The following is a 57,671-nucleotide window of genomic DNA, read 5'->3' on the forward strand; positions in this document are numbered from 1 at the left end:
ATGGGAATAATTGCCTTAATCAATCAGAAGGGGGGGGTCGGGGAAATCTACCTCGTCAGTGCATTTAGCCTATTGGCTTCAGTTCAAACAGAACTATCGGGTGTTGCTGGTAGATGCCGATGCTCAACGGTCAAGTTCCCAATGGGTAGCCGGGATGGGGATTGAACTTGCTTGTCAGGTGATTCAATCCCCAGATGACATCCTAGAAAAGATTCCCGAATTAGTCAAAGATTACGATTACCTAGTTATTGACGGCCCGGCGAGTCTTTCCGAAGAAACCAGAGCTATTTTATTCCGATGTGATTTAGCCGTAATTCCGGTGCAACCGACGGGTGTTGATTTACGGTCTGCCAGCGATGCCATGCGATTACTCAAACAGGCTCAGTCTGTGCGGGGGGGATTGCCCAAAGGTTTAGTTTTCCTAAGTCGGGCGGTGAAGAATACCAAACTCAAACAGGAGGCGATCGCCCTTTTATCTCAAATCCCCGATGCTAAATTTTTAAAACCCATCATTCACCAAAAACAAGCCATCGCCGATACTTCCGGTCAATCACTAACTGTTTGGGACTTACCAGGACAAGCCGCCAGTGAAGCTGCTATCGAATATGACCGATTATTTAAAGCCATCCTCAAACAATTACCAGAGGGAGTATGAACAATAAAAAACAAACCCGTAAACCCTTGAGTGATGCCTTAGCCCAAGAATTTGTCTATGGAGAAAATTCAACACCGGCGGTAACTCCCAAACTAGAAACCATTGAACTAGAAACCATTGAAATTTCCGAACCCAAAACCCAACCAACACCACAACCAGAAACAACATTTATGGACAGATTACAAGTTCAACCCAAAGAAGGGACAAAACGCTTCACCGTCGATTTACCCGAATCCACCCATCGAAAATTATCAATGTTGGCGGCCAGGACAGGACGAACCAAAGCGGAAATCGTCAGACTCCTATTAGATGAAGCATTAGAGAACGTTCAGGATTAATTGTCATAAAACTTTACAGCGTGTCCTATTTTGGCGTGTATTTCGGCTTTACCCCGTTAACCTATAGGCTACTGTTGTCAGATGGCAAAGGTTCCAGGGGTGGGTTGTGAAGATATGAGCGTAATATCGCATAATTTCGCATTTGGGCGGGGTTGCGATCGCTCCCCCAGATAGATTAGATCGCATCAAGCAAGTCGTAAATAGGAGCTAATTCATAAAAGAACGCATTCATAGCCCTCTCCATTAGGCAATCTGACCCATGCCCAAAATTATCATCAAGCCATTTAGCTTTCTGTGGGCTTGCTTCTGCTATAGCTGTTTTCATCCATCCCACCACGTCGTTAAGGTTAGGGGGTCGGTAATAGCCCTCTCTAACATCATTTCTTGAGATATAGGCTCGTTTGGCGGTTATCCAGGTCGTGTAGTTGGATTGCTTGGCTACAATGTCGGGCCGTCCGGTGGCATCCTCTACTAAAATCAAACCTTCCAAATTTTCGATGTCCGGCGGCGGTGGTACTAATTTTGGGGGGGCTATTTCTGTTTCTGGTAGTACCACCGATTCAACTATATTATTATACGAGTTTGGTGGTACAACCCCCATTCCCTCGTTAAATTCAGCCGTTTTTTTGTCCCACGCCTCAAATATCGTGTATCTTTTATCACCAACCCCCACGAATTTGTATTCCCGAATTTTCTTACCGTCCCGTTTAACTTGAGTTGATTGCAGGGTGAAGCCTAGCGTCGCCCGTAGCAAATCCTGAATAATTCTCATGGCACTCAATTTTGGATTGGGCTTGATTCCTAAATAGTCAGAAATATCCTTGGCCCTGATAAGGGTATTTGCGATCGCCACAATTTCAGGGGACTCATTTGTAAAAACTTTGTCGGGGTCAAACAAACCCAAAATATTTAATTCCTGCAAAATTTTCACCTTGGCCGTGATAAATTTTAGATCCTGTAATTGCAGTTGCCCATCCCCATTTTTTTCGGCCGACTCTAAATGCTTAGTATCTCGCTCCTTTGCTAGTTCAGGATGTAGCAGGTAGTAATGAAGTTTTATTTTAGGTAGCCAACCATCAGCATCCTTTATTACCAGTTCGGGAGTAACTTCTACCCCGTAATTTTCTTCTAGGAAATATCGACGCTCCTGATATGTCTCGCTGGCAGTTTTAGCCCGTTTTTCTTTAAGTGCCTTATAGCGCGACTCGGTTATGGGTTCGGATGCTTTTACCTGTTCACCATCAGCTTGTCTATTATTTTGTCTAATTTCTATGGCTTGATTTTCAGCTTTTTTTTCCTGCGGGGTCGGAGGTTGTTTCAACAATTGAATTTCAGTTTTTACTCGATGCCCCCCCTGTAACAACAAATTACAAATATTGCTCCTATAATTCCATTGACCGGAATTGATCCGCGCTCCCATTGTTGCCCACAGTTCGGTGTGGCGCTCATTGACCTTATCCCCTAGCTCGAAACCGTCTCTATCGGATTTTCCAATCAATTCTAAATTTTTACGGGTAACTCTATTTTTAGAATCAATAAGACCCCCCGCAAAACTGCACCCATTCCCGATTCTGCCAACTCCAATATTATTCGCCCAAATATGCCATTCTGCACTCGAATCTCTGTAGCGGTGCATCATTTGGATAGCGTCATGGGTAGTTATAGCGCCGTAAAAAAGCCCGAACACTGCACCAAAATGTCCTTTTAAATCAATGCTAACCCCCGTCCCGATTGTCGGAGTTGCGATCACAATATCGTAATCTTTAATAATTGAGTTGATATTTTTGGCACAACAAAAAGCGGGGTGATCGGGGTCACTAACCGAGTTACTATCTATTCTTAAAATTCGTTTATCTGGGAATAATTCTTTGAGGTGAGATTCATTATTAATGGCACTCCAAAGCCCTTTGATTTTCTGAGAATCTTCTACAATTAAAACTTTCATCCCCTGTTTTATTTTTTTTCCAATCTCAAGAAATGTTTTTGTAGGCTTGGTGTCATTGTAGATTATTACGTCTCTACTATTGCCTAGATATTCATTAACAATAATAAAAGGCTCTAACCCATCAACACCGGATAATCCCAGTAGATAGTCAATGGAAACATCCGACAAATCAGCATCCTGAGCTATTATTAAACCCTCTCCATAAGCAATCGCATTCTTAACTAAATATTCAAAATTATTGATAATAATAGAGCGATTTTCGATGCAAGTGGAACTGTTCATCATGTGCCATAAAATTTGTTCTACTTCATCCAAAATAATGATAGCATCGCCCCAATCGTCGGGGTTAAATCGGGCTTGACTTAATGGATGTAAGCTATCAATACAAAGCCCAAAACCAAATAATTTACCATCAATTGACTCCTTGCAATCTTCAATCCAATTAATTCCAATAGCTTCACAAATAGCCCGACCTAACTCAATCCGGTGAGTAACTACCAACACCGGGCGACCGGATTCTATAGCTTCTCGAATTAACTCAATTAATGATTGAGTTTTCCCTGTTCCCTGGGGGGATTTAATAAAACACATCCCTCTAGCTGGGTATGGTAGTTTTCCTAGATATTTTCGATTACAATCGCGACCAAAAAATAGGTTTGGTTTGTAGCTTAGTTTGTGTCCTTTCTTGAACTGCCAAAATCTATAATCCTTAGCATTGGTAAATAGATCGTCAAAAGCTAATACCCCCCGCTCAAAAATGAAATCATCAACACCCTTTTCCGGGCCGGGAAGTTCGATCACTTTAGGGATTGCTTTGGATTTTAGAAGTAACTCGGATAATTTGCTAACCTCTCTATTAACGGCTGCAATAGTTTTGGGTTTTGGATCACGATCAAAACAGATCGTAATTGTCCGATCCTCTGTAGCAAATTTTGCAATCTCAGGGATTAAGAAGGGTTTGCATGGGGCTTTATTATAATCTTTAGTCCTAACCCCCCCGTTGATTCCCGGTAGCCCAATAGCTGCATACCCCGCGCTTAACAGGGATGCTGTTTTTTTGGCTCCTTCAGTAATAATGATCGGGATATTTTCATCTAATACCCACTGCCAGAAACCACAATCCTCAAATCTTAAATTAAATCTTAAATTAGAACCCCCCATCCGTTTACGGTAGGACTGTTCGGCAGTCGCTCCGGCTTTTTTTGCAATCTTCAATCCGTCCCGATAGGTTACTCGCAGGGAGAAAGCGCGTGTCGGTGTTCCCGGTGGGTGTTCATATTTAATTGTTTTGCCTAAATTATACGGATCTAACCTTGGCTTATCGGGCTTAAAACAGCCCCACAGCATAGAGAGCCAATCGTTTAAAGGATCAAGGGAGTCACACCACCAACCCCCCGCGATTAAATGTTGTTGGTTGTAAATGCGATTCAATTCTCTTTGGTGAACGTGCTTTGTTCTGCAATCTATATCGTCAAGTTTCTGATACATAACCGCTTCAACAGCTTCATCCCCTGACATTGATCGGAAATTCAGATCAATGATTGAATCTGCGATCTTACTATTGGTTAATTCCTGATAATGTTTGGAGGTAATCATCTCGCACCCCCTTTAATATCTAAGTTTTGGGGATTGACGGTTAATGATTTACCTTCTATTTTTTCAAGGGTTTCTAATTGTCGGGGGGATAATTTAAAGGTTTTCCCGTCCCGTTCTGCAATCCTTAAATTTTTGATTAAGTCATTAACAAAGATGGATTCCCAACCCCCGACTTTTCCTTTCAATGATTCAAGTCGGATTTTTAGATCCCGATGACGTTCTATATTTTTGGGTGAAGGTAGCCATTTAATAAAGCGATCGCAACCCGAACAGATAAGTTTTTGGGTGTGAGGTGGTGGCGCGTCAACACACTGAAATTTGATAGAGCCACAGCTAGGACATTGTTGATTATTCATGCCGTCCCCCTTGAGTCGTTGGGGTGAAGGTGGCGATCGCATTCTCAAAATTTAATCTACATATTCCCGGTGTAGATTGTGTAAATTGTGGGAAGTATGCTATAGTTATATAGTTAAAACTTATAACTAATTTATTATTGATAGATCGGAAAACCCATCGACATTTAGCCGAAAAACTTGTATGATTCATAATAACTAAGGGTTTTAAGCCCGCTAATACTTTTTGAACAGCCGCTTTCTCAAGGCGGTTTTTTTGTTGGGATGACTTCCAACAAAATCTATTAATAAGATACCACATTTTTCTTTTTAAAGATCAATTGATAGCCAAAATGTCAAGACACATAAACGTATATATGTTTATGTGTGCCTAATTTAACCTTGAGTTTGCTTATCCCGTGTAATTTTTTCTTGTATTGGCAATACAAGAAAAATCGTTATAGCAGTAGATATACTGCTGTTCCAGTAGTTTCTAGTAGTTTTAGATTACTGCTTGACAAATCTAAAACTACTGATATGAGTCTATTTTCTTATGATGCCCGTACTAGAAAAATTGTAAGGATTACAGTAATTTGCACAGGGTAAAATTACAATTTAAGTGTGCTATTCTTTGTCCCTGTTTAGAATAAATTAAAGACTGAGGTGATGAATGAGTAGGAAAGGGGGGGAAACGGATGTTAAAGCTGTTGCAATGCCCTAAATGTCAAATAGCCATAGGACGTGAAACGGTTCGGTTTTCCTTGCCGTCGCGTTCTATGGCTTTAGAGTTTGTTGGGTCACAGACTGATTCTATTATCCAGTTCCTTAATAGATGGGGATTGAGGGAAGCAGTTGTTACCTACTCAAGTGCTAATGGTGAAAAAAATATCCCTATTCCAGCAACCCTACAAAACGAGGAACCCGCCATGATTAGAGGTTTAGCAGACGTTCAATGGTTAAGAATTGCCGAGGAACTGTTAAACGAAACCCGTCCGACTTTCCTTGTCAGCATGACTAAACACCAAAATGTCCTGGTCAATCAAGGGGCTTGTGAGTTAATGGGATGCTCGGCAGAAGAACTATTAAGCCGTGACTTAGCTCCCTTATGGGTTCCCCCTGGTGAACTTAAACCCATCAGTTATAGTGTCCAACTTCCCCCACACCTTGCAGAATTTCACAAATTGTTAAGCCAACAATCGGAACTAATAAATCATACTTTTAGCAACTGGAAACCCGCAGGGGATAACACCGATGCCCATTGGGTTATATGGAATGACGATATTAGATTTGTGGAACTGGACGGCAACCCATATCGACTGATGAGGGTTAACGGTTTTGATGAAGTGAAAGTTTAGCGATCGCCCCCAAAGCAAACCCCCTAATGTAAAAACTAGGGGGTTATGATTTTTTGAATGTGTAAGTTGACAATAAATTCAAAAAATTAAAGCAAACTGATTTGATGAAAGAATTGCAAGAGCTTGCAGAATTTTGGCTAACTGTGAAAGAAGGCGAATCAAAATTTCAGGAGCGAGAATTTATTTCTCGCCAGTCGTTTAAATATCTTCATTGCCTTAATCATTACCCGAACGAATACTGGAAATATGTTACAAGTGCATATTTTTTCAAAAATAAAGATTCGGATTCGTTTTATACAAGTTTTTCTGAATATCTCGCAACTTTGGTTTCATTTCTGTTTTCCGAGTTTGTTCAGAAGCCAACCGTAAATGCAATAAAGGACTCATGCTACCAATTTTGCATTGATATTTTTGAAGGAAAGCCGCTTACAATAACTTCTTCAATTTCTTCAGAATTTTCGATGCTGGTAATGGTTATTTCGGACAAAAGAAAAATAAATATAAGGACTCACCCATTGCTAATGTTAATGATCTTTCAAAATACCCAAGTGATGATTGGGTAAAGACCGACATTGAAGCAAGAGAAAAATTATTTTTAGAATCAATTGTGGGTTTCTTTCATTCCAATTTGCATAAAAAATAAGTTCAAGATGCCGTAAAATGGCGAAGCTGACACGAACCGCAAAGTAGCAAGTTAAACTCCTTCTGTGTAAGGATTTCAACCCTTAGTCGGGTTTGTCCTTTTTGAGCGATCGCACCAATAAAACCCCAAAGCCAAAAGCCTAGTGGGTTTGATTTTGTGAATGTGTAAACGTTATGAGGTAAGGATTTGAGCGTTTAAGTTTACGATAATTCAGCTTATCTTATTTACAAAACTTTACAAGGCTGCACCTGGTGACACGAACCTTCTATTTCCGCCTATAAGCAAATGGCATCGACAAAACCTGTGCGATCGCTAAACGCATCTGTGCTTCAGTAGGAGCAACATCAAAGCGAGGGGATATCGAACGGCTTAAGGTTGTGATCATTATTTTAAACTTCAAACTGAGTCTTTTTAAAGGAGTAAAATTAAAGGAGTAAAATTTACCAGTCTTCCGGCCCTTGAGCTACAAAACGTTTGGCACGTTCTCGTTTTTCCTCTTCTGTTAAATCGTCGTAGCTTTTCTTGGGGTATTTCTTAGCCATTCTGTCATCAAAGTCTTTCAGTGACTCCCCTTCCCCCAAAACATCCTCATCTTCAGCCACAACAGCAGGAGGAACGGTTTTTATTTTCTTCTGTCCTTCTGAAGCTTTTTTAGCCTTCCTTGAAGCACCAGAGGAGGCAGCAGAGCATCCCCCTTGTAGTTCTAGGCGATCTATCTCGTCCATCTCAGCACGAATTTCCTCATCAGTTAACTCTTTCTTAGTCATTACATTCATTATTTGTAATTTACTATGTTTACATCAATATCTTAACATCTTAATTTGACTTCGCTCCTTCATAATATAAACTGGTCTTTGAATTACCGTTCTTGACATAAAAAAATCCTTGAACATCCCCGTTTGCAACATCACCAGCGTACTTGCCACCACTTCTGATTTAGAGGCTCCGGTTTTCTCAATATGTTCAGTTTAGGGGGATGCCTTACCTTTCTCTACAGTATTTTTACTAAAGTTATTAGTGAGATGGTTTTTAGCTTGGTACTTTAAGGCGAAATGGCGAAGCTGTTACCAAGTGCAAAGTAGCAATTTAAAGCCCCTCTGTGTAAAGGTTACAGCGATTAGTCGTAATAAGTCGTTACATCATGTCCTATTTGGCGCGGATCTCGGCTTTACCCCGTTAACCTATAGGCTACTGTTGTCAGATGGCAAACGTTCCAGCGTGGGGGTGTGAACATATACAGGTATATTCACAGGGGTATCGTCAATAGGGGAAAGCATAGAGAGGATACTCACAGCCCCTCTAACCTGTTCGGGTTGAACCTCTAAATATTGCTGTAGTTGCTCAAGGTTGCGATGCCCTGAGACTTCCTGAATGGTTCGGAGTGGGATACCAGCATTACTCATCAAGGTTAAAGCGGTGCGACGCATTGAATGGGTACTAGCCCCATCAATCTCAACCCGGTCAAAAGCTTTTTTAAGAACCCGACTGGCAGAACGAGGGTTCAAATGAGTGGCTGGGTTGTCTCGGAACACACCACCGGGAAACAACCATTTTCTACCCGCTTCTGGTCTGTACTTTTCTAAATACCCCCTCAACTCATCAATCACTGGGATGGTTCGGGTCGCTAGTTTTCCCTTGGTGTTGGACTTCCGAAAGGTTAACTCAACTCTAACGTTGCCTCTCCTGTCGTAAACATCCAAGGTGTGAAGGGTGCAAGCTTCATTAATCCTTGCCGCCGTAAACAAACAGACAGCAAAAATTACCCGATCTCTGAGGTTGTGCAAACCTTCATTAAATAGGATCTGGATTTCATCATGGCTGAGTATTTTGGCTTTCCCGTGTCTGTTTACTTTCATATAAGCACCCATACCCGTTAAGAGGATTGTTAGGGCGTGGGTAGTGCCTTTGCAAGTGGGATTAAAAAATCAACTTATCGGGTAAACCAATCAACTCCTGTCTGATCTTCAATGGTAAGAAAGTTAGAACAGCGCCCCATAACTTACAAAGTATTGGGATAGGCGTTACGGCTAAAATATGCCTGAATTGCCGATGTCCGTAGGCTTTAGCGGTATTTACAACCTCAACCACTACATCGGCAGGCGTGATTTGACCATTTTCAAAGTCTCGGACGACATTAGGTAGGTATTCCAACGCGATGTAGAGCGCATCAGAATCGAGTTCAGAAAGTTTACTTTTGTTATTAATAGCCCTATATAACAAAAGTAAACTTTTTTTTACCTCCCTGAAACCTATTCCTAATCGGTCTTTGAGGTTTTTACTTACCCCCCCCTTAGTGATTCCTAATTGTTCAGCGATATCGTCAATGGTTGCGACTACACCGGACTTAACCGATGACCATAAAGCCTCAATAATCCCCCGCTCTGTTTGGACACCTTTTGAAGCCGCGCCGGGTGCAATATCGTAAATATCCTCGATGATGATGGTGGCAGTAGGGTAGGCGAGTCTAGTGGCGCTTATGGTGTCATCATCCAGATCAGCGACTAAATAGCTGTGCAACTGTTCATCGGGTCGTAGATGTGCTCGGAGCCGTCCCACATCTTGAATTAATTCGGCTTTGATTTTCCGATTGACCCATCCCCCGTAACGTCCCGTGCGTTGATCCGGCGTAGGAAAATAACCCGTTAAAGTTTGGTATTCGGCGGCGACTTGTCCTAAGTTTGGGCACGGGTGCCCGACACTAACCATGACTTGAGTATTTAGGAATTGATTAGAGCCGCGAGTGTCCTTATGCCAATAACCCAGTTTGTGTCCCAAATCCTGGTAATTAGCTACCGCGCTCTTATGATCAATCAGTCCGATGTTTTGCCCTTGGTGTCGTTTGGCGATCGCATTAATAGCAACATTAATCCGTTCCTGCATCGTGTCGCGCCGTTGTTTACCCCCCCGACCCATTCCTTTAATAATGTGAATATGTAGGTTAGGAGTCGATTGTTTAACCTCTGATACCTCTAGGATTTCATTAAGACTAATCCCTAAAGATAAAGCATAATCTCGTTTATTTTGAGTGGCATCTAAAGCGATTGAGAGCCCCGCACTTTTGATAATATTCCGGTGACGTTTTGATAATTTAGTGATGATTAATTTACCGTTATCAATTCTTAAATTAATCCGTTTATTCCCGATTAAACAATCAATTAAAGCAGGTAGCCAAGGCGGAATTACATTGTCTTTAATTGCTTGCTGTTTTTCTTCAGGGGTCTGCAATCCGTTGATAAATTTAGCGTAATTTTCTAAAAGTTTGTAGCACTCATTCCTTAAATCAATTAATGATGGTGCTATAAAATTTTCCCCTATAACCTTGGTGGCTTCTGGGATTCCGTTAATCATTTCATAATGATAGATTGGAGTCCCCCAAACATTATCACAAGCTAACCAATCATCAGAATATAAATCAAAAATTAATTGATTTAATTCGTCAATAGTTGGCATTAATTCCACTACTTCCCGATGGCTGATTCCGTATCTATGTTTTTCTGTTGTCACTGCCAATAATCCTTTGTAAATCTCAACTAGGATAGGTCTTAATATCTTGAAAAGACGATGATCAGCCCTTAACTGAAGTTTACCAACCATCATCAAGACATCATTAATCTCAACAGTTATTTGATGAGTGTTTTCGATAGATAGGTCATCAAGAATTAAAATGTCATCTGAGGATGGGTGTATCGAGTTGATGTCGGCACGAATCAACCTTTCATTCGTCAAGGTGTAGCGTCTGTTTTCCAAAAATAAACAACCTTGATTAAGTAATGGACACGATTGACAGATAGGAGAATCTTTACCACCAAAAGCAGATAATCCCATTTCTGCAACTGTTAAGAAGGTTTGGTTCTCAGGACAATTGCTAGGAATATCAGGGGATTGATTATTCTTAACCCTGACAACGTGAGATTTTCCTAAAGCAGTTTTGCGGTCAGTGTCATAATTTAACCCATTATGTCGGGCTTCTAAATCAACATAATTGGCTTCTACAGTTGCGTTAGTTGGGTTCCGATGATCAGGGGATAGATAGAATATTCTGGCTTTATTCTCCTTATCATCGGGGTCAATTCCAAAGGTTTGAAGTGTAGCCAAACCAGAATCAAACGATTTTCCGTGACCCGTTGCAGTTGTGTCTAAAGTAAATTTAAAACCCTTCTCGCACGCTTCACCATAGCAAGCCAACCTTTCCCCATTATTAAAAATGATTTTAGGGCATCCCATCTGTTGCCATTCGTCAACTGTTGGCAATTGTCCAGGGGTGTAAGGTAGTGAGATTAATTTCTGAGGTTTCCATAGTACAATCGCGCTACATTCTGTTTTTTCTTCTGGGATTGTAACGGGTTTGGCTTCGGGGTTTTGTTCGGGAGTAACGGGTTTATTTTTCTGGTTTACCCGACTGTAAAAACGTTTAACAATCCGTGCTAAATCGTTTTGTAATTCAGGTAATTTAAAGCGATTAAACCATTGTTCCTCACTCAATTCTCCCTGATCAATAACCTGATTATCCCATTCTATATAAGAGATAATCCGAGCATTATTAAACGTTTCTGTGTCGATTTCGTCAATATCAACTTTATCTGATTTTGGTCTATCACCTTGTCCCCAATCTCTTATATAAAGGGTAACTCCGAGCTTTTTAAGGAATAGATATAAAGCTCGATATCCCCCCATCACATGATGATTAGCTTTGCATCCAGTGTCAGGGTTTAAGATGTATAAATCAAAGTTTTTGGAATCAACAATAGCTTTAAATTCCTTCTTAGAGCCATGCCAATTCACACCGCCAGCACCCAACACATTAATATTGTGTAAATGCGCTGCAACGGGCGGTTTTAATGTTCCCTCTATAATGTTTAAATCAGGGGAACTATTTAATTTTAAAAACTGTAATGGTAGTTCACCGGACACGCGGCGATCGCTACTTCCCCAAAGCCATTGATATTTTGGCTCCCGATCATCCCTAGCAAGCTGAAAGCCAATGATTAATCCTTTGATATTCCGAATAGGAATCAGAATTCCTGATCCGCTATTGGCTAGAGTTCCCTTGTCTCCCATCCCAGGGAAGTTAGGACTAATCGAGATCAGATTAAATTCTTGATAGCGGTCAACCGACTTAAACCCACGCTGATCAATTTGTTCATCAGTTAAGCCGCGACCGTGCAACTGTTCCCGATGTTTGGCACTCAATCCCAACTGTTTCAGGATTTTTCTGGCTTCTCTGTCTAATTGCTCATCTGTCAACGGGGTAATGTTTGAAGGTTTGGCGGCTTTGGGTTGCTGTTCCGGTCTGTATTCTTGACGCTCCCCCGAATAATCCCCGAATAATCCCCCCATACCTCCCCTGAGAGGTTTGAGATATTTCCATCCGGGTATGCTCCAATTGCTATCACCCCGTAGGCACATTATTAAATTATCTGAAATCTTGCAACCGTGCGTTTTTTCACAGATTGGGCATGGGTTACGCTTGCTTGAGGCGATGGCGTAGCCGCCGCCTTGCGGCATCGCCTTTCCTTTTAATGTGGTGTCGGTGGTAATCATGCCGCACCCCCTTGAATCGTTGAGAGGTGCTGATTATTGCAATCTATATAAATCCGTGTAACAGTTCTGATGAATATGTGACAGTTCTTAGGATTCCCCCCATTAACAGCCTCAATCATGTATTTAGTCCTCCGATGCCGACCTAACCCATTTCAAATCAGATTCCAGTACCCGTGATTCAGGGTATGGCTATCTATCAGTACCTCAACAATTTGGACGGCCGTTGAGATAGCCCAATTCCCTAATTCCATATTGAAGTGAATAATCTGGATAGTTTTTTTCAGGAATTTCTTGAGGTGTTTCTTGAGGTTTCGGTGTGCAATTCAGATAATTAGCTAAGAATCCTCAGTAATGGGATTGCAAATTGAAGCAACAAACAAAACTGATTTAGCGATCCGCCAGAAATCCCCTAGCCCAAAAGTTAGGGGGTTTTTATGAATGTTTCCCTTTAACAATTAGTCCAGATATATTGATTCATTTGCTATTCCTGTTATCCGTTATGTTATCTGTTATGTTATCCGTTATTTGTTATGTTATTTGTTATGTTATCCGTTATGTTATCCGTTATGTTATTCATTACCTCAACGGGTCAATAAAAAACTAGACTGTAAGAAGTGCTTGAGGGGGAACATCAATAAATATCAAAGCCTTAATAAAAATTAATAAATCTGTCCATGAGTTTAAATCGTTATTATCAGTTTATCCAGATTAATTTTTAAAAGTTACCTATTTTTATACTATGATTTAGCAACGCTAGATTATCTAACGTTGCTGATTTAGCTGAATTTATTCTTCGCAATTAGTAAATCTTAGAGTATCCCCCCAATTACCTATCTCCCAAGTGCCATTATAACCCTCTTCACCATAACCCTTAAAGCCTTTATCTGTCTTGGAAGCCATGCCAGAAGTTTGATTGGGGTCATCGGCTGTACCGCTAATCTCTATTACACGAATATCAAACTGAGTAATCGAACCATATTGGTTTATTTGGTCTTGCATCTGATTTATGTCATTTTCAGCACTGTCCATAATAAATTATTCCTAATCTGGGTGAACCATATATAGCATATCAGAAAATTTAGTGGCTTTGTGTAGTAGTTGCCACCTGGCTTACCATCGTAGAAGTCGTGGAAATATCTCACCTGGGCAGTTATTCCTTGATTTAAAACTACCCTAGAATACGGAAAAACCACCCCTGATGAGGCAGTTCCAAGAATAAGGATTGTAACAGTGACTGAACTCAACAACGGAGGTGATGTTAGTCACAGGGAATTTTTGAATGATCTATTGGTAAAGGGGAGTTGACTGCAAAAATTAAGGCAGTTTTTAATTAAAACCTAGCTGTAATTACCAGAACAAGAGAAACCTCAACTATATTTCCGGCTCCGAGTCAAAGAGATCGGGTTGCCGATTCTGTTGTTCCAGATCGCAAATGGATTAATTAATCTACTCCTTAACGTAATAACTCCAAAGGATCTATAGTAGATTTAAGGGCTTTCTTTTCGCTCCTAATTTTCCTACCGTTTATGGCAACCCCAACCCCGATTCCAGACCCAGGGCAACTTGTAGAGGTGCGAGGAAGACGATTTTCAGTTATTGATGTCGGCTCTTCTTCCCTCCCTCAAAACCCCTTAACCCAAAGTTTTACCTCCTCTAAACACCATTTAGTTACCCTCACTTCAGTCGAAGATGATGGTTTAGGAGAGGAATTGCAAGTCATTTGGGAACTCGAACCTGGGGCTTGTATTTATGAATCTCAAGAACTGCCCTATCCCGATGGGTTTGATGCGCCAGAACGATTAGATGCCTTTCTCGATGCTGTGCGTTGGGGAGCTTCCTCTAGTGCTGATGTCCGTTCTGTACAATCTCCCTTTCGTAGTGGCGTCGATATTGAAGATTACCAACTTGACCCCGTTGTGAGAGCGATTCAAATGCCCAGGGTCAATCTTTTAGTCGCCGATGATGTGGGGTTAGGAAAAACCATAGAAGCGGGATTAGTCGCCCAAGAATTAATTTTACGCCAACGAGTCCAACGCATTTTAATCATTTGCCCATCTTCTCTGCAAATCCAATGGCAAGAACAAATGCGGGATAAATTCGGTTTAGAGTTTCGGATTGTCAATCGAGACTTAATGCGAGACTTAAGAAGAAATCGGGGACTGCACGTTAATCCTTGGACACATTTTCCTCGGTTAATTTCATCAATTGATTTTCTCAAACGAGATCGACCCTTACGCTTATTTCGAGAAGCTCTACCCAGTGAAGGGGAATCAATTTATCCCCGTCGTTTTGATTTATTAATTGTCGATGAAGCTCATAATATTGCACCATCAGGCGGGGGAAATTATGCCATTGATTCTCAACGCACCGCAGCAATTCGTTTAATTGAACCCCATTTTGAACATAAACTTTTTCTAACCGCCACGCCCCATAACGGTTATCCTGAAAGTTTTACCGCTTTATTAGAATTATTAGATTCTCAACGATTTGCCAGGGGTGTTGCACCAGACCAGAATCAATTACAAGTCGTTATGGTGCGACGGTTAAAATCAGAAATTACCGATTGGGATGGCACACCCCGCTTCCCGGAACGACAATTAGAAGCCATTTCCGTTAACTATAGCGACGCTGAACGCGAAGCGAATCGCTTGTTAACTCAATATACTCAATTACGACGAAAAAATCCCCAGAATCAAGTCGAATTAACAGCTACAGAATTTGTTTTAAAACTATTGAAAAAACGCCTATTTTCTTCGCCAATGGCATTTTTAACAACGTTAGAAAAACATGATCAAACTCTACAAAAAGCTAAACCTCGCACCTCTCGTACTGTCTCCAAACCGACACCTGGAATTTTACGCCGTCAGTTAGATCTGATTGATGAAGAATTTGGGGATGATGATTTGTATGAAACCACAACAGAGGATGCGATCGCTACTTCTTCTTCCTTATTTCGAGAACTAACCTCTGAAGAAAGAACAATCCTCAATCGCTTAAAACAATGGGCAGAAGCCGCTTCTCCGGTTCCTGATTCTAAAGCCAAAGAACTCCTGAATTGGATTCAAACCTATATTAAACCCAATAATCAATGGTCTACGGAACGGGTAATTATTTTCACCGAATATCGCACCACCCAAAAATGGTTATATGAACTTTTAGCCACCCAAGGACTCGCGGAAAATGACCGTTTAATGACCCTCTATGGAGGAATGAAAGCGGAAGACCGAGAACGAATTAAAGCCGCCTTCCAAGCCAGTCCAGAACTGTCTAATGTCCGCATTCTCCTGGCTACCGATGCCGCTTCCGAAGGCTTAGATTTACAAAATCATTGTTCTCGTTTAATTCATTATGAAATTCCTTGGAACCCGAACCGCATGGAACAACGAAACGGCCGTATTGACCGTCATGGACAAAAAGCCCAACAAGTGATTATTTATCATTTTGTCGGCAAAAGTTATTCTCAACAATCAACTGTTGGGTTATCCCCTGGAGAATTAGAAGGGGATTTAGAATTTTTAATGCGGGCGGCTTTAAAAGTAAATAACATCCGTGAAGATTTAGGAAAAGTGGGGCTAGTAATTGCTATCCAAGTCGAAGAAGCGATGTTAGGAAAACGCCAAACCCTGGACACCACGAAAGCCGAAAAAGAAAGTGAACCTGTGCGACGGTTATTGAAATTTGAACGGAAAATCCGCGAACAAATTCAGAAATTAAAAGAACAATTAGATGAAACCCGCACTAGCTTAAGATTAGACCCCACTAATATTGAATCTGTGGTTAAAGTTGGTTTAGAATTAGCCGGACAGCCCCCGTTAATCCCTTATAAAGACTATCCTTCAGCTTTTATTCTTCCCCCCTTAAAAGGCAGTTGGGCAGGGTGCAGTCAGGGGTTAGCCCATCCCCACACCGGAGAAATTCGCCCCATTGTTTTTGACCCTGATTTAACGAGAGGACGGGACGATTTGGTTTTAATTCATTTGAACCATCGCTTAGTTCAGATGTGTTTACGCTTACTTCGAGCGGAGGTTTGGTCACGGGAAGGAAATAAAAATTTACATCGGGTGACGATTAAAGTTGTTCCAAATTCAATCTTAGAATATCCGGCTGTTGTAGCTTACGGGCGATTAGTCATTTTAGGGAGTGACCAACATCGGTTACATGAAGAATTAATCACCGCCGGGGGAACCTTAGAACAAGGAAAATTTAACCCTTTAAAGGTGATGAAATTGGAAAACGTGATTCAATCTGCAATTCCTAATTTGGTTTCGGACGAAATGAAAGAACGGTTGGTTAAGGCGTGGAATCAATATACTCATCCCTTAATGAAACAATTAGAAAAACGAATGGGCGACCGCAGAACTTCCTTAGAAAAAAGCTTGCAAGACCGATGTGACAAAGAAGTAGGGGATATCAAGGCAATTTTAACTGAATTGCAACGGAGTATTGAACAAGAATTAAATGAACCGGATTTTGTTCAGTTAGAGTTATTTACTTCAATAGAAAAGGATCAGTTGGAACGCAATCGCAATAGTTTAAAATTAAGATTAGAACAAATTCCCAAAGAAATTGAACGAGAAACCACAGCGATTTATTCTCGATTTTCTAATCCAAAGGCTCGATTATTCCCCATTGCGATTACTTATTTTATTCCCCAAAAACTCAGTTAAAAGTCTAAATTGTCAATCCTCAAATTTTAATTTATATGTCTATTGCTCGTCATCATGCTGAATGGTTATCCTTAATTGAAGCTTCTGGCCCCTTCTTAAGCTTGCAAACCTTATTAGAGGTTTTTCCTCAAGGGTTAGATGCCCATGACCCTGAGCGATTTCGGGTTTTACGTCAAGCGTATGAAGAATGGCTAGAAAATCATTCTGATGTGGGAATTCATCGAACTTGGGGAGAATGGGTTTTAAAAGAAATCCTCGAATTTCCCGATGAAGTTTTAAAAACAGGGCAAAACATTCCCCAAGGGTTAAAAGTCTTTATTCCTGAACATCAAGAAACCCTGCGCCCGGATTATATTGTTAATTCAATAGATGATTCAGCCGATTCAAACCGCCCTAAAATTCGTTTATTGGTGCAAATTTATCCTCCCGAACAAGCATTAGAAAAAACCCTAAAAAATTCTCGCTGGTCAGCGTCTCCCGCAACTCGGATGATGGAATTACTTCGGGGAACAGGAGTCTGGTTAGGATTAATAACCAATGGGGGAAATTGGATGTTAATTAATGCCCCGACGGGAACCAATGAAATCGCCCCAGGGATTAAATATAATACCCCTTCCCCAACCGTTAGTTATATTTCTTGGTATGCAAATTTATGGTTAGAAGAAAAAATTACCCTCCAAGCGTTTAGAAGTTTATTAGGGGTGCAACGCTTTTTTGGAGTTCCAGATGACCAAACCTTAGAAGCTTTATTTGTTAAAAGTGCCGATAGTCAACAGGAAGTTACTGACCAATTAGGGTATCAAGTTAGAAAAGCCGTTGAAGTTTTAATTCAAAAAATTGATAAAATTGATCAAGACCGTAACCGTAGCTTATTAAAAAATATTTCACAAACTCAACTTTATGAAGCCGCTTTATTTATGATGATGCGGTTAGTGTTTCTCTTTTCAGCCGAAGAAAAAGGTTTATTACGGTTAGGCGAGTCCCTTTATGATCAATCTTACTCCGTCTCAACCTTACGGTCACAACTGCGAGAAATTGCCGACCATTATGGGGAAGAAATCTTAGAACGTCGCCATGATGCTTGGTGTCGTTTATTAGCTACCTTTCGGGCGGTTTATGGGGGCATAGACCATGATTTATTGCGTTTACCCGCATTAGGTGGCGATTTGTTTAACCCCGATAAATTCCCCTTTTTAGAAGGACGAACCGAGGGAAATTGGCAACAAGTTTCCGCCCAACCCATTCCTATTGATAATAGAACTGTTTTACATTTATTAGAAGCATTACAAATTTTACAAATCAAAGTTCCCGGCGGTGGAACAGAACCAAGACGGTTATCGTTTCGGGCGTTAGATGTGGAACAAATTGGTCATGTGTATGAAGGGTTATTAGACCATACCGCAATTCGCGCAACTTCTCCGGTTTTAGGATTATTGGGGACAAAAGACAAAGAACCCGAAATTACTTTAGATGAATTAGAAATTGCTTTTGCTAAAGGGGAAAATGAGTTCATTAAAATTCTCAAAACTTTAACCGGACGGTCTGAAACGACGTTAAAAAAAGCCGTTGATAGTGCAAACTTTAACAAAACTGTCATCCTGAGTGAAAGGAAGGATTTCGGTGGGGTCGTGAAGGATAGTAGAGATTCTTCGCCATCCGTTCGACAAGCTCAGGACAAGGCTCAGAATGACAATAATGATGTCATCCTGAGTGAAACGAAGGATCTCGGTGGTGTCGTCAAGGATAATAGAGATTCTTCGCAAGCTCAGAATGACAATAATAATGCTCAGAATGACAGGAGAGGTTATGCTCAGAATGACAAGAATAATCTTCAGAATGACAGGAGAGGTTATGCTCAGAATGATAACCTTTTAATTGCTTGTAATAATAATTCTGAATTATTGGAACGGGTGAAACCCTTTATTAATTTAATTCGCTCTGATACCTTCGGTTATCCTGTCATTATTCCCACCGGAAGCGTTTATGTCGCTCAAGGAAATAACCGCCGAGAAACGGGAACCCATTACACTCCTAAAAGTTTAACTGAGGAAATTGTTCGTTATACTTTAGAACCTTTAGTATATCAAGGCGTGGCGGAAGGAAAACCGAAAACCGAGTGGAAGTTAATTCCCGCGCCGGAACTTTTAAACCTCAAAATCTGTGATATGGCGATGGGTTCAGGGGCGTTTTTAGTTCAGGTTTGTCGATATTTAGGAGAACGATTAATAGAAGCCTGGAAAGAAGCAGAAACGGCAAATCCAGGTAAGATTGTGATTGCACCGGATGGTCAATTATCTAAGTCTCGTCCCCAAGAATCGATTATCCCTATTGACGCGACAGAACGGTTAATGGTGGCAAAACGCATTATCGCCGAACGTTGTATTTATGGAGTGGATAAAAACCCCTTAGCGGTGGAAATGGCAAAGTTATCTTTATGGTTAGAAACCTTACAAAAAGATAAACCCTTTACTTTTTTAGACCATGCTTTGAAAGCTGGAGATTCATTAGTCGGAGTGAATTTAGAACAGTTAAAACGGTGGAATTTACAAACTGAGGGGGAATCTTATCAATTAGGAATTGGCGGAGATGATTTACAACAATTATTAGATGAAGTCATTAATTTTCGGTTACAAATTGAATCGAAACCCGTCAACAGTCCCCAAGACCAAAAGGAAAAAGAATATTTACTCCTTCAAGCCAATGCCAGAATTAAGGATTTAAAAGATCGGGCAGATTTATTAATTTCTAGTTATCTCACGAATGTTAAAAAACAGGAACAACAAGACCTACGATTAACTTTATTAATGGTTGCTCAAGGGAAAGCGAGTATTACCGACTATCAACGGGAAATTTTACCTGATTTAAACAGTTTAACTCCTTTCCATTGGGAATTAGAATTTCCCGAAGTCTTCCTAACTGCCAGAAATGAACCCGAATCTAACCTGAATCGTAAATCCAAAATCGTAACTCGTCAATCAACAATTGGTTTTAATGCCCTTGTAGGAAATCCGCCATTTATGGGAGGTCAAAAAATTACAGGGCCGTTGGGAACTCCCTATCGAGATTATTTAGTTCAATATTTAGCTAATAATGTCAGAGGAAGTGCCGATTTATGTGCTTACTTCTTTTTAAGAGGGCAACAGTTAATAAGTGAAAAAGGAGGATTTGGGTTAGTTGCAACTAATACTATTGCCCAAGGAGATACGCGAGAAGTCGGGTTAGACCAAATGGTTCAGAATTTACAAACCTCGGCTGTCATCCCACAGACCCCGACCGTCATCCCCCACGCCCCGACTGTCATCCTGAGTGAAACGAAGGATCTCCGTGAGGTCGTCAAAAATAGTAGAGATTCTTCGCAATCCGTTCGACAAGCTCAGGACAAGGCTCAGAATGACAAGAATAATGCTCAGAATGACAACAATAATGCTCAGAATGACAGAAAAGGCGTTATTTATCGGGCGGTTAATAGCCGAAAATGGGAAGGAACTGCAAGTTTAGAAGTCGCTTTTGTTTGGATGCGTCAAGGAGAATGGCAAGGAGACTTTATTTTAGATGAAAAACCTGTTAATGGAATTACACCCTTTTTAACAGTACCAGGGAAATTAGCAGGTAATCCTTATCGGTTAATTGCTAATCAAAATAAATCGTTTCAAGGTTCAGTTGTTTTAGGAATGGGGTTTGTATTGGAACCGGAAGAAGCTCAAAAATTAATTGAAAAGAGTCCTAAAAATAAGGATGTTTTATTTCCCTATTTGAATGGGGAAGATTTAAACTCTAATCCAGATCAATCTCCGAGTCGTTGGGTGATTAATTTCAAAGATTGGCCATTAGATGCTGACCAGGATGATCCCAAAAAACCTAAAGGCAGACCCTATGCTGTTGATTATCCAGATTGTTTAAAAATAGTTGAGGAAAAAGTTAAACCAGAAAGAGATAAAAATAATCGTAAAGAACGCCGTGAAAAATGGTGGCAATATGCGGAGAAGTGTCCAGCACTTTATGAAGCGATCGCAGGTATGAATAGAGTTTTAAGTATATGCACTCAAGCAACTAAGTTTATATGTCCTGAATTTGTATCAACAAATATAGTGTATTCTAACGCTGTTTCAATTTTAACTTTTGATAGTTATTTTGATTTTGCGCTTCTCAACAGTAGTTTTAATGATATTTGGGCAAGAAAATATGCTAGTTCATTAGAAACTCGTTTAAGGTATACACCCACAGACTGTTTTGAAACTTTTCCCTTTCCTCTTCTAAACAATCAACCCAGAATCGTAAATTTAGAAAAAATTGGTGAAAATTATTATAATTATCGTCAACAAATTATGTTAACTCGTCAGGAAGGATTAACGAAAACCTATAATCGGTTTCATAACCCCGATGAACAATCCCCAGATATTATAAAATTGCGAGAACTGCACGTTGAAATGGATCAAGCCGTTGCTGTAGCTTACGGTTGGGATGACCTCGCCTTAGATCACAATTTCCACGAAACAAAACAAGGAATTCGGTATACAATTAGTGAAGCAGCTAGACGGGAAATATTAGACCGACTGTTGCAACTAAATCATCAACGTTACGCGGAAGAAGTTGAAGCCGGACTTCATGATAAAGGCAAGAAGAAAGCGACAAAAAAAAAGCCTAATGAATCTTCATCTCCCCCTGAAGCTGGACAATTGACTTTATTTTAATCCAGATTTTTATTGTTCATTTTACTTGATAAAATTTTAGTATAGGAGTTAATTAGCATCATGAATAATACAGAATATCAAGGCTTTTGGTGGTTGCCATCTAATCCAAACGAATCAGTAGCAGGAGTATTAACCTTTAAACCTTCAGAAATAATTGAACTCAAACTCATCGGAGCCTTAGTAGGAAACTCAGGTGGGAATCAAGATCATGTTAATCTACCAATTATATTAGGAGTAGTTGAAAGGAAGATTATTACTCTTTCAGACTGTATTCGCACAAAATTTAACTCAAGTAGACCAGGATATGATAGCGAAACCTATAGAGTAAAATTTGTTTTTATTGGTGAACACTTTCAAGATCCTCAAGAAATACGGTTTAACGAAGTTTCAATTCAGTCTACTTACTTATCAGACTGGGTTAATTTTTCTCCTATTCAAGAATTACCAACTATAGATGATACAAATAATCTTCAACAATTCACTTTTATCTATAATAAACCGGAAAGCATAAAAGCCAATATCATAGAAGGAGAAATTTCAGTATTTTATGGGTGTCAAAATTCAGGTAAACTTTATGATATTGATTTTAAGCAATTGTCTTCTATTAGTATTAAAGTTAATCAATTTATTTCTTTTGAAGATTTATACTCTCAATATATTTGTCCTATCTTAGACTTTTTAACATTGGCTACAGGACAACCTAATTCTGTAGAAAAAATTTATTTTCCTGATATAAATAATGAATTGAAATCAGTAGAAATGCTTTTTTTCAGCAATTCTATAGAGTCTAAAAAAATACTTTCAACTGATGATTTACTATTTAGCTTGGCTGACATCGAATCCGATTTTAGCTTAATGTTACAACTATGGTTTAATTCTTATAAGGAGTTAGAGAGTATATTTAACCTCATTTTTAGCACTGAGTATAAACCTGATATGTACTTAGAAAGTAAGTTTCTTAATATTGCACAAGCTGCTGAGTCTTATCATCGCCGAAGATGTAAAAATCAAGTTTTGACTCAGCCAGAACATGACGCTAGAATTGAATCTATATTAAATAATACTCCAGAAGAATATAAAAAATGGTTGAATGCGAAACTTCATTTTAGTAATGAACCCCCCTTACTGGAGAGGTTAATGGATTTATTAGACAAAACAAAAAAAGTAATGAATCCTTTAGTAAAAGATCATGCAAAGTTTGCTAAAAAAGTTAGAGATACTCGAAACTATTTTACTCATTGGAATACTGATCTTCAAGATAAAGCCGCTCAAGGTGAAGAATTGTTTAGAATAACACAAACACTTTTATTTATGCTTCAATCTTGTTTACTGATGGAACTGGGTTGTACTCCAGAACGGTGCGCTGAATTAATTAGCAAAAATAAAAAATATCAGTATGCTGTTCGGAACATATCAAAAACTGAAAAAAGCCAAGCGACGAGGAGAGTTCAGGAAGCTGAATGATACTCAAAAATTACCAATTGTAAATTTAAAATTGTAAATCTTAATTATGGAAATCCTTAAACTCCCTGCTGTTCTCCCTGGTACTTTAGACTTAGTTGAAATCAATCTAAAACTCAAAAAAGGTGAGATTCAACTTGATTGGAATGCAGTGATTTCCGCCCCTGAATCGGCTTTAAAAATTCTATTAGACGGGATAGAATTAAAGGATGAGAACTTAATCCCTGATGATAGCGGAGTTGCAGATCAAGTTATTCGTCAAATTACAACTTATTTTGACAATTGCCATAAAAAACAAACTAAAAAAATTGTCAGAAATCCTGAACAATCTTCTTTATTTAATGTTGAATATATCGCTGCTAATCAACCGGAAAAACAAGGCAGTTTAATCGAACAACAATTTATTATTAATCCCAACCTCACCGAACTTAATCCCCCTGAATCGCCAATGGTAAATCCCCAATCGTCAATCATAAATCCCAAATCCCCCTATGAACTTCGCCAAGAATTAGAAGAAATGATTTTCAACGATTTACTCGGCCCGGCGGAGGGAGAAGACGAAGAAGTGGATGAAAGTAGTGTAACAGATCGCTATTTAGTCGGACTATTATCCCCCTTAATTCGCAATAAAACCCCAGAAGAACAACCCGAACAACAAGACGAATTCGTCCCCGCCGAAAAAGGTAACTCAGAAGAAGGAACCACAGAGGGAACCATACCCCCACCTAATACCATGTTCCCCTCATCAATGGGTTTAACCTTCTGCGTTGATAGTGATGTAAAAGCCATAAAAATTACCGCCAAATGGGGACATTATCAACGAGAAAAGAAACAAAATTTAACTGAAAAAGAAACATCAGAACCCAAACGAATTTGGAAACGCTATCCCATTCAAGGAACCAAAATTCAACCCTTAAAATCCGGTGAAATCCCTGAATGGACTGTTGACCCCGAATATCCAGGGGTAATCGTTAAAGGACGGATGCGCCGCCTCGATAATCAAGATTGGATTGTCACCTTATTTTTAGTGAATGGTCAAAAAGAACCCGCTAAACAACGAGATAAAGCTTGGTTATTCCAACCGGAATTAATGATTGATTCCCCTGATAAAAATTATTCTAATATTTTCGTTAAAAAACCTGTTTCAATTCAACAAAACTTAGATCCTGTTATTCAACTAGAAAATCAACAAATGGCGATGTTATATCGTCATCAAGTGGAATTTGCTGTCGGACATGGGGTGGGGGTTCATGCCGAAATTGTCCCCGACAATCCCACCCAAGCCTCCGGTCTAAAAACCTGCATGATTCCCCGCTATGAAGTACCACAAACCACACCCCCCAGCGTTGAAGAAATTCCTCAGTTAAACGGGTTAATTTTAGACATGAAAACCCTAGCGGAAGCCCAACCCACCGACGTTCCCCAACTCTTAACCCCCCTGATTACCGCTTATCAAAACTGGATTCAAGAACAACAACAATCACTACAAGATTTACTCCTCAACCCCGACTTTTTACCTTCTCAAAATGCAGCCCAAACCACCCTCAATCATTGCCAAACTACCTTAGACCGTATCCAAGAAGGGATTCAACTTTTAACCCAAAATCCCCAAGCCGTAGAAGCCTTTCAATTTATGAATGAAGCCATGTGGCGACAGCGTGTACACGGGATTTATGCTGAACTTAAACGTCAAGGAAAAGATCCGAATTTAGATGAAATTGATACCCCGAACAATCATAGCTGGCGAACTTTTCAACTTGCTTTTATTCTCCTGAATTTACCCCCTCTCACTGATTTACACCACCCCGGCCGTTCTCACCCTCTGGATGCGGTCTGTGATTTACTGTGGTTTCCCACCGGAGGCGGTAAAACCGAAGCTTATTTAGGACTCACAGCCTATACCATCGGACTGCGGCGGTTACAGGGTTCTATTGGGGGACGAGATGGAGAACATGGAGTAGCCGTTTTAATGCGCTATACCCTGCGTTTATTGACCTTGCAACAGTTCCAACGGGCAACCACCTTAATTTGTGCCTGTGAAGTCATCCGCCGCCAAAACCCGCAAAAATGGGGGTCAGAACCGTTTCGGATTGGTTTATGGGTCGGAAACAATAGCACCCCCAACTACACCAGCCAAAGCGAAGAATTTGTCAAACAAAGCAAAGGACAAGGGCGACCCTCCGGTATGGGTTCCCCCCACCAACTCACGAACTGTCCTTGGTGTGGCACAAAAATCGACCCAGGTAGACACATTGTTGTCCACCCCGTTGATAAAGAACAAGGACGCACCCTCGTCTACTGTGGAGATAGTTTAGGACGATGTTGCTTTACCCTCAAACAGTCTCCCCAGGAAGGGTTGCCCATTATAGTTGTTGATGAAGAAATTTATCGGCGTTTACCAACTCTGTTAATTGCCACCGTTGATAAATTTGCCCAAATGCCGTGGAAAGGGGAAACCCAAATGTTATTCGGACAGGTGAGTGGTTACTGTGACCGTCATGGGTTCCGCTCTCCCGACTTAGACGATAAAGACAGCCACCGCGCCACCAATAAACTTCCCGCCGCCAAAACCCGACCTCATGCTCTCCTGCGTCCCCCCGACTTAATTATCCAGGATGAATTGCATTTAATTAGTGGCCCCTTGGGGTCAATGGTGGGACTGTATGAAACCGTTGTGGATCATTTGTGTACTTGGGAAGTTAATGGTCAATCTGTCCGTCCTAAAGTGATTGCTTCAACGGCCACCATCCGCCAAGCGTCCGCCCAAGTTCACCATCTATTTTTGCGGAAGCTGCATATTTTCCCGCCACCTGGGTTGGATATTCAAGATAACTTTTTCTCCCGCCGTCGAGAACCGAGTCCTGAGCATCCTGGGCGACTGTATTTAGGCATTTGCGCCCCCGGTCGGCGGTTAAAAGCGACGATGATTCGGGTGTATTTAGCCACGTTATCGGCAGCGCAGGCATTGTATGAGAAATATGGAAAAGTTGCAGACCCTTGGATGACCTTGGTGGGTTACTTTAACTCCCTACGAGAATTGGGGGGAACACGAAGGTTAGTGGAAGATGATATTCGGACTCGTTTAAAGCGGATGAGTGAACGGGGATTGAAAAATCGCCTGTTAAGAAACTTTGATGAATTAACCTCCCGTAAGGATTCTACGGATATTCCCCTGATAAGCTGTTATGCATTTAAACTGTGATTATAGCATTACCTTTGTTTTTAAGTTTACGTCCCCATTTAATAGATAACTGTCCCTCATTTAAAAGCTGATGCAATAAACACTCTAGCTCATCAACTGATTTAAAGAGTCGATTAGCAATATATTCTTTAGCTGAATGCCAGACCAATTCAATTAAATTATAATCTGGACTATATTCTGGAAGAAATTCTAAATAGATATTAGGCATTTCTGCTTTAATTTTTTCTAGGTATTCTTCTTTTTTGTGAAAACTTGCATTATCAAGAATAATGACAATCTTTGCTCCTTTTTCTACAAATTCTTCTGCTTGATTTCCCGCTAATACCCACTCATGAATTAGCTCTTGATAAAAACTTTTTAACACTTGATAAAAATTATTTGCATTCCCTTTATCCAGAAATTCTACAAATCTTTTTTTGTCCGAGTACCTCAATCCTCCCATAACATTAACTTTTCCTTTCCTTCTGTCTCCTCTAATCTTTCTTCTCTTTCCTTTTTCACACCAGTTCTTTCTTTTTATTACTCTTAAATTAAATCCACTTTCATCCCAAAACCATACCTGTAATTGTTCTGGACTTTCTTTTGTTATTTTTAAATATTCTTCTATTTTATTTTTAAATAATTTCCTTTTTTCTGGATCTCTTTTCTCTTCCAAGCTATACTTTGCCCACAAGTAAACATACTTTTTTTTCTTTAATATCCTTCTCACTTGTGAACCACTTAATTTTATTTCTGTGATTTGTTCTAAATAAGTTGCCAATCTTTCTCCTGTCCATCTCCCAAATTCATATCCTAATTCTTCCGGTTCTTTTTCTACAGTTTCTAATAATATCTCTATATATTTATCTGTGGCTTTTCTATTATTTCCTTTCATTCTTTCATCTTTCAGGCTTTCTAACTTGTCCGGATCTCCATGTACACACCAATAACATACTTTATTTATTGAACATCCCAAAAAATTGGCAATTTCACTTTGTTTTTTACCATCATTTAGCAATAGTAGAATCAAGATTCTTTCTCTGATTTGTCCATTTTCTTCCTCTTTCAATCTTTTCTGTAGTTTCTCTACTTGCTTTTCATTTAAGTGATTTTTAGCAGGCATCTTTTTATTGATTTTTCTAAACTTAGTTTTTCATTATACCCTATTTAGATGCTGAACAGCTTATTAGACCGTTTAGAAACTCCCTTTGACCCCCTATTGGAAGCGGAGAACCAAGCCAAACGCAAAGCAGGTCAGAAAGTTGAAAGACCTGACCCCCTGGATGTGATTCTCGCCACCAATATGATTTCCGTTGGGGTTGATGTTAAACGTCTGGGGTTAATGGTCGCCTGTGGTCAACCGAAAAATACCGCCGAATATATTCAAGCCACTTCACGGGTGGGACGAAGTTACCCTGGTTTGGTGATCACTGTTTATAACTGGGCTAGACCCAGGGATTTATCCCACTATGAACGGTTTGAACACTACCATGCCACTTTTTATCAGCACGTTGAGGCGTTATCGGTGACTCCCTTTGCATCTGGAGCTTTGTATCGAGGTTTAAGTGCGTTATTCGTGTCTTTAGTTCGTCTCTGTGGCGATGAATTTAATCAAAATAATTCCCCTGGTTTAATTCAACGCAACCATCCGTTTATACAAGAGGCAATTAATGTTATTGTTCGACGGGCTGAACTCATTGAAGGGGTTGAAAAAGGTCAACAAGTGCGTCGAGAATTAGAAGCCAAATTAGATACTTGGTTAAATAAAGCTCAAACTCTAGCTGGGGGAGCGACTTTAAAATATAAAGTAACTTCACGGGATGGAACGGCTATTAATTTATTAGAAAATGCCGGACAAGGACAATGGCAAGATTTCACCTGTTTAGCGTCATTAAGAAATGTTGAACCGACCATCGGATTAATTTTAACAGATCAACCCCTCGATGAGGAGCGAGATAGAAAACCTCAACCGTTTGAGTAAATCGTAAATCATAAATCATAAATCATAAATCGTAAATCCCATGACTCAATCTCCACCCAAAAAAACCAAAGTCGGTGAACTGCGTCCAAGCCAAATTTTATTCACCTATGGAATTGGAGCGGTTGCCGATTTACCGAATCTTTCTGCAATGGTTATGGGACTAGAAGACTGGAGTAGAAACCATACCATTGAACTCTCAGAAAATCGTCTCTTAGCCGCCGTTCGTAAAGAACTCGGACATCAAGTTAAACAACTGCTTTCACCTCCTATGCCTCCTGAAAGCTCTGACCCGTCTAACCCCTTTGATGAAGGCTCTAAAATCGGGATTCCTGTAGCTCCGTTTCCTACTTGGATGGTTTGTCCTCGCTGTCGATTATTAGCTCCTTTAGCCTCCCAATTATTTGAACTCAAAATTAATCCTTATCGCCCTAATGAAACCCGTTATGTTCATAAGAATTGCTCCAAAAGTATTAAACCCCCTGGCGTTATTCCTGCCCGTTTTTTAGTTGCTTGTGAACGAGGACATTTAGATGATTTTCCCTGGTCTTATTTTGTTCATCACGGTCAAGCAGCCTGTCCAGGGCCTTTATATTTAGAAGAAAGAGGCGTTTCAGGGAACGTTACGGATATTTTTGTTCGGTGTAAAGGGTGTGACATTCCGCCCCGAAGTCTGTCCGATGCCTTTGGAGATTCGGGTAAAAAAAATATGCCCCGTTGTCGCGCTCATCACCCCCATCTTCGTAGCTTTGATGAAGATTGTAAAGAACAAATGAAAAGTATTTTATTAGGGGCTTCTAATAGTTGGTTTTCTATTACCTTATCCGCTCTTTCCATTCCCGTTGATTCTAATGTATTAGGGCAGTTAGTGGAACGCAATTTTAATGTTCTCAGTAAAGCAAATAGTCGAGAAATTCTACAAGGTATTTTAGCAGCAATGCAAGCAATGGGACAACTACAAGAATTTGCCGATTATTCCTTAGAAGAGATTTGGAATACATTACAGCAACAACAACAAGGTTTAGAAACCAACGACAATGCACAGGATTTAAAAACTCCTGAATGGGAAGTTTTTTCAACCGCTAACCCCAGTAAAAATAATTCAGAATTTCAGTTAAGAACTGTCGCACCTCCCGTTGGATTTGAAGCGTATTTTGAACCCACCGTGTTAGTAGAACGACTAAGGGAAGTTCGGGCTTTAATTGGTTTTACCCGCATTCAATCTCCTGGGGATTTTGCGGATACGGGAGAAATTCCCCGTGAATATCGAGTTTCTATTAGTCGTAATCCTCCCACCTGGGTTCCCACGACAGAAGTTAAAGGGGAGGGAATTTTTTTGCGTTTTCAAGAATCTTTTTTACAAGAATGGGAACAACGTCCGGGTATCCGCAAACATGAAATTTTAACCCGTGAAGCCCATAAAAATTGGCTTAATAGTCGAAATTTAGATCCTGATAAAATTCATTCTCCCTCCATTCGTTATTTATTAATTCATTCCTTCTCTCACACCTTAATGCGTCAATTGTCAATTGAATGTGGTTATAATGCAGCCAGTCTCAGAGAACGGATCTACTCCAAACCCCCAGAAGATGAGAATGGCCCCCAAGCCGGATTATTAATTTATACAGCAACTCCCGATAGTGAAGGCACATTAGGGGGATTAGTCCATTTAGGTGAACCGAAAACCCTGGGACACCACATCAGTCAAGCCTTAGAGCAAATGCGTTTATGTGCTTCAGATCCCCTCTGTGCTGAACATAAGCCAATGGAGGGAACTCCAACCTTACATTGGGCTGCCTGCCATGCCTGTTTATTTGCCCCCGAAACTTCTTGTGAACGGGGAAATCAATTTTTAGATCGGACGGTATTAGTTCCGACGCTTGAACGGGATGATTTAGCTTTTTTTGAGTAAAAAAACTTGTGAATCGTCAACTTTTAGAAAAAATTTATCAGGTGGCTCAAGAATTACCGCCTCTGGTGTTAAACTCCGTCATTCATTCTTTGGGGGAGCAAGTTTTTGATTCCCATTATCCGTTCATTGATCAAATTTTAAATCAACTTTCTAATCCAATGTTTCGCCGTTTAGTGGGTGAATTGTTTACCCTTTGGCAACAAGATCAATCGGATTGGGATAGTCGGGCGATCGCTTCTGCGTTAATGGCTTCAGCTTATTCGATTCAATCCACTCAACAATCCTTAGCAGCCGAATTAGTTTGGACAGGCCCACCCACTTTAGGGATTCCAGTTCGACGGACTGATCAAGTCTTATTACAATTGATTCGAGACACCCAACAACAATTAATTATTATTAGTTTTGCGGTTTACAAAATCCCAGAAATTGCCGAAGCTTTATTAGAAGCCTTAGAGCGAGGAATTCAATTAAAAATTATTTTAGAAACTACTCAAGCAGAAGGGGGTAAGATGTCTTTTAAAGGAACAACCGCATTGGGGCAGAAAATCCTTAGAGACGCGCAAGTTTTTCTTTGGCCTGTAGAAAAGCGGCTTCATGATCCGCAGGGACGTTATGGTTCTTTACATATTAAAAGTGTGATTTCAGATCAGAAATATTTATTTATTACCAGTGCCAATCTCACCGAATATGCTTTGACCTTGAATATGGAAATGGGAGTATTACTCAAAAGTCCAGCCTTAGCCTCTCAAGTCACTGATCTAATTTATCACCTAATTCATCAAGAAGTTTTAGTAAAATTATAGTTTATATTAAAAAATAAGGATTCTAAGACCCGGGGTTTGAGTAGCAACTGTGCAGAAAGTGCCGTTAAGGATTTAGCTTTCGTGCGATTCGTTAAACCTTAATTGAATTGGTACAAAACGGATTGAGATTTGTTAAGAAAAGTCAACTTCTAAAACCTATGCTGTAATTGATTTTAGCCTTACCGTAAGTTTCTGTACGATTGCTATTCAAACCTTTCTACTCAGGTGCAGTTTCCTGGGGGTCTTTCGCTTTTTTCTCAAATACTTGAATTGCGGGGTCAGCCAAGACAAAGCCATCGGGAGTAGCTTCTCCCAGCTTCCCAGCAATCGCCGCCACCCACATCGGATAATTCGCTTGCGCTTCCTCTAGTTTTTTGAACATTTTCGGCTTCACTGTTATTGTGAAGATTCTGCCATCACGGGTAGCCACCGAGATACGCGCGAAATGGGACAGGTTGTAACAAATTATTACGACTACTCGCTGTAACCTTTACACAGAGGGGCTTTAAATTGCTACTTTGCGGTTCATGACAGGTTCGCTATTTTTACGCCTATCATCCTGGCTTTTAACAGCTTTTAGTAAAAAGCTAAATTTAGCTTTTTAGACTTTTATCTTTTTAGCTATTGATTATTTTATTTTTTTAGCTAATAATGTGAGTCAGTCCATTCTGGTCGCTATGCTTACAGTTGCAATTATTTCTCTGTCTGGGGGACAGGGAAAAACAACCGCGGCTCTATTCCTGAGTCGTCTGTTAGCTGAACGGGAATATCCCACTTTGGTTGTTGATGCCGACCCCCAGCACAACCTGACAACTTATCTTGGGCTTGAACTCAAGCCCAACCAGCCCACCTTGCTGGAAGTCCTCAAAAAATATGTACCTGCCGAAGATGGCATTTATCCCATTTCCGACAGCAAACACCTCTTCCTCCTTCCTGCTGATGATGGGTTAGATGCTGTCTCTGACTATCTTTCTAGTAGCGGGGTTGGGGCAACTTTGTTACTCCGTCGTCTTGAACCTCTGGCTGAAGTTTTCAAAGTTTGCATTATTGATGCACCACCTCAACGTTCTCAAATTTGTTTAACAGCCATCGGTGCGGCTGATGTCTTAATTATTCCCGCCGAAGCTACTGTTAAAGGTTACGGTTCCCTGGCGCGGACATTAGACTTGCTCAACTCCATGAGAGAAGTCAAAGCTACAAATGCCGAAGTTTTAGGGATACTTCCCTTTCGTGACCGTTGGATTGGCTTAACTCAAACCGTAGAAAGTCGCATGGCGGTTGAGGGGATGGCGGAAGAAGTTGGTAAAGTCTTAATCCTCCCGTCTATCAAAGAATCTGAGCAGTACAAGAAAGCGATTAATCAAGGTAAAACTTTAAGCCAACTCGGACATCCTGATTTGGAATATCCGTTTGAAGCACTGCTGACTTTAATCAAACAACGTTTAGGGGAAGTTATATCATGAGTGACAGCATTTTAGACCGGATTCGCTCTAACCGTAAGCGAACTATTGTTCCGACTCGTCAAGATCCTTTAATGCCTAGCACGGCAGAGGATCAACTTATTCCTGAAGATGACTCCTTAACAACAGTCGCTGATTCAAAGCCTGATTCCTCTAAAAGCACCAACCAAAACGAAGCCACCCTAGAGCAATTAAAAGCCGAGTTAGCAAAATATCCAGCTACTCGCCGTCATTCAGCAATTGTTTTAGATACAGAAATCGACTCAAAGCTAACGCAGTTTTGTAAGGAAAAAGGTATTACTGTCGAGGTGTTTTTAGAAGCCGTGTGGCTAACAGCAATGGCAGAAGAAACATTAATGGAAAAAATTCTTGTAGAAGCCAAGCATCGTTATAATTCTCGGAAGCAGGCTGGAAAATTACGACGGCTTATTACTATGCTTTCTCAACGTAACGGAGAATAATATAAGGAACTGGAGAAAGCGACTAAACAAGACTGAACTTTGTCTAAGTAGGTGGTCAAAACTAAAGTAAAAACGCTGGTTACTGGAAGTCTTTTGGAGTAAGGATTTTAGCCTTCGGGGTTTTGACTTTATTTATGCCCGCCTACTTTTAGTACGCTATATATAGTGTGCCTGCGTAAGTCCTGATAAACTGTCAACGCGGATGTCAAAGACGAGTTAAGACAGGTTGGTTAGGATTAACTAAGTCTAATCTATAGTTAGTTAACGGGGCATTTCTGCCATTGCCTTCTCGTACTGTAATTAAGAAAGTAGAATTATTGTTGGAATCTTGGCTAATATTCTCAATGAATTGAAATTGTAAGGGTTCTGCATTTAATTCTCTAGCTTGGTTAAAATTGGGTTCAGAAACACAGAAAATTACGCCCCCATCTTGATATCGACCTGCATAAAGCCAATAAGTTTTATTTTGGCTACTAAATTCTTGTTGATAAAATACTGTAAATCGTTCAATTTGAGGCAGATCTTGTTGTCTCTGACACATCTTATTGATATACGCTGGGTTAGTAATTAAATCCGAATAAGCTGGTAAAAAGCAACTCTCCAAAGCTGCTAATATTATTTGGAAACTCAAAATCTTCCAACGTTTCATCATCAAGTCCCCTAGTTTCTTCACAGCTACGAACCAAAAAGCAATTATCTCAAAACAGGTTGACCTGTAGAGACAGCTTGTTCAATGATATTGGCGGCTCGTTGAACTCCACCAGAACGAATCATAGCAGCTTGTAATCTCAGCGCATTTTGTTTATAAGAGTCCTGTTCTAAAACTGTTTTTACAGCAGAACGCAGCTTCATAGCACTTAATTGATTCAATGGAATAAATTTACCTGCTCCTGTCCAAGCGATTCTTGCTGCGACTCCGGGCTGATCATTGGTGATGGGAATTGCTACCATTGGAACCCCATTTCTTAAACATTCCATTGTTGTATTCATACCTGCATGAGTAATCATTAGGGTAGCTTTTTGCAGGATTTCTAACTGAGGTGCATATTTAACAATCAGAGGATTACCAGCTAAGGAAGGTAAAGATTCAGGGTCTAAAGCACCACCCAAAGAAATTACTAACTGAGCCTCCAATCCTTCACAAGCTAAAGCAATTTCTTGAAAGGTTTTAATTAACCGATTTTGGAGTGTTCCCATTGAAGCATAAATTAAGGGTTTTTCTGTTAATTTTTCCCAAGGAAAAAACACAGATTCACGACTAGCTGAAGAATGATAAGGGCCTGTAAAATGAAACCAGGGGGGTAAATTTTTTCTAGGATATTCAAATTCGGCAGGGGCTTGACTAATTTGAGCCAGTTTAGAATAGGCATCATTAGGATGTAGATACAGAGGTAAATTCCACTGCTTACGAGATTCACCAATAACATCTCGAATTGGTTGAGCAACACGGTTTAATAAGGCATAACCCATTCTATTTCTTAACTGGGCTAAGACCGATGGGCTGTAATTCCAACAGGTATTAAAGGGAGGTACGCTCGGATCTCGATTGAGAACAACTGCACTACACACCGTTAGGAAAGGAACATCAAGAATATCTGCAACAGTTCCTCCTTCAACAGCCCCTTGGTTGACTAATACTGCTTCTACCCCGGCTGTCTTCATCACTGAAGGGGCATCTCGTAGCGAAACTGCGGCTCCTTGCTTCAATAAATCAATCGTATATCGTAATGCCGCTAATCCTTTTAACTTTCCTAACTGTATAAATGACTGCTCTGCCCATCCCACCGGAAACTCTTCAAAGCCAATTCCCTGAAATTCAACTCCGGCTGTTAATGCTTTCTTTTGAGCATCAGGTAGTGCAAATAAAGTAACACGATGACCCCGACGTTGAAGTTCTTGTCCCAAGGGAAGCATTGTATTTAAAGGGCCTGTTGAACCCGGACAAATAATTCCAAAATGAGTCATAGTTTCAGGTTTTTATATGAAGTATGCTTTTATAGGATTGAGGCTATAAAAAGTTTGAATAGGAATTTAATTTTATAATACGTTGGATAATTCATACAATATCTTCTAAAACAAGTGAAACAACTCAGTCTATTTGATGAACCCAAGTTTTCTCTAAACCAGCGACCCAAGCTCAAGATGACGGTTGAACAATTAACAGACTGGAAAACTCAAATCTTTAATCATCAACAGCTTATCCTAACCCAACAGCCGCCGCAACAAACCACATTGTTTGACCTCGCTCCGGTGCATTGTGACCCAGACTTAATCAACCCCTTTAGTCTTCAAGTCCACAACTCCCAGTTTTATAGAGGAAAGGAAACGGGCGATCGCATCTTGACTGCACTAGAGGAACTGCCCCTAGACCAGCGATGGGATGCGGTATTTGTTGATGAAGCCCATACCTTCGCCCCCAGTTGGTTTCGCTGTTGTGTTGCCGCACTCAAAAGTCCTGAAGATGGAGATTTGATGATTGTTTCCGATGGTTCCCAAAGCCTGTATGAACGGCAGAAATTCAGTTGGAAATCCGTTGGTATTAAAGCTCAGGGACGCACCCGCAAACTCAATCAAAATTACCGTAACACTCAGGAAATCCTCTCCGCCGCTTGGAACGTCGTTCAATCACTTTCGGCTCAAGATGAGGATATTGATGAGGATGATGTGGCTTTCCCCATTGTTGAACCCCGTGCTGCTTTGCGAACAGGTCAACGGCCGTTACTCCATCTAGCCGCCAATCGACAAGCGGAAGTCGAAAGTGCGATCGCTCAAATTCAGCAGTTGCTTACCAAAGGCTATGAATCCAAGGATATCGCTATCATTTACCGCTACAAAGCTCGATATGAACAAGAACCCTTTGATTTCCTGACTGAACAATTAGAACAGTTGGGGATGGGGTATTATTGGGTAAACCAGGATAAACGAGAGTATAGCAATCGTCGTCCTGGGGTGCGAATCATTACGGCTAAATCTTCATTGGGTTTAGAGTTCAAAGCGGTGTTGATTCTGTGGGTACAACAGTTTGGTGTCGGCAATGAAGCAGAAGGGCGGCGGGAACTGTATGTGTCCATGACGAGGGCGAAGGAAGAATTACATTTGTTTGGTTCAGGTAACTTCCAAGTTCTTCAGAATTTAAAAAGCCTTGAAGGTTTAGACTCTACAGAATTATGTTCCGCTATTGCATAAGTTAATTAATCAGTTGAATCAATCAATTAAAACCAGACTTACAAGGCTTTTCTTAGAACAATATTAAGTTTACCTACTTAATATTGTTAATAAAATATAACTCAATTTATTGTCAAGTTTTACAACTTAATCAAGCAATCAATGAATTCAACAGGATTAGCAACTCTCCTAATCCTGTTGAATTCATGTTGAACAAATACCCAATCAATTAATTTCCCTAGCGAGTAGGGAGCGCTACAAAAAGCGAGTATTCAAAGCAATTTAACTTAGAGTATGTTTCCAATCAATTAATTTCCCTAGCGAGTAGGGAGAAGATACAACATCCCAATTAGTAACTCGCTGGAAAGATCTCTGGATTAGTTTCCAATCAATTAATTTCCCTAGCGAGTAGGGAGTAATGGGTACACTAAAAAGTAATAAACATGAAGTATTCACAACTGGTTTCCAATCAATTAATTTCCCTAGCGAGTAGGGAGAAGGTCAATTGGAGAAATACAAACCGCCGTCTATTTCGTAGTTTCCAATCAATTAATTTCCCTAGCGAGTAGGGAGTGGAAACTGCCTTATTCAATTACTGAAGCTAAAAGAATTGTCATGTTTCCAATCAATTAATTTCCCTAGCGAGTAGGGAGTCCTCCCATTTTAAACCCAGACGCCATCGGTTGTCCAGATAAGGTTTGCGAGACTGATAAAAACAGTTGGCTGAAACAACATTTTACTCCTGAATCAAAATCTCAGAACCCTTACAGGAAGGGTAGGCGAGGCTATAAACAGCAGAATCGATATCATAGGCATTCAAGCTTCAGCTTCGCAAAAAACATCAAATAATTATTGAACTCGGATACTCAGTAATCTTTGGCCCCTGACCCCAAGTTTCCACACTTCCCCAGGTATGGCGGGAAAGGGGATAAAACCGCAGGTTATGGGGTAAAGACAAGATACGCGCAAAATTTAGCACGATGTAAAGTTGGGTAAGAAGGCAAAAATGGTTTCTCACCCTCCTCCCCCTGTCAAAGTAGCGTCTAAGCGAGAGCGGGAATATTTGCGTAATTCGTGGGAGATACAGCAATAACTGAATAAATATTTTTGAATCCATTAAGCTGTTCAGCATCTAAATAGGGTATAATGAAAAACTAAGTTTAGAAAAATCAATAAAAAGATGCCTGCTAAAAATCACTTAAATGAAAAGCAAGTAGAGAAACTACAGAAAAGATTGAAAGAGGAAGAAAATGGACAAATCAGAGAAAGAATCTTGATTCTACTATTGCTAAATGATGGTAAAAAACAAAGTGAAATTGCCAATTTTTTGGGATGTTCAATAAATAAAGTATGTTATTGGTGTGTACATGGAGATCCGGACAAGTTAGAAAGCCTGAAAGATGAAAGAATGAAAGGAAATAATAGAAAAGCCACAGATAAATATATAGAGATATTATTAGAAACTGTAGAAAAAGAACCGGAAGAATTAGGATATGAATTTGGGAGATGGACAGGAGAAAGATTGGCAACTTATTTAGAACAAATCACAGAAATAAAATTAAGTGGTTCACAAGTGAGAAGGATATTAAAGAAAAAAAAGTATGTTTACTTGTGGGCAAAGTATAGCTTGGAAGAGAAAAGAGATCCAGAAAAAAGGAAATTATTTAAAAATAAAATAGAAGAATATTTAAAAATAACAAAAGAAAGTCCAGAACAATTACAGGTATGGTTTTGGGATGAAAGTGGATTTAATTTAAGAGTAATAAAAAGAAAGAACTGGTGTGAAAAAGGAAAGAGAAGAAAGATTAGAGGAGACAGAAGGAAAGGAAAAGTTAATGTTATGGGAGGATTGAGGTACTCGGACAAAAAAAGATTTGTAGAATTTCTGGATAAAGGGAATGCAAATAATTTTTATCAAGTGTTAAAAAGTTTTTATCAAGAGCTAATTCATGAGTGGGTATTAGCGGGAAATCAAGCAGAAGAATTTGTAGAAAAAGGAGCAAAGATTGTCATTATTCTTGATAATGCAAGTTTTCACAAAAAAGAAGAATACCTAGAAAAAATTAAAGCAGAAATGCCTAATATCTATTTAGAATTTCTTCCAGAATATAGTCCAGATTATAATTTAATTGAATTGGTCTGGCATTCAGCTAAAGAATATATTGCTAATCGACTCTTTAAATCAGTTGATGAGCTAGAGTGTTTATTGCATCAGCTTTTAAATGAGGGACAGTTATCTATTAAATGGGGACGTAAACTTAAAAACAAAGGTAATGCTATAATCACAGTTTAAATGCATAACAGCTTAGCTTATTTATGCTGAAGGTTTGGGTTTTATGAATACTTGAATACTATTTGAAAGAACCATAAAAAGAGTAGGATGATTGAGGCCCTGAAATTTGCAAAATCCAATGTTTAAAATTGTGAGAATCTAAGCAATAACCTCCCCGTCCTTGTAAAATCAGTTTGTAGCGACTATCGTTATTAATGCCTGATTCAAAAATACCATTACCAGCCAATTTGCCAGTTAGTCGTACTTCTTTATAAAATCTTTCATCAGCCACAGGTTTATCATAAAAATCAGTACCAAATTCAGTCTTTTGTGGGGGAAGGCTAAAGGAAAGATTGCCAGCTTTTCCTTTGGTATCAGTGAAATGAAAGTTCCAAGATCGGTTATTACTAGAATGTGATAGGGTATAGGTTTCAGAGGGATCAGCAATACCTTTATTCTCCTCCAAACCCGCTGCACCTACAACTAATTTAGCGGCAGGGGAAAATTTTAGTTCATTGAGTTGTGCTACATCATAATTCTCTAGTGAGTTTGTATATTCTAACCATTCTCCTCCAATACCACAGCAGGCACAAGCATGGGCATTAGCTGGATTGATCAGAAAAAGGGCTATCGCACTGATGAAACTTATGGTGTAGAGTATTATGCGGTTTTTGGTCATAAGTTTTTGCCTTGCTAATTGTTCTTTTTGTAGTTTATTTTAAATTTGTAATACCATTTCCGAAAACTTATGCTACAATGGCTCAATTGAGATCAATATAAAATAAATTAGAAGCCCTATCTACTGTTGCATCACTTTTTAGAAATGGTATTACTATCAAAACATCAAAAAATAGAGCCATTCTCAACGGTTCAAGTTCTGTGATTATACTGTAGGCTAAAATAGTTATTTCTAAACTCCGAACTCCCCTTCCCTCATTGTCCATTACCAATCAGGATAAAGGCAGACCAAAAATAAGGGTGATTCAGAGATTGATTTTTAATTAAACTGATTTGCGCTTGCTGTAACGCTTCAGATTTCGTAAATTTACCTGATTTTATGTTATTATAAAAGTCAGCCATTAAAATTTGTGTTCCTTGATCATCTACTGTCCACAGAGATGCCATAGTCGTTGCGGCGCCCGCAAGCTGCATTTGATAGCCTAAGCCTAAGATTTCTTCACCATTACCGAGATTACCACCGACTCCGGTTTGACACGCGCTTAAAACGACTAAATCAACGGCTGTGAGGTTGAGGGTTTCGATATCTTTGAGGGTTAAGCGATCGCCATTTCCGAATAAAATAAAGGAATCATCGGGATTACCAGGCATAAAGGAGGCATGGGTGGCAAAATGAATGATATTATGATCATTTAATTGTGGTAGCGTTGTTTGTGGGTTAAAATTTTTGTCTAGCAAGGTCATCGTATCGGGAATCGTTGCGGCAATTGTTGTTACTTCCTGACCTGCGTAGGGAAGCCCGTTAAAGGATAATTGTCTTTGTCCGACTTGGACGTTATATTGCCCCTGGGTAAAAGCACCTGCTAAAATATGGGGTTTTTCAGGATTTTTGGCGGTAAAATCGCTTAAAGATGCCGAGGTAACGTTATTAATTGTATAATTTTCAATTAGCCACTGTTTACCGTCATAGAGTGCAGCTAGAGGAATATAACGCAGTTGACCATCGGGGGCGTAAATAATATGTTGTACTTTGGCTATTTGTAGGTCTTGGGCAATGGGTTGAATTAGTAATTGATAGAGATTATAAGCAGAAGGCTGGATTTGAGAATTGGGAAGGAAACGATCCGTGATTTTAGTTCTAAAGTCGAGAATAGCACGATTGAGGTTAGTTTTGTCAATAGCAACGGTGCGATGAATTGGTGGAGAGTAGGGGGTGACTAAAACTAATTCTAAGCGATCTTCAAGGATTAAGGGATATAAAATAACTGTAGATTGTGGTAATTGTCCTAATTGTCGTTGTAAGCGGTTCAGATTGGGTAAATCTAGGTTTTGACCGCCAGTAGTTTGTGAGAGTTGTTGGGTAAGTTGGATGACTTCAGGACTATTAATAAAATCATTAAAATCTTGTCTAATTTGTTGCTGTTGCTGTTCTAGTTGAGCAATGCGCTCATTTTGAGATGATTTTCTGGCTTCTGGTTTGATTTGACGTAAAGCCACTAATTCTTGTCCTAATGCGATCGCGTTTTGTTCAATTTTACCATAATTATCTAACAATTTTTGTTCTTGGGGTAATAATTCGACACCCTGGACTGTTTCCTGATTTCCCCTAACATTATGTAAATAATCGTCTAATTCTTGAATTTTGAGTAAATCTAGGACTTGTTGTGCTTCTAAAACCCGATCTTCTTGTAATAATAAGTCAGCGAGATGACGATAGGTGTCAGCAACGGTAGCGGTATAGGATTGCTTTTGTGAGAAAGGTAATCCAGCCAAGTCTTGACGAATGGCTTCGGTGACATTAACTGCTTGTTTATAGAAGGTAATAGCCAGAGGTATTTGCTTTTTTTGTTGAAAAATTTCACCAATATTAGCTAAAACACTGCTTTCTCCAGGACGATTGCCATTTTCTCGAAAGATAGCTAAAGCTTGTTGATAACTATTTAATGCTTGGTCTTGTTGCCCTAAATTCTGGTAAACTTTGCCTAAATTATTCAGTGTCACCCCCTCTCCCGTAATATCTCCTATTTGCTCTCGAATGCTTAATGCTTGCTTATAATAATCTAATGCTTGGTTATAGTCAGATTTTGTTTGATAAATTGAACCGATATCGTTTAAAGTATGTGCTTCTCCAGCTTGATCTCCTATTTGTTGACGAATTGCTAAGGATTGCTGATATACTGTTAATGCTGCTTCCGATTTCTTGAGTAAATTATAAACTAAACCGATATTATTTAAGGTTTGTCCTTCCCCAGCTTGATCTCCTATTTGCCTTCTGATAGTTAACGCTTGCTGAAAATAGGTTAATGCTTGCTCATATTCACCTAAAATATGATAAACTCCGCCAATACTGTTCAAAGAATAACCTTGACCTGCGATTTCACCAATTTCTTTTCTAACAGCTAAGGCTTGCTGAAAATAATCTAAAGCTTGTCCATATTTACCTTGAGTGTAATAAACACTAGCGATACTACTGAGGATGTACGCTTCCCCTGGATAATCCCCTATATCCTTGCTTAAAGTTAAAGATTGCTGAAAATAATCTAAAGCAGTTTGATATTGTCCTAAATTACGATAAACTGCGCCCATATTACCTAGTGTAATTCCTTCACCAATGCGATCGCCAATTTCCCTAGTAATGGCTAAGGCTTGCTGATAATATTGTAATGCTTTGGGATAATCGCCCTTACTATCATAAACACTAGCAATATTATTAATCGTCCTGCCTTCTTCGCTCTTATTGCTAATCTGACGCTCAATGACTAAAGCTTGCTTATAGTAATCTAAAGCCTGGGGATATAACCCCTGATTGGCATAAACTACACCCATACTATTAAGGATACGCGATTCAACGTAGCGATCGCCCATTCTACGACTAATGGTTAAACCTTGATTATCATAAGCCAAAGATTTATCATATTCACCTAAAAGATCATAAACAATACCAATATTATTGAAAATTCTCGCTTGTACTGAAATATCATTAATTTCTTGACTAATATCCAACGCTTGTTCATGGAAACTCAAGGCTTCTTGATAATTACCTTGTCTGCGTTTAACAACACCGATATGATCAAGAGTCAAGGATTCTAACTGGCGATCTCTTACTTCTCTACTAATAGTTAAACCCTGTTGATACCATTTTAACGCTTCAGGGTATTGACTTAAATTATAATAATTTACGCCAATTTCGCTGGAAATTCTCCCTAGTAAGGAAGTTTTCTTATTCCCAGAGATAGATTTAACGATATCTAAAGCTTGGTTTAGCAACTTCACAGCTTGATGATATTCACTTACAAAACGATGAACAGTGCCAAGATTATACAAAATCTCAGCTTGTTTAAGTTGATTATTTAACTTTTGACTTAAAACAAGTGCTTGTTGATAGGTTACTAAAGCTTCCTGATATTGACTTTGTTGAAATTGCCGTTGTCCTTGTTGTAACAGTTGCTCTAAGTGATCACTTTCATTTTGAGTAATATTAGATTGGGCTAACACTGGCGAATTATTGCTACTGACAATCTGATTTAAGTTAACCCCAATTGTCACAGCCAATAAAAGATAACTTATTTTTTTAAAGTAAAATGCTTCTATATTCATCTTGTTCCTCCTCCTTGTTCTCGTCCAGGCTCAAAAATATCACCAAAAATAGAGTTATTATCATTTTTATTTTCTGGATTATTTTCTTGCTGTTCAATAACAGAAATAGTATCTAATATTGGTTTATCAGCAAGTTCGCCTAATCCAACTGATTGCAGAAGTTCACCCCATTGTTGCCTATATTTAGGTTCATCAGGATATTTTTGACGTAATTGTGCTAAACTTGATAAAGCATCATACCAAATACCTGCATCTGCATAAATAGTCGGTATTTTATCTTCCCTAGCAGTTGCCAACTTTTGTCGTAAATCAGGACTAATTTCAACTCTTTGTATCCATCCCCTGATTAACACTTCTTCAGAAGGATCTACATCATCAAAAACAATAATTATTTGCCAAGTATAACGCTGATTGATTAATAAAGATTTAGCTTTATTAAAGGTAAAGCCAATAATACCACCTTTAGTTGGAGTTAATTCAGTTTTTTCAATATAATGATCTTCTGGATCAATTAGTTCTACATCTAATCTCTGTATTGCCCGATTAAATTGAGGTATATAAGCAAAAATTGTAGGATGTTCAGCAATTGTGAAACCAACATTATTTTCCGGTACAATCGCAGTAGCAAGAATATTACCAATAGGAATCAGAGAACCGCGAGTCCCTCCACCTTGTCGTCTTGGCGGTTCACCAATATCAGGCAAAGAAAACGAATCAGGTTGTTTAAATTCTAGAGGTTGTTTTTGAGATTCACTATCCTGAGCTAGAGCAGGTAATTGCCAGCAATAATTAAGATTAATCAATATTACCAGATATAGCAGTCCTAAATCATTATCAAGAGCATGATATAATGATAAGCTGTTATGCATTTAAACTGTGATTATAGCATTACCTTTGTTTTTAAGTTTACGTCCCCATTTAATAGATAACTGTCCCTCATTTAAAAGCTGATGCAATAAACACTCTAGCTCATCAACTGATTTAAAGAGTCGATTAGCAATATATTCTTTAGCTGAATGCCAGACCAATTCAATTAAATTATAATCTGGACTATATTCTGGAAGAAATTCTAAATAGATATTAGGCATTTCTGCTTTAATTTTTTCTAGGTATTCTTCTTTTTTGTGAAAACTTGCATTATCAAGAATAATGACAATCTTTGCTCCTTTTTCTACAAATTCTTCTGCTTGATTTCCCGCTAATACCCACTCATGAATTAGCTCTTGATAAAAACTTTTTAACACTTGATAAAAATTATTTGCATTCCCTTTATCCAGAAATTCTACAAATCTTTTTTTGTCCGAGTACCTCAATCCTCCCATAACATTAACTTTTCCTTTCCTTCTGTCTCCTCTAATCTTTCTTCTCTTTCCTTTTTCACACCAGTTCTTTCTTTTTATTACTCTTAAATTAAATCCACTTTCATCCCAAAACCATACCTGTAATTGTTCTGGACTTTCTTTTGTTATTTTTAAATATTCTTCTATTTTATTTTTAAATAATTTCCTTTTTTCTGGATCTCTTTTCTCTTCCAAGCTATACTTTGCCCACAAGTAAACATACTTTTTTTTCTTTAATATCCTTCTCACTTGTGAACCACTTAATTTTATTTCTGTGATTTGTTCTAAATAAGTTGCCAATCTTTCTCCTGTCCATCTCCCAAATTCATATCCTAATTCTTCCGGTTCTTTTTCTACAGTTTCTAATAATATCTCTATATATTTATCTGTGGCTTTTCTATTATTTCCTTTCATTCTTTCATCTTTCAGGCTTTCTAACTTGTCCGGATCTCCATGTACACACCAATAACATACTTTATTTATTGAACATCCCAAAAAATTGGCAATTTCACTTTGTTTTTTACCATCATTTAGCAATAGTAGAATCAAGATTCTTTCTCTGATTTGTCCATTTTCTTCCTCTTTCAATCTTTTCTGTAGTTTCTCTACTTGCTTTTCATTTAAGTGATTTTTAGCAGGCATCTTTTTATTGATTTTTCTAAACTTAGTTTTTCATTATACCCTATTTAGATGCTGAACAGCTTATACACTACTTGATTATGACAATAAAAATTATGAATGACTTACAACAGGCAGAAAAAGAGCGGAACAAAGAAATAGCTGAATTAGAAATTTTAATTGAGAGTAATCTTTCGGCAAGAGAACTAAAACGAGCAATAGCTGTCAGGATGGCACTCACCGGTAAAATTTACCGTGAAATCAGCCAAATTTTAGGTGTAAGCGAATTTTTTGTTGGGCATTGGAAAAAAGTTTTTAAAGTCAAAGGAATCGCTGGATTAAAACTAGGATATAAAGGCTCAAAAGGGTATTTAAGTATTCAAGAAAAAACAGAAGTAATTGAGTGGTTAAAGAATAAAAAGTATTGGGATTTAGATGAATTAGTTACTTATGTGGATCAAGAATTTGGGGTAATATATAAATCGAAACAAAGCTACTATAAACTTTTTGACCAGGCAAATATTAGTTGGAAGAAGTCTCAAAAGGTGAATCCAAAATTTAACGAAGAGCAAGTAAAAAAAAAGAGAGAAGAAATTAATGAGATGTTATCAAAACAAAAGGCTGGCATAGAATCGGGGGAAGTAATAGTATTTTTTTTAGATGAATGTCATCTACTTCATGGAGATGTTAATGGCTACGTTTGGGGTCAATCAAATCTAAGAATTGAAGTTCCAATTACCAATGAAAAAGAGCGACAAACTTATTTTGGAGCACTGAATTATCAAAGCAAAAGATTCCATGTTAAAAGTTACCCATCTGGGGATGGAAAATCAACAATTGAATTTATAAAATACTTACAAAACCAATATAAAAACAAGAGAATTATCTTAATTTGGGATGGAGCGAGCTATCATAGATTTGGAGAATTTAGAGAATTTTTATCAGAAATAAATGGTGATAAAGAACCTGATGATTTTTTAATTACTTGTATTTTATTTGCTCCTAATGCTCCGCAACAAAATCCGGTTGAAGATATTTGGTTACAAGCGAAAAACTTTTTGAGGAAGTATTGGTATTTATGCAGGTCGTTTAAGATTATCAAATTTTTGTTCGAGTTTTTTACTAAGGAACATAAATTTGATTTTCCCAAAATTCATCAGTATACTTATATATAGAAAATCATTTAGGATTGCTATAGCTAGTTACTCTAATTAATTTATTCATAATATCTGGTTTTTTCTTGATTACAATAATAGTTAAAAATAGGTTTCTAAAATGTATTTGGTTTCCACTCCATTTTGAATCACAAAAAAGTATTCTTGATCTCTACTGAAATCAACACTTTCTTCAGGGAATCGAATTTGATAATCTACTTGACTCATTTTGTACTCCAGATTACGAGGTTAAAATACATGGTTGACATTGTAGCAGTTATTCTATGCAACGATTAAAGAATCTGATAGGGCGTGATAGCTTCTCTTAAACCTAAATTCAACCAACTCGAAATCGAAACCTAAGTAGGTAGGCGTAATTAAACCTAACTATGTAGATAGGGTAAACCCTTGCTGTAAATAGCTTTCAGCCAGACTGGGATGGTGGGATATTCTCGCCCACCTACTTATTATCAGAACTCCTGTAGTCTGACTAAAATTGTGGATAGGTAAGATAATTGGGGTTATAATATTTTTATTCGCAATTCACGAATAAAGAATATAACTGAGTAAATGCTCATGAAATATGCTCAAAAACCTCAAGATATGGTAATTTTGTTAAAGGTTCACTGTTTAGGTTCGGAGTGGACTTATGATGATTTGGCAAAAAGTTTGAATGCCAGTTCTTCGGTGGTACATGATGCTTTAAGGCGTTGTCAGCAGTGCCATTTATATAACAGCAAAAAAAGGAAGGTTTTAAAAGGGGCTGTGGAGGAGTTTTTGATTCATGGTTTAAAATACGTTTTTCCGGCTTATCCTGGGGCGTTGGTGCGGGGTGTACCCACAGCCCATTCTGCTGAACCGTTGAAGGGGTTATTAATGATTGATGATCTAAATCCATTAGTATGGCCTTCAGCAACAGGAAAGGTAAAGGGTCAGGAAATTACGCCTTTGTATGGGTCTGTACCGGAGGTGGTAGGGGCGGATTCTTTATTTTATGAGTTATTGTGTTTGGTGGATAGTTTACGGGTGGGTAAGGTGCGAGAACAGGAATTAGCCGCAGTAGAGTTAAAAAAGAGGCTGTATGACTCATCCTCAGATTAGGAATTTGGAAAGGGTGGCGACGGTTTTGGCGGCTGTACCAGAGCGTTTTGTGTTTACGGGGGGCGCTACGATTTGTCTTTATGTGGATGAGATTTTACAGGATGAATTGCGTCCTACTTTAGATGTAGATTGTGTGGTAGAAATATTTTCGAGGTCTGAGTATTATACTTTAATGGAACGCTTGCGAGAAGTTGGTTTAGAGGAATGTACAGAACCAAATGCTCCGTTATGTCGGTGGCAATAAGCTGTTATGCATTTAAACTGTGATTATAGCATTACCTTTGTTTTTAAGTTTACGTCCCCATTTAATAGATAACTGTCCCTCATTTAAAAGCTGATGCAATAAACACTCTAGCTCATCAACTGATTTAAAGAGTCGATTAGCAATATATTCTTTAGCTGAATGCCAGACCAATTCAATTAAATTATAATCTGGACTATATTCTGGAAGAAATTCTAAATAGATATTAGGCATTTCTGCTTTAATTTTTTCTAGGTATTCTTCTTTTTTGTGAAAACTTGCATTATCAAGAATAATGACAATCTTTGCTCCTTTTTCTACAAATTCTTCTGCTTGATTTCCCGCTAATACCCACTCATGAATTAGCTCTTGATAAAAACTTTTTAACACTTGATAAAAATTATTTGCATTCCCTTTATCCAGAAATTCTACAAATCTTTTTTTGTCCGAGTACCTCAATCCTCCCATAACATTAACTTTTCCTTTCCTTCTGTCTCCTCTAATCTTTCTTCTCTTTCCTTTTTCACACCAGTTCTTTCTTTTTATTACTCTTAAATTAAATCCACTTTCATCCCAAAACCATACCTGTAATTGTTCTGGACTTTCTTTTGTTATTTTTAAATATTCTTCTATTTTATTTTTAAATAATTTCCTTTTTTCTGGATCTCTTTTCTCTTCCAAGCTATACTTTGCCCACAAGTAAACATACTTTTTTTTCTTTAATATCCTTCTCACTTGTGAACCACTTAATTTTATTTCTGTGATTTGTTCTAAATAAGTTGCCAATCTTTCTCCTGTCCATCTCCCAAATTCATATCCTAATTCTTCCGGTTCTTTTTCTACAGTTTCTAATAATATCTCTATATATTTATCTGTGGCTTTTCTATTATTTCCTTTCATTCTTTCATCTTTCAGGCTTTCTAACTTGTCCGGATCTCCATGTACACACCAATAACATACTTTATTTATTGAACATCCCAAAAAATTGGCAATTTCACTTTGTTTTTTACCATCATTTAGCAATAGTAGAATCAAGATTCTTTCTCTGATTTGTCCATTTTCTTCCTCTTTCAATCTTTTCTGTAGTTTCTCTACTTGCTTTTCATTTAAGTGATTTTTAGCAGGCATCTTTTTATTGATTTTTCTAAACTTAGTTTTTCATTATACCCTATTTAGATGCTGAACAGCTTATCAGGATTTAATCATAGATATTATGCCTTGTGAACCTGGGGTTTTAGGGTTTAGTAATCGTTGGTATGGTGAGGGGATTAAGAATGCGATCGCCTATAATTTACCCAGTGGGCAAGTCATTGATATTTTTTCTCCGGTTTATTTATTGGCCAGTAAAGTCGAGGCTTTTTTAGGGCGGGGTAAGGATTTACGCTTGTCTAAGGATGTGGAAGATATTGTAATTTTGTTAGATGGTTGTGAGGTTTTGGAGGCGGAGTTTAATCGGACTAGGGGAGAGGTTAAGGATTTTCTAGGGTCTTGGTTTCGGGAAAATAGGGAGAATTTACAGGAAGCGGTGTTAAGTTTTTTACCCACTTCTAGTGTAGACCGGGAAGATTTGGTGATTGATTTAATTGAACGTTTTGGTCAGGTTATTTAAGGATACAATGTCTTTTTTACTACAGGGCGAAAATAGAAGGTTCGTGTCATCAGGTAGTGAATCAACTCATTATGTTCCAACGTTTTGATTAGAACAACTGTTCTGCACAGCCACCCCCGGCAAGCATTCTTAGATATTTAGTTTAATTTCTTGGATATATTTGGTTATTTTGTTGACTGACAGAAGAAGAATATCAAGAAAATCTGAAGAATTACGTCAATCGCACCAAACGGGATTAAAGTCTTCTGTAAGTGTTGTAATTTAAGTATCAGGATAGATTGAAGTTTGGGCTGATGAGAATTAGGGGAGAACTTAGGTTTGCCCAATGTCCTCAGAAACCCTAATCCGACTAAAAGTTCAACAATTCTGGAGCCAGAACCGGGAGTTATGGATTGTTACATTGCTGTTACATTTGCCCCAGTTCAGGGATTTATCGAAAAATCTCGAAAACTGCGAGACCTTTATGGTGCATCATTAATCCTTTCCTATCTAACTTATAGATTAGTGAAAGAAGCTGAAAAAAGCTGTCAAGTTTTGTCGCCCGGTTTGATTAATATTCCAAAAGGAATGCCTAATCGAATCTTGTTAAGAGGAGAGTTTAGTGAACAACAAGCTAGGGATGCACTACTAACAGCATGGAAACAGATTTTGAAACAATGCCGAAGTTGGGTTGAAAATCACTTACCTCAATATACTTATGATTGGGAAGAACAATGGCAACATTGGGGAAATTATAGCTGGGAAATTTTTCGAGGTGAAGGTAAAAGACCAAAAACTGCGATGGAAGATTTGGAGGAACAAAAACTGTCTCGGAACTGGATTGCTTTAAACTGGGTTGGTGAAAGCTCTAGTTTAACAGGAACCGATGCGATCGCTCACCCTGGATTAGGTTGTAAAATCCTAGACCCTAGAAAAGCATTATCTGCTCCTGAACGCCAAGCTATAAAACAATTCTATACAGATTTATCCTTAGCTTTGGAAACTCATCCAGAAACCCAAGAAGAAGAAGATTTAGAAGAAGAAATCTCGCTGACTGCTGAAGTTTCAGACCCAGAAGTACAACCCGAAGGCAAATTTCTGTCTGATTCAGAGCGCCTAAGTATTCCTGAATTAGTAAAGCGATTAGTCACTCGCAGTGATATTAGCCAATCGTTAGAAATGCCATTTTTAGGAAGAAGTTTTAAGGATATTGTTCGCCGTCCTGAAGATAGCAACCCAAATTCAGATGGACAGTGGACAGGTTGGTTTATGGGAGATGGGGATAAGGTTGGAGATAGACTTAAAGAAATTGCTGAGGAAGAAGGTGATCAAGGACTTCAAGAATTTAGTAAAGCAATGCGGAAATGGGGAAAAAACTTTACAAGAGAGTTTGCTAAAAAGAAATTGGGGCGAATTGTTTATGCAGGAGGAGATGATTTTTTAGGTGTTATTTATAGCCGTAACCCAAAACAACCAATTCCTCGTCAAACTGTTCTTGATTGGTTAATGGAACTTCCTCAAGAATGGGCTAAACATGAACAAGCAATTACGCTTAGTTTAGGGTTTGTTTGGGCGGCTTCTGGTGTTCCCCAACGGGATATTTTACAACATTGTCGCGAAGCTCAAGAACGCTCTAAAAATTTAGGACGCGATCGCGTTACTATCCGAATCGTTTTTAATAGTGGCCAATATGTGCAATGGACTTGTCCTTGGCACTATTTAAGAATTTTACAACAATATCAAGATCGAGAAAAAGGGCAAAATTGGAGCCATGTTTATCAGGATTTCGCTTATCTCCGATCTCGCCATGTTATTGATTTAAGTTTAACTGAAGAGCAAGAAGATTTAATTGATGAAAGAATTGCCCTGGCTTTAGTTAAAATCTATTTTCAGAGCGAAGATGAATATTTATCTTTGGAACGAGAGAAAATAGTTGGTAAAGATTCATCCTTAGAACTGATCTTCTGGATTAATAACTTAATTGAGGTGGGATGGCAACTGTGTTCCTAAATCAAATAGTTTTATAGATAGATAATTAATTAAACTTTTGCGTTCAGGTACTTAGGATGACTCAAGAAAAAAAATGCCCTCGATTTCAATATCTGATTACAGTTACGCCTTTAGGATTAATGTATGGAAGCGCAGGCGGTTTTCTTTCTCCTGAAAATTTAGTGGGACTTTCTCGTTCTAAATTTCCTCCCGAAGCTGCTACTTTATCAGGGCTTATCTTTAGTTCTAGCCGAGAAAAAAATCAAACCAAAAGTGCATTAAAAAAAACAGAGATTCAAAAACAACTTCGGGATAATTTGTATGTAGCTGGGCCGTTTTGGGCGAAAATAGATGCTCCTGAATTTTTTTATGTCCCGATTCCTTGGACAAAAATTATTTCTGATGACGGTTGTGATGAATGGTTTATTAAAGACCAGAAATGGCATCGACAAAACCCTGATCTTGAACCCGAATATCAATGGCAAACAATTAATAGTTGGAATCATCCCCCTGATCTGATTTTAGAAAATGAAAATGCAGCTAAACCGCCTTGGAAATTTATTCCCATGCTGCACCCAGATTTAGAAACAAATCAACGTCACGTTAAAGATGAAGATGGTTTGTTTCTCGAATATGCCGTTCAAATGCCAGATGACACTTGCATTGTTTATCTATCCACTGAATTTTTAGAATCAGGATGGTATCGTTTTGGAGGAGAAAACCATGTTGTAGAAATTAACTCTATTGAAATACCAGAAAATGATGAATTTTTTCAGCCTTTTCGAGATTCAATTCAAAAAGCATTTGCTTTAATCACTCCGGCGGTTTGGGGATCTACTCGTTTTTCCTACCGTTATCCGCAATCAAATTTTCCAATTTCTAAAATGCTTACCGATAAACCTATTCCCTATCGTTATCGAACTGGAGATGGAAAAGGAACAGGTCAGGGACGGTTAGGGAGAGGACGCTATGCTGTGCCTCCAGGGAGTGTTTATGTCTTAGATAAACCTCTCAATCAAACTTGGCGGGACTGGGACGAAAGTTGGTTTCCCCAAGAAGGTTATAGTCTTCGCCGTGTTGGGTGCGGTTTAAGTTTACCATTAAAAATTCAAGGAGTAACGGATGTATAACAAAGCTCTTGGCATTATTAAAACTTTAGCTCCTCTCCATGTGGGTGCAACCGCAGGGGAAGAAAGCGGAAATCTGAATCTAATTTTTCGAGATCAATTTACGCAAACGGGGATTATTCCAGGGAGTTCAATTCGGGGTCGCTTACGCAGTGAAATGAGAGCTAATTCTAACGTTAACGAAAATTACTGGTATGGCAATAAAGCAGATTCTGAACTATCAGATAAAACCAGTGAATCTTTTGTTAAAATAGAATATGCTTCGATTGTCTGGCTTCCGGTATTTTGCCCAGGACAACCGATGGTTTGGGTTAGTAGTCCTCGTCTGTTAAAACGCTATCAACGGATAGCAGGTGAGTTCATTAAAACTGAAGATGGAACGCTGCTAAAAGATTTGGATATTCCCCAGGAATATACGCGATCGCAAACCTTAAAACCGCTATCTATTAATCAGGAAGAAAAATTATTTTTTAACTTTGGTTTTTTAACCATTAAAGACTCAAAAGATTTATCACCTTGGTTTCCCTTTGGAGACGAATTACCCGCCGTTGTTGTCTCCGATAACGAAATTGGGATGATTCATGATATGGCTCTGTATCGCCAAACTCGCGTATCCTTAGAAGAACAAGAAAAGCGGGCTAAAAAAGGTCAATTTTTTAATACTGAAGCTTTGCCAGAAGATACAGTTTTAGCCTTTCCCATTGCTTTAAGAAATGATCCAAACGGAGGAAAATGGCAACCTTTTAATGGAGAAAATAGTGCGGAAATTTATCTCGGAGGTTTAGAATCTATTGGTTTTGGTCATTGTTTAGTTAATATTCACGGATTAGATTATCCAACTGATAATCAAACCAATGACGTTAATCAATAGAGATGAAAATTTTTTTGTTTACCTGAATTTAGGAGCATAGACGATGGCATTTACCTCTTTAAAAGTTGACCAAGTAGCCCATGATTTAGTTCTCAAATGTTGTCACGAATATCCTAAAGGGATTAAAGAATCTTATAAGATGCGAATGACAGTTGCTTATGGCTTAGAACGATTTTGGGGAGAACAATTTCGTTTGAAAGGAGATAAAGCTCGATACTGGCTAGAAACTTGGACAAAGTTAGTTGAAATTATGGGTGATGCTGGAATTGAAATTCCTAATGATGATGTGAGTAGTGGCGAACCAGCCGCTATTCGAGATCTGGCGCAACGACTTTGGACATTTCCCCAGGAACAACGCAAAGTTGCATTAGCTATATTAATCCAACTTTGTGACAGTTTGGTGTGGTGGACACAACGTTATAAAAACTTAATTCCAGAGGAGCAAAACGATGATGATAACTAGAGAATGCGATTACGTTCCTTTAATGTTTCAAGCTCAGATTGAGGGACGATGCCAAATTCAGTTTATTAAAGATGAACCTCGCCAACAAGCAGAAGACTGGGTGGATGAATGGTTAAAAGGAACCGTCAAAAAAACTCCTCAGTTTGGTGCTGATGTCGAAACAAAACCCTATAAAATTCCTTGGCGTTGGGTGTCTAATAGTGGACAGGATGAAGACATTATTCGACCTGTGATTGCCGCTAAAGGTTATCCCTATTATCCTGGTTCTAGTATGAAAGGAACCTTCCGACGAGCTTGTACCCCTGAAGAAGCACAACATTATTGTGGGGGAAAAGAAGGGAAAAAAACTCGTCCAGGGATTCTTCGGTTTCATGGGGGATATCCTAAGAATGAAACTTGGAAAAAAACACCCCTGGTTGATTTAATCCATCCTCAAGAAGATTGGCAAATCAAAAATTCTAATTCCCATCGTGCATTAATTCAGATTTCGATGCTAGGAACTACATTAGTCTTTGGGATTTCTAGTTCTAAAAAACTCTCTGATGAGGAATGGGAAAAAATTTGGCTAATTTGGCATCGTGCTATAGAAAAAGGCATTGGTTTACGAACCAGTGCAGGTTATGGACAACCTCAACATCATGGTAAATCTCCGCTATTAAGAGTTAAACTGAAGGGTCAAGGTTTAGCATCTCGTTTAATTTATAAATCTGGTGATTTTGCTGACCAAGGAGAATTTAGACCCAATCTATTCAAAGCGGCTTTACGAGGTCATACTCAGCGTTTGTTTGCAGGCGTTACGGACGAGGCAACCACGCAAGCTTTAACTCAAGAATTGTGGGGAGGAATTGCAGATCAGAAGAAATCCATTGGATCAGATCAGAAAAAATCCATTGTGGGTTTACTTGGAACTGCTTTTTCTTATCAATTTGATAAGCTAATTTTAGATCAATATCCTTACAAGGATTCAAAGTTACCACTTTTTGAACTAACAGCAGGAAACCTTGATTTATTAGGGATGCGTTCTTTACCTGATGAAGAAACTACTCGGGAGTTAAAAAAATTAATCACTCAATTGATTAAGTTTTCTATGCTTTTAGGCGGGTTTGGTAAATCTTGGCGACGAGTTGATCATCGGTTAGTATTCCCTAAATATGTTAACAATTGTGCTAATAATATTCATGTTAATCCTATGATTGGATGCCATTGGGAATTTTCGGAAGGTTCAGAAAAATATTATGTTTCCGTGGGTGAACTGACAGATATTACAATATTTTTAGAGAAACTCAGAACTAACCTGCAAACATGGGTACGCTCTAAGAAAAAGCAAGTGAGTAATCCTAATACCTTTGTTTCTTGGCGAGAAACATGGCATCCTGATAATGTACAGGTTTGGGGACGAATCGCTAATAATAAGTTTGATAGTAAAGCGGTAGGGTGGTTTCATAGCAATTATTCAGGAGTTCAAAGGATTAAAAAGACTTTGCTAACGGGACAGTTAAATCAAATTGGGAGAATCTGGCATCGAATGTATCCTCGCTATATTAAAGTTAGTGAGAACACCTTGCAGCCAACAAGAGAATATATTGAACTATTAACGATTTTCCCCAATATTCCTGATGAGGATGAACGTCAAAAAGAGGGTGAACGTCAAAAAGCAAAAGATTTTCTAACGTTCCTAGACACAAAAACTTCCTTTAGTTTACTTTATCCAGGGTAACTGGGTAGAATGGGATAGAAGCTTTACTGTCAATCGCACGAAATACATTAATGCTTCTATCCCTAATTGTTAAAATAAAGTCAGAAACCGAGTTTCTAGCAATAGTCTTTCGATTGAAACTCAAACTTTTGTCTAAAAACCGGATTTCTGGGGTGTAATTTGTGTTAAAAAGTTTTAATAATGGGAGATTTATATGAAAAATACTTGGATTCTGACAACTGGTAGCAGCGATATTCAATTGAATACTGAGAAGCGATGGGATCACTTTTATACAAATGCTAAAAGTGAACTCAGTAATTTTCAAGTAAAACCTCAAGAAGTAGATAAGCCTTCTACTGTTGAAAATAAAAGCCAAAAACAATATGCTGTTCCTTCTAGGGTTTTAGCTAAAGTATATGGTAAAGATTTAAAACAGCATTATGATAAATTAATTTTTCCTTTATTAGATGGCTTTACTAAAAAATTACAAGATGATGAGATTAAAATTAATCGGGTGATTATAATTTTAACAGATCAAGATAAAATTTTTCCACCCAACAGTCAGAAGCGAAGTAAGAGATCCCCTTATTGGCAAGATACTTGTGAAAATCAAAGCTTTTATGAGGAGTATTTTAAACGTAATGATTGGTTTCAAGATACGGAATTAAGTTTTCTGACCCTTAAACCTGAACTTAAACCTGAACAACACCAAAAAGGATCAGATGACGAGGAAGGATTAGATAACTGGAATAGTGTACTTGGTTTAGTTGAAACTCTAATTCAAACAAATATTAGTGTAGAATCCGATGAAATAATTTATTTAAGTCACCAAGCGGGAACTCCTGCTATTTCTTCAGCCTTACAATTTATAAGTTTGAGCAAATTTAATCAGCAAGTTAAGTTTTTAGTTAGCAATGAATATAAACCTAATGCGGTGGATATTATTGATAGCTCTAACTATTTACGAAAACTGCAAATTGAAAAAGCTAAAAAGTTAATTCACGATGGTTTACCAGGTACGGCGTTAGTTTTATTAGAAGGGTTAATTCCTAATGAGTCCGATTCTATTAAGAAATTAAAAGAATTTGTGGACATTTTTAATATTAAAGCAACGGTTGGTAATAAAGAAGATGAATTTAAACCTAAAAACGCAATTGAACGAGTGCGCCGTGCTTTAGATTTAATTGACATATTCTTTAAGCAAGAAAACTATTTACAGGGGATTACTTTATTAATGGCAGCACAAGAAACATTTTTAAAGGCTGCTATTATTCACTTAGTTAGTCAAATACCTGACAAAACAGGTAATATTAGTTTTGTTGAGCTATTGACTTGGGATGAGACAGGCTTATATTTTAAATCTAAGACAAGTTTGCTAAATTTGCCTGGTTTTAACTTAAATCAAAATGCAAATTTAGATTTAGCATTACATCTTTCTTTCCCTAAACCTATAAGAGACAGAGACATTGATACTAATGATAAAGATTTCACTAATTTTTTTGGAAGCTATTTATATCAGTCTGATAGAAACTGGCATAATGATTTTACTTTAAATTATATTTGCCATCAGCAAAAACGCAAGAACGACTTTCAGTATAACTTAATGAATTTTCGATTATTTCTGTGGCTGCAACGTTTGGCTAAAGAAACACTAAATCTTGAAAATTGGGAGTGGAAGTTATTAGAATGGTCTTGTGAATATAGCAGAACCCATGATTTAGATTTAAGAAACCAATATGTTCATAATTTGAGAGGTGGAGAAAAAAAAGATATTCTTCGTTATCTTATTGATCCAAACAACCAAACTAATATTGACGAAAACCAAAATGTTCAAAAGGTTTATAATCTGAATGTTAAAAAACCATTTATTAAAGCTTTGCATTCTCTGGGATTATTAAATGATAACTCTGATGTTAATTTAATTGAACAAAATCTTCAAGACTTAGCTGATCGCTTATAAAACGCCAAACTTAAAATTTATCAATAAAAAATCCCTGAACTCAAGCTAAGTCAGGGATTTTTTATTAGGTTTTTATTGATTTGCCACCCCAATAAAAGGGCAACGATTTTCCTAATCTGGTTTGTGCTGTCATTACCTGGTTTCCATTAATTCGTCATCCCAATCAAGGGGCGACTACTGATGAACAAAACCAGTACAATATCCAAAATGTTCGTATGTTTCCATTAATTCGTCACCCCAATAAAAGGGCGACACCCAAGCAAACCGAAAGTGGTTTATCGAGGAATTTGGCAACTGCCTATACCTGTTTCCATTAATTCGTCACCCCAATAAAAGGGCGACTTGAGGCTTTTGTCCCTATTTTTATTGATGCCTTTGAGTTTCCATTAATTCGCCACCCCAATAAAAGGGCGACTAAAGAGGTGTCCCTAATGATAAATACGAAGAATCTTAGTTTCCATTAATTCGCCACCCCAATAAAAGGGCGACAAAATTTTACTGACCCCATTATCAATCCTCCAAAACCTGAGCCAGTTTCCATTAATTCGCCACCCCAATAAAAGGGCGACCCCTCCATTTTAAACCCTATATGTCACCGAATGTCCAGACCCAGTTTGCGAGGCTCAGGAAATCTGACCACTCCAACCCCATGATCACACCCTTTAAAAACCCGTCAAACCCTTTCCCCATCGACTATCGAGCCTCCTAACGATACCATCAACATTGTAGCCATTTTACCGCAGCCTCGCAAACCTATCCATCAACGCCTAAAAAATACAATTGCAATTAATA

42 protein-coding genes and 1 CRISPR repeat array (1 of these 43 running past the window's edge) are annotated in these 57,671 nt (G+C 38.6%); of the genes, 25 read left to right on the forward strand and 17 right to left on the reverse strand.

The features are described from left to right. The first annotated feature begins 58 nt into the window (after window positions 1-58). Window positions 59-655 (forward strand): ParA family partition ATPase, encoded by a 597-nt coding sequence (locus tag NMG86_RS25145; protein WP_499103742.1) that lies wholly within the window; start codon window positions 59-61, stop codon window positions 653-655. Continuing rightward, the gene (locus tag NMG86_RS25150) at window positions 652-993 is read left to right on the forward strand and encodes a ribbon-helix-helix domain-containing protein (RefSeq protein ID WP_087882280.1); all 342 of its coding nucleotides are present in this window, start codon (window positions 652-654) and stop codon (window positions 991-993) included. The genes NMG86_RS25145 and NMG86_RS25150 overlap by 4 nt, the downstream gene beginning before the upstream one ends. Window positions 994-1,168: 175 nt before the next feature. Here NMG86_RS25150 and NMG86_RS25155 read toward each other — a convergent pair whose 3' ends face one another. Together NMG86_RS25155 and NMG86_RS25160 are read right to left on the reverse strand one after the other, a co-directional pair. After that, complete coding sequence (locus tag NMG86_RS25155) at window positions 1,169-4,534, reverse strand: plasmid replication protein, CyRepA1 family (RefSeq protein ID WP_052338786.1); 3,366 nt, start codon at window positions 4,532-4,534, stop codon at window positions 1,169-1,171. Continuing rightward, window positions 4,531-4,932 (reverse strand): hypothetical protein, encoded by a 402-nt coding sequence (locus tag NMG86_RS25160; protein ID WP_158442164.1) that lies wholly within the window; start codon window positions 4,930-4,932, stop codon window positions 4,531-4,533. Before NMG86_RS25160 ends, NMG86_RS25155 begins: the two co-directional genes overlap by 4 nt. Before the next feature lie 629 nt (window positions 4,933-5,561). On the opposite strand from NMG86_RS25160, the gene NMG86_RS25165 reads away from it, so the two are divergent. Beyond that, the gene (locus tag NMG86_RS25165; protein WP_144018194.1) at window positions 5,562-6,221 is read left to right on the forward strand and encodes a hypothetical protein; all 660 of its coding nucleotides are present in this window, start codon (window positions 5,562-5,564) and stop codon (window positions 6,219-6,221) included. Between the two features lie 104 nt (window positions 6,222-6,325). Beyond that, a complete protein-coding gene (locus NMG86_RS25170; RefSeq protein ID WP_026798310.1) occupies window positions 6,326-6,784 on the forward strand; it encodes a hypothetical protein in 459 nt (152 codons plus the stop codon). 520 nt (window positions 6,785-7,304) lie between these two features. Here the strand turns inward: NMG86_RS25170 and NMG86_RS25175 are convergent. From NMG86_RS25175 to NMG86_RS25190, 4 genes are all read right to left on the reverse strand, one after another. Continuing rightward, window positions 7,305-7,631, reverse strand: coding sequence for a hypothetical protein (locus NMG86_RS25175; RefSeq protein WP_202806758.1), 327 nt, complete (start codon window positions 7,629-7,631; stop codon window positions 7,305-7,307). Window positions 7,632-8,045: 414 nt separating this feature from the next. After that, the gene (locus NMG86_RS25180) at window positions 8,046-8,720 is read right to left on the reverse strand and encodes a tyrosine-type recombinase/integrase (protein ID WP_087882281.1); all 675 of its coding nucleotides are present in this window, start codon (window positions 8,718-8,720) and stop codon (window positions 8,046-8,048) included. Between the two features lie 61 nt (window positions 8,721-8,781). Continuing rightward, entirely contained in the window at window positions 8,782-12,405 is a 3,624-nt protein-coding gene (locus tag NMG86_RS25185) for a hypothetical protein (protein ID WP_499103743.1), read from the reverse strand. A gap of 786 nt (window positions 12,406-13,191) precedes the next feature. Continuing rightward, on the reverse strand, window positions 13,192-13,434 hold the full coding sequence (locus NMG86_RS25190) for a hypothetical protein (RefSeq protein WP_026798355.1): 243 nt from the start codon (window positions 13,432-13,434) through the stop codon (window positions 13,192-13,194). Between the two features lie 497 nt (window positions 13,435-13,931). Here NMG86_RS25190 and drmD point away from each other — a divergent pair, with 497 nt between their 5' ends. The 4 genes from drmD to drmA are packed head-to-tail and all read left to right on the forward strand — an operon-like array spanning window position 13,932 to window position 26,426. Then, window positions 13,932-17,072, forward strand: coding sequence for a DISARM system SNF2-like helicase DrmD (drmD, locus tag NMG86_RS25195; protein ID WP_026798309.1), 3,141 nt, complete (start codon window positions 13,932-13,934; stop codon window positions 17,070-17,072). Between the two features lie 35 nt (window positions 17,073-17,107). Beyond that, window positions 17,108-21,763 (forward strand): Eco57I restriction-modification methylase domain-containing protein, encoded by a 4,656-nt coding sequence (locus NMG86_RS25200; RefSeq protein WP_052338784.1) that lies wholly within the window; start codon window positions 17,108-17,110, stop codon window positions 21,761-21,763. 60 nt (window positions 21,764-21,823) lie between these two features. After that, window positions 21,824-23,227, forward strand: coding sequence for an ApeA N-terminal domain 1-containing protein (locus NMG86_RS25205; RefSeq protein WP_026798308.1), 1,404 nt, complete (start codon window positions 21,824-21,826; stop codon window positions 23,225-23,227). 46 nt (window positions 23,228-23,273) lie between these two features. Beyond that, on the forward strand, window positions 23,274-26,426 hold the full coding sequence (gene drmA, locus NMG86_RS25210; RefSeq protein ID WP_087882308.1) for a DISARM system helicase DrmA: 3,153 nt from the start codon (window positions 23,274-23,276) through the stop codon (window positions 26,424-26,426). On the opposite strand, the gene NMG86_RS25215 is transcribed toward drmA, so the two are convergent. Further along, on the reverse strand, window positions 26,416-27,528 hold the full coding sequence (locus NMG86_RS25215) for an IS630 family transposase (RefSeq protein ID WP_026797113.1): 1,113 nt from the start codon (window positions 27,526-27,528) through the stop codon (window positions 26,416-26,418). The two genes, drmA and NMG86_RS25215, sit on opposite strands and share 11 nt — an antisense overlap. Window positions 27,529-27,576: 48 nt before the next feature. On the opposite strand from NMG86_RS25215, the gene NMG86_RS25220 reads away from it, so the two are divergent. From NMG86_RS25220 to drmC, 3 genes are read left to right on the forward strand one after another with little or no spacing between them, the layout of a single operon-like run. Next, on the forward strand, window positions 27,577-28,386 hold the full coding sequence (locus NMG86_RS25220) for a helicase-related protein (RefSeq protein WP_087882309.1): 810 nt from the start codon (window positions 27,577-27,579) through the stop codon (window positions 28,384-28,386). A gap of 40 nt (window positions 28,387-28,426) precedes the next feature. After that, complete coding sequence (gene drmB / locus NMG86_RS25225) at window positions 28,427-30,295, forward strand: DUF1998 domain-containing protein (RefSeq protein WP_026798306.1); 1,869 nt, start codon at window positions 28,427-28,429, stop codon at window positions 30,293-30,295. Window positions 30,296-30,303: 8 nt separating this feature from the next. Continuing rightward, window positions 30,304-31,098, forward strand: coding sequence for a DISARM system phospholipase D-like protein DrmC (drmC, locus tag NMG86_RS25230; protein ID WP_052338782.1), 795 nt, complete (start codon window positions 30,304-30,306; stop codon window positions 31,096-31,098). 217 nt (window positions 31,099-31,315) lie between these two features. Here drmC and NMG86_RS25235 read toward each other — a convergent pair whose 3' ends face one another. After that, a complete protein-coding gene (locus tag NMG86_RS25235) occupies window positions 31,316-31,480 on the reverse strand; it encodes a hypothetical protein (RefSeq protein WP_193372486.1) in 165 nt (54 codons plus the stop codon). A 295-nt stretch (window positions 31,481-31,775) separates the two neighbouring features. Here NMG86_RS25235 and NMG86_RS25240 point away from each other — a divergent pair, with 295 nt between their 5' ends. Both NMG86_RS25240 and NMG86_RS25245 read left to right on the forward strand, forming a co-directional pair. Then, complete coding sequence (locus tag NMG86_RS25240; RefSeq protein WP_026798305.1) at window positions 31,776-32,561, forward strand: ParA family protein; 786 nt, start codon at window positions 31,776-31,778, stop codon at window positions 32,559-32,561. Beyond that, the gene (locus tag NMG86_RS25245) at window positions 32,558-33,019 is read left to right on the forward strand and encodes a carboxysome distribution maintenance protein McdB (protein ID WP_026798304.1); all 462 of its coding nucleotides are present in this window, start codon (window positions 32,558-32,560) and stop codon (window positions 33,017-33,019) included. The genes NMG86_RS25240 and NMG86_RS25245 overlap by 4 nt, the downstream gene beginning before the upstream one ends. A 205-nt stretch (window positions 33,020-33,224) precedes the next feature. Here the strand turns inward: NMG86_RS25245 and NMG86_RS25250 are convergent, their stop codons facing one another. Both NMG86_RS25250 and NMG86_RS25255 read right to left on the reverse strand, forming a co-directional pair. Further along, complete coding sequence (locus NMG86_RS25250; RefSeq protein WP_071783121.1) at window positions 33,225-33,671, reverse strand: hypothetical protein; 447 nt, start codon at window positions 33,669-33,671, stop codon at window positions 33,225-33,227. Between the two features lie 41 nt (window positions 33,672-33,712). Continuing rightward, complete coding sequence (locus NMG86_RS25255) at window positions 33,713-34,984, reverse strand: glycosyltransferase (protein WP_026798302.1); 1,272 nt, start codon at window positions 34,982-34,984, stop codon at window positions 33,713-33,715. A gap of 114 nt (window positions 34,985-35,098) precedes the next feature. On the opposite strand from NMG86_RS25255, the gene NMG86_RS25260 reads away from it, so the two are divergent. Then, the gene (locus NMG86_RS25260; protein ID WP_237747656.1) at window positions 35,099-36,205 is read left to right on the forward strand and encodes a 3'-5' exonuclease; all 1,107 of its coding nucleotides are present in this window, start codon (window positions 35,099-35,101) and stop codon (window positions 36,203-36,205) included. A gap of 196 nt (window positions 36,206-36,401) precedes the next feature. After that, a CRISPR array of direct repeats spans window positions 36,402-36,837; the repeat unit is 36 nt; unit sequence GTTTCCAATCAATTAATTTCCCTAGCGAGTAGGGAG. A gap of 527 nt (window positions 36,838-37,364) precedes the next feature. Next, window positions 37,365-38,477, forward strand: coding sequence for an IS630 family transposase (locus NMG86_RS25265; RefSeq protein ID WP_026797113.1), 1,113 nt, complete (start codon window positions 37,365-37,367; stop codon window positions 38,475-38,477). A gap of 58 nt (window positions 38,478-38,535) precedes the next feature. Here NMG86_RS25265 and NMG86_RS25270 read toward each other — a convergent pair whose 3' ends face one another. The 4 genes from NMG86_RS25270 to NMG86_RS25285 form a co-directional block, all read right to left on the reverse strand. Then, window positions 38,536-39,135, reverse strand: coding sequence for a hypothetical protein (locus NMG86_RS25270; protein ID WP_043939570.1), 600 nt, complete (start codon window positions 39,133-39,135; stop codon window positions 38,536-38,538). A 254-nt stretch (window positions 39,136-39,389) separates the two neighbouring features. Then, a complete protein-coding gene (locus NMG86_RS25275; protein ID WP_026798299.1) occupies window positions 39,390-42,731 on the reverse strand; it encodes a CHAT domain-containing protein in 3,342 nt (1,113 codons plus the stop codon). Further along, entirely contained in the window at window positions 42,728-43,600 is an 873-nt protein-coding gene (locus tag NMG86_RS25280; protein WP_499103744.1) for a DUF928 domain-containing protein, read from the reverse strand. The genes NMG86_RS25275 and NMG86_RS25280 overlap by 4 nt, the downstream gene beginning before the upstream one ends. Further along, window positions 43,601-44,713: an IS630 family transposase gene (locus tag NMG86_RS25285; protein ID WP_026797113.1), complete on the reverse strand. Its 1,113-nt coding sequence runs from the start codon at window positions 44,711-44,713 to the stop codon at window positions 43,601-43,603. Between the two features lie 92 nt (window positions 44,714-44,805). Between NMG86_RS25285 and NMG86_RS25290 the strand changes: the two genes are divergently transcribed. Further along, window positions 44,806-45,864 carry an IS630 family transposase gene (locus tag NMG86_RS25290; RefSeq protein WP_042152127.1) on the forward strand — a complete coding sequence of 353 codons (1,059 nt, stop codon included), beginning with the start codon at window positions 44,806-44,808 and terminating at the stop codon, window positions 45,862-45,864. An 81-nt stretch (window positions 45,865-45,945) separates the two neighbouring features. On the opposite strand, the gene NMG86_RS25295 is transcribed toward NMG86_RS25290, so the two are convergent. After that, window positions 45,946-46,071, reverse strand: a complete 126-nt coding sequence (locus NMG86_RS25295) for a hypothetical protein (protein WP_264477187.1) — start codon at window positions 46,069-46,071, stop codon at window positions 45,946-45,948. A 348-nt stretch (window positions 46,072-46,419) separates the two neighbouring features. Here NMG86_RS25295 and NMG86_RS25300 point away from each other — a divergent pair, with 348 nt between their 5' ends. Both NMG86_RS25300 and NMG86_RS25305 read left to right on the forward strand, forming a co-directional pair. Continuing rightward, entirely contained in the window at window positions 46,420-46,944 is a 525-nt protein-coding gene (locus tag NMG86_RS25300; protein ID WP_043939569.1) for a hypothetical protein, read from the forward strand. Further along, complete coding sequence (locus tag NMG86_RS25305) at window positions 46,925-47,188, forward strand: hypothetical protein (RefSeq protein WP_026798297.1); 264 nt, start codon at window positions 46,925-46,927, stop codon at window positions 47,186-47,188. The genes NMG86_RS25300 and NMG86_RS25305 overlap by 20 nt, the downstream gene beginning before the upstream one ends. Window positions 47,189-47,200: 12 nt before the next feature. Here NMG86_RS25305 and NMG86_RS25310 read toward each other — a convergent pair whose 3' ends face one another. Further along, the gene (locus NMG86_RS25310) at window positions 47,201-48,313 is read right to left on the reverse strand and encodes an IS630 family transposase (protein WP_026797113.1); all 1,113 of its coding nucleotides are present in this window, start codon (window positions 48,311-48,313) and stop codon (window positions 47,201-47,203) included. 85 nt (window positions 48,314-48,398) lie between these two features. Here NMG86_RS25310 and NMG86_RS25315 point away from each other — a divergent pair, with 85 nt between their 5' ends. From NMG86_RS25315 to NMG86_RS25345, 7 genes are all read left to right on the forward strand, one after another. Then, window positions 48,399-48,794: a hypothetical protein gene (locus tag NMG86_RS25315; RefSeq protein WP_052338781.1), complete on the forward strand. Its 396-nt coding sequence runs from the start codon at window positions 48,399-48,401 to the stop codon at window positions 48,792-48,794. A 387-nt stretch (window positions 48,795-49,181) separates the two neighbouring features. After that, window positions 49,182-50,783 (forward strand): Cas10/Cmr2 second palm domain-containing protein, encoded by a 1,602-nt coding sequence (locus NMG86_RS25320; RefSeq protein ID WP_026798295.1) that lies wholly within the window; start codon window positions 49,182-49,184, stop codon window positions 50,781-50,783. A gap of 56 nt (window positions 50,784-50,839) precedes the next feature. After that, the gene (locus NMG86_RS25325) at window positions 50,840-51,892 is read left to right on the forward strand and encodes a hypothetical protein (RefSeq protein WP_026798294.1); all 1,053 of its coding nucleotides are present in this window, start codon (window positions 50,840-50,842) and stop codon (window positions 51,890-51,892) included. After that, window positions 51,885-52,760, forward strand: a complete 876-nt coding sequence (locus tag NMG86_RS25330; protein ID WP_043939568.1) for an RAMP superfamily CRISPR-associated protein — start codon at window positions 51,885-51,887, stop codon at window positions 52,758-52,760. The genes NMG86_RS25325 and NMG86_RS25330 overlap by 8 nt, the downstream gene beginning before the upstream one ends. Before the next feature lie 43 nt (window positions 52,761-52,803). Continuing rightward, entirely contained in the window at window positions 52,804-53,223 is a 420-nt protein-coding gene (locus NMG86_RS25335; protein WP_026798293.1) for a hypothetical protein, read from the forward strand. Continuing rightward, complete coding sequence (locus NMG86_RS25340; RefSeq protein WP_026798292.1) at window positions 53,210-54,940, forward strand: hypothetical protein; 1,731 nt, start codon at window positions 53,210-53,212, stop codon at window positions 54,938-54,940. Before NMG86_RS25335 ends, NMG86_RS25340 begins: the two co-directional genes overlap by 14 nt. A 193-nt stretch (window positions 54,941-55,133) precedes the next feature. Then, on the forward strand, window positions 55,134-56,879 hold the full coding sequence (locus NMG86_RS25345; RefSeq protein WP_052338780.1) for a hypothetical protein: 1,746 nt from the start codon (window positions 55,134-55,136) through the stop codon (window positions 56,877-56,879). Between the two features lie 760 nt (window positions 56,880-57,639). Here NMG86_RS25345 and NMG86_RS25350 read toward each other — a convergent pair. Then, window positions 57,640-57,671 carry the final stretch of a hypothetical protein gene (locus tag NMG86_RS25350; RefSeq protein WP_026798290.1) on the reverse strand. 160 nt of this gene lie beyond the right edge of the window, so the window shows 32 of its 192 coding nt (coding positions 161-192); its start codon lies beyond the right edge, outside the window; it ends in the stop codon at window positions 57,640-57,642.

It is taken from the genome of Planktothrix rubescens CCAP 1459/22 (genome assembly GCA_904830895.1).
Lineage (GTDB): Bacteria > Cyanobacteriota > Cyanobacteriia > Cyanobacteriales > Microcoleaceae > Planktothrix > Planktothrix agardhii.

What these genes read in the sequence shown, in the direction of transcription:
- NMG86_RS25150 (WP_087882280.1), top strand. Translation starts at nt 652, where the DNA reads ATGAACAATAAAAAACAAACCCGTAAACCCTTGAGTGATGCCTTAGCC.
- NMG86_RS25155 (WP_052338786.1), bottom strand. Translation starts at nt 4,534, where the DNA reads ATGATTACCTCCAAACATTATCAGGAATTAACCAATAGTAAGATCGCA.
- NMG86_RS25160 (WP_158442164.1), bottom strand. Translation starts at nt 4,932, where the DNA reads ATGCGATCGCCACCTTCACCCCAACGACTCAAGGGGGACGGCATGAAT.
- NMG86_RS25165 (WP_144018194.1), top strand. Translation starts at nt 5,562, where the DNA reads ATGTTAAAGCTGTTGCAATGCCCTAAATGTCAAATAGCCATAGGACGT.
- NMG86_RS25170 (WP_026798310.1), top strand. Translation starts at nt 6,326, where the DNA reads ATGAAAGAATTGCAAGAGCTTGCAGAATTTTGGCTAACTGTGAAAGAA.
- NMG86_RS25175 (WP_202806758.1), bottom strand. Translation starts at nt 7,631, where the DNA reads ATGACTAAGAAAGAGTTAACTGATGAGGAAATTCGTGCTGAGATGGAC.
- NMG86_RS25180 (WP_087882281.1), bottom strand. Translation starts at nt 8,720, where the DNA reads ATGAAAGTAAACAGACACGGGAAAGCCAAAATACTCAGCCATGATGAA.
- NMG86_RS25185 (WP_499103743.1), bottom strand. Translation starts at nt 12,405, where the DNA reads ATGATTACCACCGACACCACATTAAAAGGAAAGGCGATGCCGCAAGGC.
- NMG86_RS25190 (WP_026798355.1), bottom strand. Translation starts at nt 13,434, where the DNA reads ATGGACAGTGCTGAAAATGACATAAATCAGATGCAAGACCAAATAAAC.
- drmD (WP_026798309.1), top strand. Translation starts at nt 13,932, where the DNA reads ATGGCAACCCCAACCCCGATTCCAGACCCAGGGCAACTTGTAGAGGTG.
- NMG86_RS25200 (WP_052338784.1), top strand. Translation starts at nt 17,108, where the DNA reads ATGTCTATTGCTCGTCATCATGCTGAATGGTTATCCTTAATTGAAGCT.
- NMG86_RS25205 (WP_026798308.1), top strand. Translation starts at nt 21,824, where the DNA reads ATGAATAATACAGAATATCAAGGCTTTTGGTGGTTGCCATCTAATCCA.
- drmA (WP_087882308.1), top strand. Translation starts at nt 23,274, where the DNA reads ATGGAAATCCTTAAACTCCCTGCTGTTCTCCCTGGTACTTTAGACTTA.
- NMG86_RS25215 (WP_026797113.1), bottom strand. Translation starts at nt 27,528, where the DNA reads ATGCCTGCTAAAAATCACTTAAATGAAAAGCAAGTAGAGAAACTACAG.
- NMG86_RS25220 (WP_087882309.1), top strand. Translation starts at nt 27,577, where the DNA reads ATGCTGAACAGCTTATTAGACCGTTTAGAAACTCCCTTTGACCCCCTA.
- drmB (WP_026798306.1), top strand. Translation starts at nt 28,427, where the DNA reads ATGACTCAATCTCCACCCAAAAAAACCAAAGTCGGTGAACTGCGTCCA.
- NMG86_RS25235 (WP_193372486.1), bottom strand. Translation starts at nt 31,480, where the DNA reads ATGTTCAAAAAACTAGAGGAAGCGCAAGCGAATTATCCGATGTGGGTG.
- NMG86_RS25240 (WP_026798305.1), top strand. Translation starts at nt 31,776, where the DNA reads ATGCTTACAGTTGCAATTATTTCTCTGTCTGGGGGACAGGGAAAAACA.
- NMG86_RS25245 (WP_026798304.1), top strand. Translation starts at nt 32,558, where the DNA reads ATGAGTGACAGCATTTTAGACCGGATTCGCTCTAACCGTAAGCGAACT.
- NMG86_RS25250 (WP_071783121.1), bottom strand. Translation starts at nt 33,671, where the DNA reads ATGATGAAACGTTGGAAGATTTTGAGTTTCCAAATAATATTAGCAGCT.
- NMG86_RS25255 (WP_026798302.1), bottom strand. Translation starts at nt 34,984, where the DNA reads ATGACTCATTTTGGAATTATTTGTCCGGGTTCAACAGGCCCTTTAAAT.
- NMG86_RS25265 (WP_026797113.1), top strand. Translation starts at nt 37,365, where the DNA reads ATGCCTGCTAAAAATCACTTAAATGAAAAGCAAGTAGAGAAACTACAG.
- NMG86_RS25270 (WP_043939570.1), bottom strand. Translation starts at nt 39,135, where the DNA reads ATGACCAAAAACCGCATAATACTCTACACCATAAGTTTCATCAGTGCG.
- NMG86_RS25275 (WP_026798299.1), bottom strand. Translation starts at nt 42,731, where the DNA reads ATGAATATAGAAGCATTTTACTTTAAAAAAATAAGTTATCTTTTATTG.
- NMG86_RS25280 (WP_499103744.1), bottom strand. Translation starts at nt 43,600, where the DNA reads ATGCATAACAGCTTATCATTATATCATGCTCTTGATAATGATTTAGGA.
- NMG86_RS25285 (WP_026797113.1), bottom strand. Translation starts at nt 44,713, where the DNA reads ATGCCTGCTAAAAATCACTTAAATGAAAAGCAAGTAGAGAAACTACAG.
- NMG86_RS25290 (WP_042152127.1), top strand. Translation starts at nt 44,806, where the DNA reads ATGAATGACTTACAACAGGCAGAAAAAGAGCGGAACAAAGAAATAGCT.
- NMG86_RS25295 (WP_264477187.1), bottom strand. Translation starts at nt 46,071, where the DNA reads ATGAGTCAAGTAGATTATCAAATTCGATTCCCTGAAGAAAGTGTTGAT.
- NMG86_RS25300 (WP_043939569.1), top strand. Translation starts at nt 46,420, where the DNA reads ATGAAATATGCTCAAAAACCTCAAGATATGGTAATTTTGTTAAAGGTT.
- NMG86_RS25305 (WP_026798297.1), top strand. Translation starts at nt 46,925, where the DNA reads ATGACTCATCCTCAGATTAGGAATTTGGAAAGGGTGGCGACGGTTTTG.
- NMG86_RS25310 (WP_026797113.1), bottom strand. Translation starts at nt 48,313, where the DNA reads ATGCCTGCTAAAAATCACTTAAATGAAAAGCAAGTAGAGAAACTACAG.
- NMG86_RS25315 (WP_052338781.1), top strand. Translation starts at nt 48,399, where the DNA reads ATGCCTTGTGAACCTGGGGTTTTAGGGTTTAGTAATCGTTGGTATGGT.
- NMG86_RS25320 (WP_026798295.1), top strand. Translation starts at nt 49,182, where the DNA reads ATGGATTGTTACATTGCTGTTACATTTGCCCCAGTTCAGGGATTTATC.
- NMG86_RS25325 (WP_026798294.1), top strand. Translation starts at nt 50,840, where the DNA reads ATGACTCAAGAAAAAAAATGCCCTCGATTTCAATATCTGATTACAGTT.
- NMG86_RS25330 (WP_043939568.1), top strand. Translation starts at nt 51,885, where the DNA reads ATGTATAACAAAGCTCTTGGCATTATTAAAACTTTAGCTCCTCTCCAT.
- NMG86_RS25335 (WP_026798293.1), top strand. Translation starts at nt 52,804, where the DNA reads ATGGCATTTACCTCTTTAAAAGTTGACCAAGTAGCCCATGATTTAGTT.
- NMG86_RS25340 (WP_026798292.1), top strand. Translation starts at nt 53,210, where the DNA reads ATGATGATAACTAGAGAATGCGATTACGTTCCTTTAATGTTTCAAGCT.
- NMG86_RS25345 (WP_052338780.1), top strand. Translation starts at nt 55,134, where the DNA reads ATGAAAAATACTTGGATTCTGACAACTGGTAGCAGCGATATTCAATTG.